The organism is Shewanella sp. 10N.286.51.B8 (assembly GCF_041469325.1).
In the GTDB taxonomy this organism is placed as follows: domain Bacteria; phylum Pseudomonadota; class Gammaproteobacteria; order Enterobacterales; family Shewanellaceae; genus Shewanella.
The window spans coordinates 21,452-66,909 of record NZ_JBFRKG010000025.1; the positions used below are offsets into that span (position 1 = coordinate 21,452).

35 protein-coding genes are annotated in these 45,458 nt (G+C 38.7%); 25 read left to right on the forward strand and 10 right to left on the reverse strand.

Annotation, left to right across the window (positions count from 1 at the left end):
• Positions 1-190: 190 nt before the first annotated feature.
• Entirely contained in the window at positions 191-430 is a 240-nt protein-coding gene (locus AB4160_RS09935; RefSeq protein ID WP_372004441.1) for a hypothetical protein, read from the forward strand.
• Positions 431-502: 72 nt separating this feature from the next.
• On the opposite strand, the gene AB4160_RS09940 is transcribed toward AB4160_RS09935, so the two are convergent.
• From AB4160_RS09940 to AB4160_RS09955, 4 genes are all read right to left on the reverse strand, one after another.
• Positions 503-1,594, reverse strand: a complete 1,092-nt coding sequence (locus tag AB4160_RS09940) for a GGDEF domain-containing protein (protein WP_102531019.1) — start codon at positions 1,592-1,594, stop codon at positions 503-505.
• A 206-nt stretch (positions 1,595-1,800) separates the two neighbouring features.
• Positions 1,801-3,897, reverse strand: a complete 2,097-nt coding sequence (locus tag AB4160_RS09945; protein ID WP_372004444.1) for an HD domain-containing phosphohydrolase — start codon at positions 3,895-3,897, stop codon at positions 1,801-1,803.
• A 2-nt stretch (positions 3,898-3,899) separates the two neighbouring features.
• On the reverse strand, positions 3,900-4,169 hold the full coding sequence (locus tag AB4160_RS09950; protein WP_372004447.1) for a hypothetical protein: 270 nt from the start codon (positions 4,167-4,169) through the stop codon (positions 3,900-3,902).
• 233 nt (positions 4,170-4,402) lie between these two features.
• Positions 4,403-5,953, reverse strand: coding sequence for a helicase HerA-like domain-containing protein (locus tag AB4160_RS09955; protein WP_372004450.1), 1,551 nt, complete (start codon positions 5,951-5,953; stop codon positions 4,403-4,405).
• Positions 5,954-6,323: 370 nt separating this feature from the next.
• On the opposite strand from AB4160_RS09955, the gene gloA reads away from it, so the two are divergent.
• From gloA to AB4160_RS09970, 3 genes are all read left to right on the forward strand, one after another.
• On the forward strand, positions 6,324-6,707 hold the full coding sequence (gene gloA, locus AB4160_RS09960; RefSeq protein ID WP_372004453.1) for a lactoylglutathione lyase: 384 nt from the start codon (positions 6,324-6,326) through the stop codon (positions 6,705-6,707).
• Positions 6,708-6,794: 87 nt separating this feature from the next.
• The gene (locus AB4160_RS09965; protein WP_372004456.1) at positions 6,795-7,895 is read left to right on the forward strand and encodes an alkene reductase; all 1,101 of its coding nucleotides are present in this window, start codon (positions 6,795-6,797) and stop codon (positions 7,893-7,895) included.
• 260 nt (positions 7,896-8,155) lie between these two features.
• Entirely contained in the window at positions 8,156-9,016 is an 861-nt protein-coding gene (locus AB4160_RS09970) for a DMT family transporter (protein ID WP_102477050.1), read from the forward strand.
• 61 nt (positions 9,017-9,077) lie between these two features.
• On the opposite strand, the gene AB4160_RS09975 is transcribed toward AB4160_RS09970, so the two are convergent.
• Together AB4160_RS09975 and AB4160_RS09980 are read right to left on the reverse strand one after the other, a co-directional pair.
• Positions 9,078-11,669: a M1 family metallopeptidase gene (locus AB4160_RS09975; RefSeq protein WP_102439110.1), complete on the reverse strand. Its 2,592-nt coding sequence runs from the start codon at positions 11,667-11,669 to the stop codon at positions 9,078-9,080.
• A gap of 411 nt (positions 11,670-12,080) precedes the next feature.
• Entirely contained in the window at positions 12,081-12,737 is a 657-nt protein-coding gene (locus tag AB4160_RS09980) for a LiaF domain-containing protein (RefSeq protein WP_371999518.1), read from the reverse strand.
• 403 nt (positions 12,738-13,140) lie between these two features.
• Between AB4160_RS09980 and AB4160_RS09985 the strand changes: the two genes are divergently transcribed.
• Positions 13,141-13,800 (forward strand): nitroreductase family protein, encoded by a 660-nt coding sequence (locus tag AB4160_RS09985; RefSeq protein WP_102439106.1) that lies wholly within the window; start codon positions 13,141-13,143, stop codon positions 13,798-13,800.
• Between the two features lie 713 nt (positions 13,801-14,513).
• On the opposite strand, the gene AB4160_RS09990 is transcribed toward AB4160_RS09985, so the two are convergent.
• A complete protein-coding gene (locus tag AB4160_RS09990) occupies positions 14,514-15,692 on the reverse strand; it encodes a patatin-like phospholipase family protein (RefSeq protein WP_102439104.1) in 1,179 nt (392 codons plus the stop codon).
• A 469-nt stretch (positions 15,693-16,161) separates the two neighbouring features.
• Between AB4160_RS09990 and AB4160_RS09995 the strand changes: the two genes are divergently transcribed.
• Both AB4160_RS09995 and AB4160_RS10000 read left to right on the forward strand, forming a co-directional pair.
• Positions 16,162-18,255 carry a carboxylesterase family protein gene (locus tag AB4160_RS09995; RefSeq protein ID WP_372004459.1) on the forward strand — a complete coding sequence of 698 codons (2,094 nt, stop codon included), beginning with the start codon at positions 16,162-16,164 and terminating at the stop codon, positions 18,253-18,255.
• 86 nt (positions 18,256-18,341) lie between these two features.
• Positions 18,342-19,811, forward strand: a complete 1,470-nt coding sequence (locus AB4160_RS10000) for a phospholipase D family protein (protein ID WP_372004462.1) — start codon at positions 18,342-18,344, stop codon at positions 19,809-19,811.
• 389 nt (positions 19,812-20,200) lie between these two features.
• Here AB4160_RS10000 and AB4160_RS10005 read toward each other — a convergent pair whose 3' ends face one another.
• Genes AB4160_RS10005 through AB4160_RS10015 form a run of 3 tightly spaced genes read right to left on the reverse strand, consistent with a single transcriptional unit; the run spans position 20,201 to position 23,451 of the window.
• The gene (locus AB4160_RS10005) at positions 20,201-20,650 is read right to left on the reverse strand and encodes a hypothetical protein (RefSeq protein ID WP_372004464.1); all 450 of its coding nucleotides are present in this window, start codon (positions 20,648-20,650) and stop codon (positions 20,201-20,203) included.
• Positions 20,651-22,738, reverse strand: coding sequence for a LapD/MoxY N-terminal periplasmic domain-containing protein (locus AB4160_RS10010; RefSeq protein ID WP_372004467.1), 2,088 nt, complete (start codon positions 22,736-22,738; stop codon positions 20,651-20,653).
• A 29-nt stretch (positions 22,739-22,767) separates the two neighbouring features.
• Complete coding sequence (locus AB4160_RS10015; protein ID WP_241901123.1) at positions 22,768-23,451, reverse strand: transglutaminase-like cysteine peptidase; 684 nt, start codon at positions 23,449-23,451, stop codon at positions 22,768-22,770.
• A 968-nt stretch (positions 23,452-24,419) separates the two neighbouring features.
• On the opposite strand from AB4160_RS10015, the gene AB4160_RS10020 reads away from it, so the two are divergent.
• The 18 genes from AB4160_RS10020 (at position 24,420) to galU (ending at position 45,178) form a co-directional block, all read left to right on the forward strand.
• Positions 24,420-25,589, forward strand: a complete 1,170-nt coding sequence (locus tag AB4160_RS10020) for a nucleotide sugar dehydrogenase (protein WP_102439094.1) — start codon at positions 24,420-24,422, stop codon at positions 25,587-25,589.
• A 76-nt stretch (positions 25,590-25,665) separates the two neighbouring features.
• Entirely contained in the window at positions 25,666-27,000 is a 1,335-nt protein-coding gene (locus tag AB4160_RS10025; protein WP_372004470.1) for a lipopolysaccharide biosynthesis protein, read from the forward strand.
• Positions 27,001-27,137: 137 nt separating this feature from the next.
• Positions 27,138-28,145: a glycosyltransferase family 2 protein gene (locus AB4160_RS10030; RefSeq protein WP_372004473.1), complete on the forward strand. Its 1,008-nt coding sequence runs from the start codon at positions 27,138-27,140 to the stop codon at positions 28,143-28,145.
• 89 nt (positions 28,146-28,234) lie between these two features.
• The gene (locus tag AB4160_RS10035; RefSeq protein WP_371999506.1) at positions 28,235-29,176 is read left to right on the forward strand and encodes an acyltransferase family protein; all 942 of its coding nucleotides are present in this window, start codon (positions 28,235-28,237) and stop codon (positions 29,174-29,176) included.
• 1 nt (position 29,177) lies between these two features.
• Entirely contained in the window at positions 29,178-30,167 is a 990-nt protein-coding gene (locus tag AB4160_RS10040; protein ID WP_303410619.1) for a glycosyltransferase family 2 protein, read from the forward strand.
• A 12-nt stretch (positions 30,168-30,179) separates the two neighbouring features.
• The gene (locus AB4160_RS10045) at positions 30,180-31,400 is read left to right on the forward strand and encodes an EpsG family protein (RefSeq protein ID WP_102439084.1); all 1,221 of its coding nucleotides are present in this window, start codon (positions 30,180-30,182) and stop codon (positions 31,398-31,400) included.
• Positions 31,397-32,185, forward strand: coding sequence for a glycosyltransferase family A protein (locus tag AB4160_RS10050; RefSeq protein WP_102439082.1), 789 nt, complete (start codon positions 31,397-31,399; stop codon positions 32,183-32,185). The genes AB4160_RS10045 and AB4160_RS10050 overlap by 4 nt, the downstream gene beginning before the upstream one ends.
• Before the next feature lie 5 nt (positions 32,186-32,190).
• Entirely contained in the window at positions 32,191-32,928 is a 738-nt protein-coding gene (locus AB4160_RS10055) for a WecB/TagA/CpsF family glycosyltransferase (RefSeq protein WP_102439080.1), read from the forward strand.
• Between the two features lie 98 nt (positions 32,929-33,026).
• Positions 33,027-34,460 (forward strand): mannose-1-phosphate guanylyltransferase/mannose-6-phosphate isomerase, encoded by a 1,434-nt coding sequence (locus tag AB4160_RS10060; RefSeq protein WP_371999503.1) that lies wholly within the window; start codon positions 33,027-33,029, stop codon positions 34,458-34,460.
• Positions 34,453-35,907, forward strand: coding sequence for a phosphomannomutase (locus AB4160_RS10065; protein WP_303410614.1), 1,455 nt, complete (start codon positions 34,453-34,455; stop codon positions 35,905-35,907). Before AB4160_RS10060 ends, AB4160_RS10065 begins: the two co-directional genes overlap by 8 nt.
• Before the next feature lie 9 nt (positions 35,908-35,916).
• Positions 35,917-37,317 (forward strand): undecaprenyl-phosphate glucose phosphotransferase, encoded by a 1,401-nt coding sequence (locus tag AB4160_RS10070; RefSeq protein ID WP_303410612.1) that lies wholly within the window; start codon positions 35,917-35,919, stop codon positions 37,315-37,317.
• A 30-nt stretch (positions 37,318-37,347) separates the two neighbouring features.
• On the forward strand, positions 37,348-38,544 hold the full coding sequence (locus tag AB4160_RS10075; protein ID WP_102477064.1) for an outer membrane beta-barrel protein: 1,197 nt from the start codon (positions 37,348-37,350) through the stop codon (positions 38,542-38,544).
• Between the two features lie 14 nt (positions 38,545-38,558).
• Positions 38,559-39,095, forward strand: coding sequence for a polysaccharide biosynthesis/export family protein (locus tag AB4160_RS10080; RefSeq protein ID WP_102477065.1), 537 nt, complete (start codon positions 38,559-38,561; stop codon positions 39,093-39,095).
• Positions 39,096-41,411: a GumC family protein gene (locus tag AB4160_RS10085; RefSeq protein WP_372004478.1), complete on the forward strand. Its 2,316-nt coding sequence runs from the start codon at positions 39,096-39,098 to the stop codon at positions 41,409-41,411.
• Positions 41,408-42,133: a tyrosine-protein phosphatase gene (locus AB4160_RS10090; RefSeq protein WP_102439065.1), complete on the forward strand. Its 726-nt coding sequence runs from the start codon at positions 41,408-41,410 to the stop codon at positions 42,131-42,133. The genes AB4160_RS10085 and AB4160_RS10090 overlap by 4 nt, the downstream gene beginning before the upstream one ends.
• Positions 42,134-42,153: 20 nt before the next feature.
• A complete protein-coding gene (locus AB4160_RS10095) occupies positions 42,154-42,873 on the forward strand; it encodes a hypothetical protein (RefSeq protein ID WP_102439063.1) in 720 nt (239 codons plus the stop codon).
• Complete coding sequence (locus tag AB4160_RS10100; RefSeq protein WP_102439061.1) at positions 42,873-44,240, forward strand: O-antigen ligase; 1,368 nt, start codon at positions 42,873-42,875, stop codon at positions 44,238-44,240. The genes AB4160_RS10095 and AB4160_RS10100 overlap by 1 nt, the downstream gene beginning before the upstream one ends.
• Positions 44,241-44,287: 47 nt before the next feature.
• Complete coding sequence (gene galU / locus AB4160_RS10105) at positions 44,288-45,178, forward strand: UTP--glucose-1-phosphate uridylyltransferase GalU (RefSeq protein ID WP_372004481.1); 891 nt, start codon at positions 44,288-44,290, stop codon at positions 45,176-45,178.
• Positions 45,179-45,458 lie beyond the last annotated feature (280 nt).

Below are 45,458 nucleotides of genomic sequence, written 5' to 3' on the forward strand. Positions count from 1 at the left end.
AAAGCTAAAAGCTAAAAGCTTAGCTGGTTAACCCATCTTTTGTCAGAATAAGCTCTTTAACTGCTTGGTAATATTTAACGTAACCTGTGCCGCGACACTCACTGACAATGGTGGCATAATTTAGCTATATATTGACTACAATGTCGGTGTGCTATGCCAAGGTGTGTACCATTAAGCTGAGGAGAATTAAGTGAGCAATAGACAATTAATACTACTGCTTAGAACCTGCATAACCATTGGTATTTGGTTAATTTTACTTGGGGTTTATTTGCACAACTTTAATGATACCGTAGCCGCAATGGGCGTTAAGGGAATTATCATCAGTTCGATGTGTGTCGCTTTTGGTATGGCACTGTCACTGCCAACTAAAATGTATTTAACCTTTATTTTGGTTGCTAGAGAAGCAAATAAAAAAGACTCATCCGAATGATGCTATCTGGCGGTGAGCGCAAGTTCATTCTCAGCCTCAACTGCAACTTTTGCCTCAAGCTTAACTTAAGTCTTATTCTTCACAAGATACCTTTTGGCGACACACTTGGTTTCTACCGGCTTTTTTCGCTTGGTACAAACAGCGATCGGCTAAGGTTAAAAGCTTGGTTTTATTAACGAGGTGACGCTGATTGGCACTAACACTGACCACCCCAGCGGATGCTGACAGAAACCCGGTTGCTGAATCACTATGCTCAATCTCGAGCCGTTTAAGCTGCATGGGGAGATCTTCAAGCCAGTGCTTATTTTGATTTGAACTGACAGAAACCAAAATAAATTCTTCGCCACCAAAGCGCACCACCATATCGGCACCTTGGTTTGAAAGTAACTGGGCAAAGCTGACCAAGGCTTTATCGCCCATTAAATGCCCGTAGCGGTCATTATATTTTTTAAAGTGGTCAATATCGATCATCGCCAATGAAAGGTACTGCCCCTGTTTTAAATTGTGTAACAGAGTCGAGAATTGCTTATCGAAATTATAGCGATTATGAATCCCTGTTAACTTATCAGTTTGCGCTTTTTGTGTTTGAATTAACTCGTATTTATATTGTTTTCTCAGCAGTACATCCGTTTGATATTGCATCGCGGTCATGATAGCAACTGTTATCACATAGAAGTTTATACTCCAAATGATATCCACCTCGGTGTTGAATTGGATTATAAGCAGAGCAACACCCAGTAACAGCCAAATAATGAACTTTTGACCTAAGTGAAGTATGGGAATGGCTGTAATAAAAATGGCTGACAGCATAGGGCCGCCTTCATGGAGCTCTTGATGGTTAATAGCATAGCTATAAAAGAATAAACCATTGATGAGGGTAAACAGCACCGCAAAAAATAACAGTATCGAATCAAGGTAACAGGTGGCTGATTTTTTAATACTGAAAATCATTACCATTGCAATTAGGAGGCTGACAATACGGGTTAAGATGTCGGCGAAAGTATAATTAGTGGCTGCAAATGAAGATAGGGTAAAAAATAGCAACACCGTAATTAAGATGTAACTCATCATTACTGCATTTGTGCGTGAGCGTTGATTTAAAGATTGTTGAAATGATAGTTCTGCCTCTTTATCTAACACCCACTTAGCAGGTAACCATTTCATTATTGACTTCCTTAGATTAATACTACGAGATACGACTCAAACCCTCAGTTAACATTATAGTATTAGTTAATTTTTTAGTTAATTTTTATTTCGCATTTTGGCTACTTGATCGATTATTTTATGATTAATCTCGTGACTATTAGTTAGACAGTATTGCATGAATACCCTCTATTCATGCTGTTGCTTTACAAGCCTGATACTGAACTTTAGGGCATATTGGGGCAAGTCTTCTTATTAACTATCTTGTTAATAATCTCAGTAAATTGAGTTACATTGTGGATTTGCTGCTGGTCAATATTGATATGCTCTAACGCAAGTTCAATATTAAGGTTATCAAGTTCTAGTTGCGCGATTAGCGACTTTGCATCTAGCTCTATATGCTCTAGGGTTAAGATAAGAAAGTCATTGCCAAACACTCTATAAATTAACGACTCTGGCAAAAATGCAGTTAACTTGTTGGCTATAAAGGTAAGTTTTTTATCACCTTCGAGCCAGCCGTGGGTTTTATTGTATTGACCAAAATTGAACAAACTGATGACGTAACAGCAATGATAATGTTTGCTAAATAGCTCTTCGTTTAACGTGATAACGTGCTCTAGATATCGATAGTTATATAAACCGGTAAGCGAATCTTTGTAATAATAGGCAAGCCTTGCTTCTTCAAACTCATCCTTTAAATAATTATGATCAACAGGAATTAGATTAGCACTCTCTAGCACTGGCACAGCTGCTTTTACCGTTTCAGGGCAAAATTGTTTACCTGCCAGCGCCTTTATTTCTGCGATAGCTTCTTGTTTCGATTTACTCATTTTATAGATACGTTTTGAGGTCATAGCATCAAAGGCGTCAACTAAAATGAGAATATGAGAAAGTGGGCAGATCTGTTTGCCTTTAAGTCCCCGAGGGTAACCCGTCCCATCATAGTGTTCATGATGGCACCTGATGATTTCAGCATGTTTTTTAAAGGCTTTAATCGATACCAGTAGCTTGTAGCCGCTGTCTAAATGCTGCTGAATAATTTTGTATTCTTGCGAGGTGAGTTTACCTGGTTTTAGTAGAATACTATCGGGTGTAGATATCTTACCTATGTCATGCATGATTGCTGATTCATAGAGGATTTCCACTTCAGCATTACTAAAGCCCATCTCTTTAGCTATCATCACTGAGTATTGTGCAACCCGCCGCGTATGACCAGCGGTGTAGCTATCGCGCCGCTCCACTAAATCAAGCATAGATGATAGTACTTGACGGTAGTTTTTTACATCTTGTTGCTTGTGTTTTAGTGCCAGCTCTCGCTCTTTACTATTAAGGGCATTTCTTTCTATCACGTATAAACATATAACCAGTAACACGGATAAAAAGATGGCGATAATGGCAACCAGATTATTGTAAAAATTGAGCTCAACCATCAGCTTGTTGATCTCTTGATCTACTGCAAATTCTAAATCATCCACATATACCCCTGTGGCGATAATCCAATCAAAAGGCTTATATAATTTGGCATAGGCCAGTTTTTTAACGATTTCATCATTGGTTTTACGTTTGAAATAATACTCGAAGTAAACTTCACCTTGAGCATTAATGCCATCAAGCTCCATCTGGAAGGGGTAGTTACCTTTGATGTCTTGACTGAGGGTTGATAATAGCAGCCCTTCGGTTTCAGGCTGGCTAGGGTGAACTTTTCTAATGGCAAAGTCATCACCACCGGCGTAATTAATCACTTCATTTACCCAAACGTAGGTTTCTGGGTTCTGCAGTTTAATTAGCCTAATAAAGGCAGCGATCCTTTTTTTCGCTTCATTGATAACTTGAGGTGGTAATAATGACAGTGTCATTTGCATATCATCAGCAATCGCTGTGTTAATACTTATTTCAGCCAAGGTATTGTCTGGCTTAGAGGAGTGTAAACTTGGCTTATGGGATGACTGACAAAGAGCTTGTCCTGATTGTGTTAATTGGTATTGAAACTCATCATCGTCAGCGGCTAAAGTTTGTAGCACTTGGCAGCGTTGATGTTCAGGGGTGTTATTAAGTACTAATTTGAATTGTTGCGAATGCGTTTGTAGATTAGTTTGTTGTTTTTGGTATTCGCGCTTAAGGGTTGCTTCAGCTGCGATATGCACCGATGAAACAAGATCAGTAATATGCTCTTTTTTTAATTTAAATAAGTTTTCGCTGATAAGCTGTTTTTGCTTATCGATGACAAAATCTTCTGAGCGATTATCTAGATACAGAATTGATATACAGAATGAAAATACAATCAGTCCAAATAATAATGACTTTCTTAAATGCAGGTTAATCATATCTATAAGTCGCCCCTTATTAAGTTATTGTGACTAATAAGGGCTGATGGAAGCACAGGGGCGTAATATGCCACTAAGTGCTTGAGGTGTTTGATGCTAGCTGCGCGTATAACGTCAGAAGGTCTTGTAAAATAGCGAAGAATAACAACATAAGTGGTTTCAAAGGCATTGGCCTGAGTAATGCTATCTATTACAGAGGCATCAGCTAACGTGACATATTCTAACGTGACGTCTAGTAAACTAAGATTGAGTAAAGTGAAAAATTGGCTCATCCTTAATCACCTCTAAAAACTCCATTAACTAAACAATAGCGCATTTATTAGTGAAGTTACAACTAAGTTAACCAAAGGGATTGCTGAAATTTTTCAAAGTTAGATATTATTGATTTAATAAAAAATATAGCTTGTCACAAGGTGATCTTTCTAGGCAGTTATGGCTAAAAATTCCTATTTACAGGTCAAGGATGAGTTAAAATGACTGGCTAGAGCAATATAACCGCGAACAATTATTTACCGCTTTTGCCGCTAATGCTGCCCAGTATTCCCCGCAAAATTTGTTTGCCAAACTTACTGCCCACCGCGCGTGCAGCTTGTTTTGAAAAGCTCTGTACTAGACCTTGACGGCGCTTGGTGCCAAATAGCAATTCGCTAAACCAATTGCTTTGTTCATCCTCGCTATCTTTTTGGGGTGTTGAGCTTGTTTTTTTGGGGGTAGACTTTTTACTGTCAGCTTTTTCTATAGGAGGCTTGGCATCAGGGGCTTTTTCAAGTTGCTCGAGTTGATTGAGGCGTTCATAAGCCGACTCGCGATTAATGGCGATATCATAATGATTACCGATAGGGCTTTGGGCGCGACAAGCATTACGCTCAGTCAGTGTTAATGGCCCCATACGACAGCGGGGCGGGGATATCAGCGTTTGCTCAACCATACTGGGCACACCATTATCTTGTAAGGTTGATACTAAGGCCTCACCCACGGCTAAGCTCGAAATCACTGCGGTGATATCCAGTTTAGGATTTACCACAAAGGTTTCAGCGGCGGCGCGAACCGATTTTTGGTCCCTTGGTGTATAAGCCCGCAAAGCATGTTGAATACGATTACCCAATTGTCCCAATATCGCATCGGGTATATCGTCAGGAAATTGTGAGCAAAAATACACCCCAACCCCTTTAGAGCGGATTAGGCGCATAATTTGCTCGATACGCTTAAGTAGATGATCTGGGCTATCCTCAAACAGTAAATGGGCTTCATCGATAAAAAAGGCCAACTTAGGTTTGTCGGCATCGCCGACCTCAGGCAGGTTTTCGTATAGCTCGGATAACAACCATAGTATAAAACTGGCATATAAATTTGGGGTTAATACTAATTTATCTGCCGCCAGAATATTGATTAAGCCATGGTTTTGCTCATCAACGCCCATGATGTCACTTAGCTCAAGGGCGGGCTCGCCAAAGAAAACCTCACCACCGTCACGCTTTAAACTCATCAGCGATCGCTGAATCGCCGCTAATGATTGCGCACTGACTAAACCGTATTCAGCACTGATGGTTTTACGCTCTTTTGAGACCAAGGTCAGAAGCGCTTTAAGGTCGTCTAAATCCAGCAGTAATAAGCCTCGGCTATCGGCTAAGGCAAAAACGATGTCTAAAATGCTGCTTTGGATGTCATTTAGCCCCAGCATTCTGGCTAATAATGTTGGCCCCATTTCACTGACGGTGGTGCGAATAGGGTGACCTTGCTGGCCGAGTAAGTCCCAAAAAACGCATGGATTAGCTTGGGGGCTGAAATTGCTAATACCAATTTTATCAGCGCGGGCTAATAGTTTATCTGACACCTTGCCTGCAGCGGCTAGACCTGAAATATCCCCTTTAATATCAGTAACAAAAACCGGCACACCTTGACGGGAAAAGTTTTCAGCTAACATCATCAGCGAGACCGTTTTACCCGTACCTGTCGCTCCTGCAATTAAGCCATGACGATTACCATAACGCAGTTGTAGCTCAACGGGATTATCGCCTTTACCTATCAATATCGTGTTTGTTGAACTTTGTTTCATTGTCGCTCCTTGCAGATATTGCTTTAGGTAAAAGCACAAAGGGGTGATGGTTAACGCTTATGTAATACGTTTATGGCAATAACAGTGTAGAACAAGAATGTAAAATAAGAATGTCGAATTGATTGGCTGGCGCACAAACGCTGCAACCGGTAAGTAGCATGTCGCTAGCGAGTGATTCATTTTTGTAGCGCTATAAAATCTATAGCTCATACGAATAATAAAAAATTATCGTTTTAAGAATTTTTAATAATTATTTTAATCCTCTCCATTACCGTAAACTAGCCCTATTAAATCAACGCAAGCGTTTTAGATTGTTATTTTGTTATCACTACTAACAGCGCTTTCATCTCTGTGAAGCTAAGGGCAAATTATGAAATTTTTACACACTATGATCAGAGTTGCAGATCTTGAGAAATCGATTGAATTTTATACTGATGTGCTGGGTATGAGTGTGCTCGATAGAGCTGAAAACACTGAATATCGTTATACCTTAGTGTTTGTTGGTTATGCCGATCAGCCAGATGGCACTAGCATTGAGCTGACTTACAACTGGGATACAGACCTGTATGATATGGGTAATGCCTTTGGTCATTTAGCCTTAGGTGTGGATGATATTTACGCTGCTTGCGACAAGATTAAAGATTTAGGCGGAAAAGTCACTCGTGAGCCCGGCCCTGTAAAAGGCGGCGCGACGCACATCGCATTCATCACTGACCCTGATAACTATCAAATTGAGCTGATTCAACTGAGCTAACTGAACCGAGCTAACTGAACTGAGCTCGTTATCTCAAAGCCCTATTACATCGGCTGCTCAATGACCCATTTTTCGAGGAATGACAACATGAAACAAGCATTATTTCAAACGCTGCAACTAGGCCGTCATACACTAACCAACCGCATTGTAATGCCACCAATGACCCGTTCACGTGCTTCACAGCCAGGAAACTTGGCTAATGGCATGATGGCAAAATATTATGCTCAGCGCGCACAAGCGGGTTTAATTGTGGCTGAAGGCACGCAGATTTCTGCAATGGGTCAAGGTTATGCTTGGACACCGGGTATTTACAGCCCTGAACAAATTGCGGGTTGGAAAAAAACCACTGATTTAGTTCATCAACAAGGCGGGGTTATTTTTGCTCAGCTTTGGCACGTTGGCCGCGTTACTCACCCTGATAATATTGGTGGCGAGCAACCTATTTCATCTTCTGCCCTTAAAGCTGAAAATGTAAAAGTCTTTATCGACAACGGCACCCAAGAGCCTGGTTTTGTTGATGTGGTTGAGCCACGGGCAATGACCAAAGCAGATATTAAAGCTGTGATTGAAGAATATCGTCAAGCGGCGCTTAATGCGATTGAAGCGGGTTTTGATGGCATTGAATTACATGCTGCTAACGGTTATTTAATTAACCAGTTTATTGATTCAGAGGCGAATAACCGCACCGATGAATACGGCGGCTCAGTAGAAAACCGTTTACGTTTTTTAAGTGAAGTGGTTGGCGCTATGATTGAGGCGATTGGCGCTGACAGAGTTGGGGTGCGTTTAGCTCCATTTACTTCATTAAATGGCACCGTTGATGCTAACCCTGTTGAAACTTACACTGCTGCAGCAGCGTTATTAAATACCCATAAGATTGTGTATTTACATATTGCAGAAGTGGATTGGGATGATGCTCCTGAAACCCCAGCAGGCTTTAAAAAAGCGGTACGTGAAGCATATCAAGGGGTACTCATTTATGCCGGTAAGTATAACGCCGATACCGCAGAGCAAGCGATACAAGATGGCTTAGTGGATATGGTTGGTTTTGGCCGCCCATTTGTGGCAAACCCAGATTTACCTAACCGTATTAAGCATGGTTACCCATTGGCTGCGCATGATCCAGCCACCTTATTTGGTGGTGATGAGAAAGGCTTAACTGATTATTGTGAGTATGCTAGCAACTAATGCCTATAAAGCGCACGCTTGCTAGTTAAGCAGTCGCTAAACAGGTTAAAATATAATAGCCACTTTACTTCACTGTAAAGTGGCTATTTTACTATATGAGGGGGTGGTTAAGCTAACCGCTAATACCTTTCTTTTTATCAATGCATGACGATCCATGCATATTGATACAGCACTTTAGTTAATCTTATTTTCACTGCGGCCTGCTTGTTTTAGGCGCTGATGAGCTGTGTCTGTTTCAATATTACTCTAGAGAATTATCAATGCGCGGAGCGTTATATTTATTTATTGCCACCTTGTTGGCTGCTGTTGGCTGGATTTCGTCAAAGCTTGTGGTTGATGAAATGCCCGGCGAAGTGTTTATTGCTAGCCGCTTTATGTTAGCTAGTCTGATTTTATTACCTTTTTGCTATAAAAGTATTTGGCGATTAAGAGCCAAGCAGTTGCTATTAGCCTGTGGAGTAGGCATTTTCTTGGGGATGTCGTTACAGATTTGGGTGTTTGCGGTATCGATCAGTAATAGCCTGTCTGAAGGGGCATTTATCATGAGTTTAGCGATGATCATTGCGCCTATGACCGCCTGGGTTTTGTTTAAAGTTAAGCCTCACCGCGCATTTTGGTTAGCTTTACCCATCAGTGTGGTAGGGATGATGTTACTGAGTTTAAGTAATGGCTGGCAAGTGGAGACCAGTCAATGGTATTTCTTACTTGCCTCTTCATTGCTGTCTGTTCATTTTGTGTTGAACAAAAAAATTAGTCTCAGTATTAAGCCACTTGATTCGATATGTTTACAGTTATTTATGGTTGGCTTAGTTGCTGCTGTGTATGTTGCCTTTACCCAGCAATTAAGCTTTGAGGTCAATGATAGTTTGATATTTTGGTTTGTGGTCTCTACTGTTATCGCTACGTCAGTGCGTTATGTATTTCAGACTCTAGGCCAGTATCAAGTTAAGATGGAAACCGCGGCATTGATTATGATTTTAGAGCCTATTTGGACCATGATCTTAAGCTTTAGTCTGTTAGATGAGCAAATTTCGCTGCAAAAAGTTATTGGCGGTGCGCTGATTTTTATATCCCTAAGTGTTTATATTAAGCTGTCTAAGCCACCTAAAAACGCTAACTGATGCACTAACAACAAAAAGCCAGTCGTGAGACTGGCTTTTTAGTTAAGGCTCTACAGACCGATTAGAGCTGGTTTAAGTATTTCTCAACGCTGGCAAGTTCACGCTGCTTTAAGCTGACGCAGTTTTTAACACTTTCATCGAGCTTGGCTAAGGTACGGCCAAACTCAGGTGTTTGCGCGACTTTTGGCTTAAAGAATGTGTTGGTTGTATCCAGTGCCGCTAAATCACAACCGCTACCGGTAAACGATGGGATCATCGCCACCGCAAAGGGAGGTAGTTTCGCTTTTATGGCGCTGAAGTTAGCATAGATCCAATCTCTAAAGCGTTGTTTACGCTCATCGGTATAAGCTTGCCCTGCAAAGATATAGCGTAAATCTGGCGCATTGACTTTATCGGTCAAACTATAAGCTAGCACGCTGTTTTGTAGTTTTTCAGTAGGCGCATAGCCTAAGGCATACATTAAACGAGTGCGTTTTTGCGGGTCTTTCGTTACCTCAAATTCAGCTTTTACTTTCGCTAATACCTTACTGTCACCAAAATACACTGCAATATTGAGGTAAGTGCCGATAAGGTACTGGTCAACATCGTTATTACCATTAAGGTACAAGTCAGCTTGTTTTTTAGCGGTTGCAATTGTGGCTTTATCTTTGGCTTCAAAAGCTAATAAGTTAATCAATGTTGGGCGTAACTTACTAATAGATGACTTTTCATCAACTTTTGCAGTAACACCGTACTTCTCGATTGCGCTTTGTGCTCTTGAGGCAATGAACTTAGCCCATAGCTCTTGGTTGGTGTCATCAATAAAGGTGCGTTTTTGAGATTGTAAGTAACCTAATGCGGCAGAGACGATTTGCGGATGTTGGTCATCAATAAATGCGCCTAAAATATTCAGTAACTCACCACCTGAGATAAAGCCGGCATCTAATAAGGCATCAGCTGCTGAGATCAAGGCTTTACGCTCACGAGCTGTAAGCTGGGTTTTAGCATTGGCTAATAAGTTGCTCATTTGTGTTTCATCTAACAACCAGCGGTAGTAACCCATGGCGTCTGAATCTGGATAAATCCAATCAGGACTGAATGCTAATTTGATGGTTTGCGATTGACTGGTGAGTAAAATGGTTTCGGTTGCAACTTTGTCGCCTTTACCGTATTTAACCGATACTGGCACAGTCCAAGACTGCTTTGCAGCTACAGTGCCAGCATTTACAAAGCGGCTTTGTTTAAGGGTTAGCTTATCACCTGCTAATGACACATCGATTAAAGGGTAAGATGATTGTTCAATAAAGGTGCTTAAGATACTGCCAACATCTTTACCAGAGGCTTTTGATAAGGCATTCCAAAGATCATCAGCTTCAGTATTTTGAAAGGCATGATCTTTAATGTATTGACGAATACCCTTATTAAATTCAGCCTCGCCGATATAGTTTTCTACCATATCTAGCACTGCTTCGCCTTTACTATAGGCAAGGCCTAAACCGTCCATAATGTCGGCTTCGGTTTTAATGGGCTTGCGGATAGGCTTGGTCGATACCCGTGCATCTAATGACATCACGTAGTTTTTGGATAATGCTAAGTTAGATTCAAATTCTGGGTGAATTTGCTCGGTCACTTTCGCAGCCATCCAGCTGGCAAAAGCTTCGTTTAACCATAGGTCATTCCACCATTGCATGGTCACTAGGTTACCGTACCATTGGTGTGCTAGCTCGTGGGCAATAATTGAAACGGCAGTTTTTTTGCTATTTTGGCTGGCGGTTTGCTCATCAACTAACAAAATATCTTCACGATAAGTGACTAAGCCTGCGTTTTCCATCGCCCCAAAAGGAAACTCAGGTACGGCAACGCTATCAAGCTTTTGATAAGGGTAATCGACCCCAAAATAATCTTCTAATGCACTAAGCACTAACGGCATTTGCTCGGCTGCATATTTGGCTAGCTCGATTTTCCCCTTAGTGGTTATTACGCGCCCTGGGACTTTCATGCCTGTGACTTCAATTTCTTCAAATTGACCCACAGCATAAGCAACAAGGTAAGAGGATATTGGCTTGGTTTGAGCAAATACGTGAGTTGTCAGGCCATCTTTGGTTGCAACTGAAAGCTCTGGGGTATTGCTGTAAACCTTTTCAGTACTTGGGGCTGTGATGGTGACTTGAAAAGGGATTTTATATTCTGGTTCATCAAAGCTTGGAAAACTGCGGCGCGCATCACTCATTTCAAACTGGGTAAATAAGTAGGGCAGGCCGCCATCAATGGTTTTATACAGGCCGACAGATTGACGGTTATAAGGAGCTGTGAAATCCATTGAGAAAGAATATGCACCAGGTTCGATAGTATGTGGGCAGTTAAACAAAACCACCCCAGTATCTTGCATGATTACATCTAGTTGGCAGTCTTTGTTGTTAGCTGATTTGGCATCTAACTGGATATTGCTAGCAGTGTATTCTAAGCCGTTAAGTTGTAATTGCTTAGTGGCTTCAAGCACTTCAATTTGAATGGCTGTGCTGCCTGAGAAGTTATCTTTTACTGGATCTAAGTTGAGCTTAATACTTTGTGATAGTGGCTTGGCGACTTTACTTAGCACGTATTCATTGGCTAAGGCGTCGGTACTTCCCACAAATGAGAGCGTAACCAGTCCCGCAGTGACGATTCGATACATGTTATTTCCTGTTGTTTTAATTATCATTCCATGATGTTTAATGGCATTGATTAGGATTGAGTGACTATTAGCGTTTTTATTGATAATGATTGTATTCATAACGCTTGTATTGGAACCATTGCATTGATGATTCTATAGGGTCATTTAAAGCTGATGCTGATTATAACAAGTTAACAGCTAAGCGGTAACTTACGAGCATCATTTAAGTTGGGGTTGTTGTAACAATTGATGACTTGCTTAGAGTATTTAGTGTGATTACTTAGAGTAGCGCTTGATTGAAGCATCATCTAATCCCAGCTTGGCGATTGCTAGGTATTGAGTTACTTATGGCTTAGAGCTGATTTAATGGCCGAAATAAGGCAAATATTATCGTTGAGGTTTGCCTTATATTCGGATCTTGTGTTCTTAGTATCAAAAGTAGTTTTTAGTATCGAATGCCGATTTTAAGTTGTTGGCAAACTCGATAAACTTTTCTTTAATGGTGCGCTTGATAGACACCTCCAGCGAGCCCAAAATAACCTTACCCTCAATGGTGATGACAGGAGCTTGGCGGGTTGCGATAGAAGGCGCTTTGTTTTCAATGCTACTGACGAGCCCGTAAGTTTTACACACCACATTAATGCCTTCAGGAACATAGATACTGCTACTGCCCAAAAAGCAATTAATCTCAATGGTGACATGTTGATGCTGAAAAATGGCATCACTAAAGTCCAGAGTGGTTTCGCCAATAATATTATTAACCTTAATAACCTTTGGCACCACCCATTGGCCGCTACGTTCACTGTTACCTAATATGCTGGTTAAGCGCATATCTTCAGTGGCAGTTTTGCTGCCATAGTTTGGCGCAAACTGGTGGTCTTTTTGCTGACTATAGTCAGTATCAGCGGTTAAGGTTAGGTCTGCGACCAGTGCGATTATCTCTTGATGGTCACTGGAGTTCATTGCCTCATCAAGGCGTCTTTCAAAGGCTTCAGCAGAGATAATGCCGTGGCTATAATTGACAATTAACTGATCGATAACTTGTTCTCTGACTTGCTCAATAGGACGATCTTCTAAAATCACGGCCATAATGTCACTCCTTGGACTTTATAGTACATAGTGACTCAGATTTTAGTCACTATGGTAGATGTTGTATTTAAGTTAAATTAAAGCAATGTGCATGCCAGTTTAAATATAATGTTTTTAAACAGAGTCTTAGGTTTTTTTGGTCATTGGTTACCAATATTAGACTTAATAAATAGCAATAATGTAGTGAAAGTTCCCAGCTTAATTCGTCAAAATAACCTGTAAACAGCCATGGGGTTGTTATTTTTATTTGCAGAACGTGACGCTCTTCAGCCATAAAGAACTGCTTTTAGCTATTACTTTTATGGTTTAAATACACCATAAAGATTGGTGTCTAGCACTCTTTTTTTCTCAATGGAAAAGCCTAAAATGCACCGCATCGGCATCACCTATGAGGAAAATCATTATGTCACACCCAATTATTGCAGATTTGAATAAACGTTATACTGTGAAAAAGTATGATTCAAGTAAGCGTATTTCAGCAGCGGATATGGACGTAGTGAAACAAGCGATTCGTTTAACTGCTTCTTCTATTAACTCACAGCCGTGGAAATTTATCGTATTAGAAACTGATGTGGCAAAACAACGTTTTCATGAAACGTTTGCCAATATGCACCAGTTTAATCAGCCTCATGCTACTGAAGCCTCCCATGTGATTTTATTTGCCCATAACCCTAAGTTCACTAAAGATGACTACAGAAAAGTTGTTGATGTTGAAGTGTCGTCAGGTCATTTACCGGCAGACATGTATGACAACATGCTAAATGGTGCTTTTGGTTTTGCAGAGCAAAATACTGATGACAGTGGTTTTAATGGCCATTGGACTAAAGCGCAAACCTATATTGCTATTGGTAATACCTTGCATACGCTAGCTCGTTTAGGGATTGCTTCTACATCGATGGAAGGCGTTGACCCAAGCTTAATTGGTGAGATTTTTAAAGAAGAGTTAGATGGTTACGTTTGTGAGTTTGCGCTAGCAATGGGTTATCACAAAGAGGGCGAAGATTATAACTTTGGCCTACCTAAATCGCGTTTACCTGAACAAGATGTCATCACTGTTTTATAAACTATATTTGGTCGTTTAAATTATAGCTTGTAACACCTTTCTAATTGATTATTCTGTCCCTGTTATTAAAGCCCATCATGTACTCATGATGGGCTTTTTTGTGTTGAGTATTTTTAAAAGATTAAATCAGCAGCTTAGTCTCCATTTTAAACAGTCACTATTTCACAGGAAGGTGGAAAATTTTAGGTTCGGCTTTAATAAGCCCTAAATGACTGATAATGCTGCAATGTAACCCGTCACATTAACGTTGAGCATGAGTTAAACCTTTATAGGGACTGACTTTAACTGGAATACTGATGAAATTGAGTAGCCTCTGCAAGGTGCTATTCATACGTGTCATGCCATGAACCGCTGGCGCTGAAACGATATTATGAAGAATGGAATGTATTTGATGGGAGGCATGAATATTGATGGATGAATGCAGCTGCTTTGGTTGATAGTAGTATCATTAAGGCATTGCGCAATCGCTAACAACAGACAGTATTAAGAAGAGGAGTTACTTAGCTGCAGCTTATTGATAAAGCCGCCATTATGTTCAGTGTTTCAAGTCGTTCTCAACATGGTAAGTTATTCCAAAAAGTGTAGAGTCATAACTAAAGCGACTAAAAATGCTGATAAAATGGTAAAAAGGTGGGATTAATAATGACGTATTAGCTTGATTTTACTCTCCCAGTAATGACTTGGGAGAGTCGTGAAAGTAAACTATAACTTCTTTAATAAGGAACTTGGTTTTGCCATAAATTGTTGTTTACCGCCTTGTCATAGCCGTTTTGGTATAAGGCTTCCATGTACTGCTGATCAAACATTTTCTTGGTGGCAGGTTCTGCATCAAACTTGTCGTCAATATAAGTGAATGACAAATCGTAGTTATTTACTTCGCTGTAATACAGCATTCGATATAAATCACCTCTAGCTTGTTGAATCGTCATACTTTTCAAACTGCGATTCAGTAGTTCAAGGCCTTTATCATGTAGGGAAATATAAGGTGATTTTAATACCCCGTTACGGATAACGTGAATATTAGTTGGTTGCTGATAACCTAAAGCCTGATTGACTAACCCATAATCGAAATTACCTGGGTCGACAAACATTTGTGAGTTCATGCCGCCATCAACATGTAGTTCTTCTAGAGGCTTTCCATCTATCTCAACATTGATGAATTGTGGTGGAAACACCCCTGGAATTGACGAGCTTGCGGCTAAAATTTGATGAACTAAGTCATATTTATTTGGTAAGTTACTGGCAGCAATTTGGCCAATATTCCAGATCATCAGCTCGCCAGAATCAAACTGCGTAGTGCCAATAAATAGTCGACGCCCTTTTTGGTGTTCAGTCGCTATTTTATCAATCATTGTAGCAGGGTAAAACTGCTCCACTAGCTCATATAGACTACTGCCATCAGTAAAGGCATCTTTAAAAAGAGCATTTAAAAAATTGCGCTTACCTAATATAGCCTTATCGTTAAGGCCTAGCATGACTTGCTTTAATCGATGAATTTCATCACCACCAATAAATGCAAATGGTGCAATCAAAGAGCCTGCACTGATCCCTGTGACAATGGTGTATTGCGGTAGTTGATTACTATCATAAAGGCCGTTTATTACTCCGGTGCCATAAGCACCCTTAGCACCACCACCCGATAACACTAATATATTTAGCTTTTCTGACGCACTTGCTAATGGTGTGGTGTTGGTGGTTGCATCATATAAAAACGCAGGTTGTTCATCAGCCCAAAATCGATAAGGTTCAGCTATTTCGGTTTGATCCGCCGCCACGAGAGCATCTTTGTAATTGTTAGCATCAACCCGTTGTTCAAGTTGATGATTTGAGCTACAGGCCGTTATGAACAAGGCAAAAAATATTAACTTAATAAGGTTCTTCGGGGTGTTCATTAGTGTCTCCATTTAGCCGTTTAGCGGCTAAAAATCTAAAGATATTTTAAATCAAATTAGCAATATTATAGAAGCGAAAGCGGTTTCTATGATCTGCTGATAATTAATATTAGAAGGTTAATGGACATTGTGTAATCTGTTAAATCGCGTTTGAAGGATTTAACCCTCACAAAACGGCTAACGTGAATTGCTATCGTCAATTGGGGGTAGATGGGCGATTTATCGATTTTAAACCGTGTAAATCTCACGCTTTTACTACTCTATAGCGGTTAATTTTATTACTTCAATGTTAATGATGATGGTTCGATCCTTCATAAGCGATTACAAGGTAAGGGTTAAATTAATTACTATAAATTTAATTATTCAGGCTCATACAGCAAAGATGCAAACTTTAACCTAATATTAGGCTTGAGCTACTTTGATGATTCACTAGCCAAACCCTAGCAATCAGAGATACATGGAGTTAATTATGACCGTGTTTTACCGTTCTACCCTTGCAGTGCTTATTTCATTAACATTAGTGGCCTGTGGCAGTGATGACAGCCCTAGTGTTACAGATCCAGAACCTGAAGTACCCGTTGTCGAGCCACTGCCACCACAGCAGATTGATCGGATCATTGGTGATAGCACCGTAATGGGGCTTAGAGAGTCAGTGGTGATTAATGATGTAGAGGGTACGGCAACGCGAGTTGAGTTAGAGGCGTTTAAAGGCATTACTTATGCGACTTCTGCGCGCTTTGAGCACAGTGTGGTCACAGAATTAACAGATGTGGTCGATGCAACGGTTTTTGGTGATGCTTGCCCGCAGCTTGAATTAACGGTTCAAGAGCAATCGGAAGATTGTTTAAACCTTAATATTTGGCGCCCAGAAGATACGGTCGAGTCCGCTGAATTACCGGTTTATGTGTTTATTCATGGTGGTGACTTTGAATTTGGTTCAGGCTCAGACCCGCTAGTACAAGGCGATAATGTTGTCGCTCAGGGGGCATTAGATGATAAACCATTTATTGCGGTCACTCTAAATTATCGTTTAGGTATTTTAGGTAGCTACTGGCTTGATGGTAGTAAGAACGACAAAGGCGGTAATTTTGCTTTAGGTGACCAAAAACGCGCGCTTGAATGGGTGCACAACAATATTAGCGCCTTTGGCGGTGACCCAGAAAAAGTCACCCTTGTTGGTCAAGGTGCGGGTGCGATGTCGGTGGGTATTTTGCAACAAACTGAAACTAAGGAAGTTATCACTGGTACCTACTTCCAACGTGCCATTATGCAATCAAACCCTTATGGATTTGATTACAAATCTTATAACCAAGCAAAAACTTATCAAGGTAAGTTACAAGCTTATGGTGATGAATTATTTGGCACTACCGCAGCGGTTTCGCTTAATGACTTAACCCTTGAACAAATTATGCAAGTGCAAGAAAAAGCACTTAACCCATTAGCGAAAGTTGGCGCTTGGTCAGGGCTTGACTGTATTGACCTTGATAATTTATTTGGCAGTGGCTTGTGTATCGGGTCAAAGTTAGACGCAGAAATTACGCCATTTGCTAATTTGAAACCTTTTGCTCCTTATATGGACTATCGTCCAAAGGGCAGTTTTTTAGAGCCTGAAGTGAAGGGTTATCATTTAGAAGCACAGCCGGCACTCACTGAGCTAAATGTACCGACGGTTTTAGGTTTTAACACCAATGATTCTAGAATTGTGTCATATGTGCCAAGCTTAACTTCACTGATCCCAACTATCATTGAGTTAATCAACGAGCAAAATAATGCGCCAGAAGACCCAGATGCCGCCGCGGCAGATATTGAGGCTTGGTTAGCATCGCAAGATAACTTGGAATTAGTACAGCAACAGTTAATGGGTTTAACGGCTGACGAAATTGAAGCACAACTTGAGTTAGGTGATATTTTACCGAGTACCGCTTATGACGCAATTACCCGCTTTTTCTTTGGTTTAGGTAATGGTGAGTTAATTGATAGCGTGTTTGCATTAACTGACTTTTATCCGAATGAAGAAGATGAATTAACTGGTGCTACGGGTAATATGGCGCAATTTAATTTGTTAACCAATGACATGTTATTTAGTGGGCCTGCACGTGTTAAAGCCAAGCAAACAAGCGACACTGCCGAGCAGGCGGTAACGTTATACAATTTTGATTATCAACCAAGCTTTAATGTGTGGACCACCAGTAATGATGCAACCAGCATTGATCTTGGTGCATTGATTAAATCAATTAGTTGTATAGGTAAAATGTGCGTGGGTGCAGAGTTACCGTTCGTATTTAATAAGCCTTACACTGTAACAGGTAATAAGATTAACCCAAGTGCATCTGATGTTGCGTTAATGGATAAACTATCGCGTTTATGGTTTAGCGATGCCTTGTTTGACAACTATCAGTTCACTACCGCGGATGACACTGTGTTAGTGATTGGTGCTGACACCAGCATTCAAGTTGAAGAGAATTGGGATAAAAGAAAGCAAGCTGGTCTTGACCCAGAGTTACGCGAAGGTCGCTTAACGGGTCTTGAGGATTTAGGCTTAATTTTAGGCTACTTTAATTAATGACTAAATAAGCTTTATCTTTATCGCTTTGATTGGCGGCTAGCATTTGCTAGCCGTAATTTTTTAACCATAATGACGGTATATCAATGAACATGCATTCTATTTCTAAGTGCCTAACTGTACTTAGCTTTATTATTGTTACCATAGTGGTGACTGGCTGCGCAACGTCTTACCCAGAGGTTGAGGACGGTTTTCAAGCGGATTGGGACTCGAAAAAATACCATGCTGATTTGTACTTAATCCCTACTGCACCAGAAGCCTTAGCGAGGCGTATTGAGCTAGTGCGTCAAGCCAAAAGCTTTATTGATATGACTTACTTCTCATGGAATAAAGATACCTCGGGATTAATGCTTTTTGCCGAAATTAAGCAAGCTGCCGATCGCGGTGTAAAAGTCAGAGTAACCCTTGATGACTTGTTGGTGTTTAATGAAAAGTGGCTTGCAGAGCTCGCCCACCATCAAAATATCGATATTCGTATTTTTAACCCTTTCGACTCTCGAAAAATGGGTTGGATTGGCCGTGCGATGGACTTTCAAATTCATCAGCAACAGCTGGATAATCGCCTGCATGAAAAGTACTTTAACGTTGATGGTCACAATATGATTTTAGGTGGCAGAAACATTGGCGATGACTACTTTGGCTATAGCACTGAGGCAAACTTTTTTGATTTAGATGTCATTTTTAAAGGTGACGTCATTAAGGCTTTTGAAGCGAATTTTGATGGGCTGTGGGGCACTGATTATTTGATCCCAATCGAAATGCTTGTAGAAGTGAAGCAGGTGGGAGTATTTACCGAGTTTGAAAAAACTTATCGGCAACAAACTGAAAACCGCCAACAAGTGGTGAATGCGATTAATCAGCAAGTGCAGAGCTTAACAGAAGTGGGTTATACCGCAGCTGTTGTGAAACCTGTCTTTGATTCGCTTGAAAAGATGAAAGACAGTAAGCCATATTTTAGAAGTCGAGTTGAAAATCTAATGACTGATCCGGTGAATGATGCCAAGAAAGCCGTAATTTCAACGCCTTACTTAATTCCAACCGATAATAAATTTACCATTATTGAAAAGCTTAGTGCCAATAATGCACAGATCACTTTAATCACAAATTCATCGGCATCAAATGATTCGGGGTTTGTGCCGGCATACTTTGAAAAGCATCGCCCACTGTTATTAGATATGGGGGCGGATTTATATGAATATAAAGATCATGCTAAAAATAGTGATCATTTTTACCATAGTGATACTTATTACCATAATAAGACCTTTATCTTTGATGACTTATATTCCTACATTGGATCATCGAACTTTGATCCACGTTCAGATTTTTTAAATATTGAGTTTGGGGTGTTAATCAAGAGCCCAGAATTCGCCTTGACGTTAGAGCATTACTTACTGGCCAATAAAGAATTGCTTTATTGGCATGTAACTCAACAAGAAGACGGCAGTATTAACTGGCAATCAGGTGATGAAAACTATGACGCTTCGCCTCATTATGGTGGTTGGCATGCTTTACCGGATTGGCTGATAAGGAAAATGAATGGCGAGTCAGAGCTTTAATTAAAGCCATATTTAGTGGCTAGTACGCTTTCTTTACGTAAGTCATTTAACGCCACAATATAAGAGCATGTTAGCTAAGAGTTTGTTAGGTAATAGATTGCTGACTAAGAGATTATTTGCTAACAGATTATTTGCTAACAGATTATTAGCTGAGAGGATTAGTTGAGAGTTTGTTAGCTGAAAGGATTAGCTAGAAATAAACAATAATCCATTGTTTTTATATACGTCCAACCCCTTGCATGATAATGAGTTTGTAGGGTTTCATTGCAGTTTAAGCAACAAATACTCGTTAATGAGCTAAATTTAATCGCGGTTATTTTTAACTAATAATAGCTATAAAAAAGCACCCAAGTTCTTTATAAAAGGCAAGGGTGCTTGATAAACACTAATTAGTTGCTGGAAGCCGTTACTCCACCACCACCAGAGCCACCACCGAAACCCTGAGCACCAGGCGCTGGAGCTGCTCCAAATGTGCCACCACTGGCAGTGAGTGTCTCCTCAAAGACCTCTGCAACAATTGAAGGGTCTATACCATTTGCAATAGCGATAGCCAATGCATCATCAGCGTTCATTCCTGCAGTTTGTGCAGCACTAAGCACTTCTAATATAGTTGCGGTTTTGCCAAAAGTCGCCTGTAAAGCAAAAGCGAGGATATTGGTTTGTTCTGAAGGTGATGATTTCATTTGAGTGAGCGTGTAATCAGCTAAACTTGTCCCTGAATTCGCAGCTGTCTGAACGCCATTGGTAAAATCTGTTTGAGATACAGCATATGCTCCTGCTGACCACGCCGTTGAAGATATTGCAGCAATCAAAATGAGCGTTAATTTGTTAGGGTACATTTATTCTGCCTCATGGTTTGATGGGGGACAAAAGTCACTGAGTTGTAAAGTACAGCTCCATGAACTATCTAATGTCACTGGTATAAGAGTAGTCAAATTTTGAACAGCATACAAACAGTTGCCTTGAAGACCATCCACATGGATATTGGAAAAAATGCCTATCATGGCTGGTGTTTCCAATTGCGCAGCGATGACTTTTAATCCAATACCATGGCATATTTGGGTAACTGTCTGGACAAAAAAGCGTGTGTCAGCTTGATCTATATCATGTACAAAACAAGGATCAATCTTTGTAAAATCAACATTTAAGTTACGTATATAGTGAAATGAATTTAAATTGGCACCAAAATTCTCTATGGTGATACCAATATTTAATGCTTTAGCTGTGTTAATAAATGCGCTTGTAGAGTCTAACGAAAGAATTACACTCGACTCATTAATTTCATACAAAAGTGGTGGAAGATTTTTTTGTGATTTTTGATATAAATTGAATAGCCAATGGGTAAATATCGGGTTTTGTAATGCACTATTACTAATGTTAATAGCGATTCGCGTTTTTTTTATGTGTCTTAATTTGTAAAAAATGAAGCAAGTTACTGCCTGTTCAAGTTCGAGTAATATGCCTAATTTATCAGCCATTGCGTACACTTCAATTGTGGGAAGAGTTTCATCCTCGAGTTTAAAGCGAACAAAGGACTCCACGTAGATAATTGATTGATTATTACCAATGACAGGTTGAAGCATTAAATCAAAAATTTTATCTAAAGGGATGCACTTAAGCGCTAAATCCTCCGTTTTGCAGTGGTTAAGTTCGTTGATAAAATATTCGGTAAATTGCGTTAAAATGTGAGTCCATTCTTCACGAGAGTGATTGTTTTTAGGCTGAAGAGTGCTTAATTTTGTGGTTTTATCTAAATATGAATTTGCAATTAATTGCGTGTCTAACCGTTTGAGAGTATCGACAATCATTTCATGGGGCTCAATGCATGTAACTGCATACTTGGCAAAACCATACTCAAACTCTTCATTATCTTCAGTCGCTAAAATATCAGTTAAGTTCTTATCGACCAATTTTATAGCATCTTCTGTCATTGGTGATATCAAAGCAAATTCAGAACCTGAAATTCTATAAAGTTGTGCATCATGCATTGATTTAAGGTGTTTGCATATGACATCAGCTCCCAATTGAATATAGGCATCACCATGAGCATAGCCTTGCTTATCATTAACACTTTTTAGTGATGACATTGATATTAAAGCTAAGTAAGACCGATTACCATGCTGTTCAAATTGAGACTGAATAGATTCGAATTTTTTTAATAATGAACGTCTATTGGGTAGTTCGGTTAGGGGGTCAATATAGGCTTGCTTAGCTAAGCTTTCGGCAAGAGTAGTCTGTTCATTAAAAGCCCGTTGAATATTTTCAACCATCCGGTTAACAACATTTACGACAACTTTAAGCTCTGTAGTGAAAGGGGTAATTGAGTTAGTTGTGAAGTGTTTTTTTGCCGCAAAATTGGCTTGTTGCTCTATGGCTTTTAGTGGTGTTAAAACTGCTTTTAAAATGAAATACGCAATTAGTAGGGCAATTAACAGTTGGACTAGTGTCGTGCTAAGTGAAGTTAATGCGTATTGCCATAAACTATTATAGGAAGTACCGACGTGTGATTGTACCTCTAAGGTTCCAGCTACACGCCAACCATCGTTAACTTCGCTGCTCATTGTCGGTGGATTTAACGGAAAAAGTGCAATAAACCAAGATGGAACTGATAAGGATACTGAAGGGTTCGTGCGCTGAAATTGTACTGCGTGGTCATTATCTGAAAATTGTATTACTTGGTAATAGCCCGAGTCAAAAATAGCATTAGTCATTGTTTCAGCAACAACAAGCCCTTTTTCATGCATGTAAGGTGAAATTGAAAGCCCTAAACTATGCGCAGCTCCCTGAGCATGAGAAGCAAGTTGATTGTTTAGGTAACCTTTCATACTGGAGATATTGTTATACAAACCAAAACCAAAATTGAGAATAGACAAGCAACTGATAAGTAGAAATAACTGTAATTTTAACGACATTCCATTCTTAACCATTTATTCGCTCCAAAACCATATGACCATAATTACTCACCATTTTCTATTCTAGTTATTAAATCGGTCCAATTTGCTGTACGGCTACTAGTTGGCCTGGTAGAACCTAACCCTTGGGCTTTTGTTAACCATAAACCTTGACTGTTAAATGAGTAAATTGGTTTTAAATCAGTCCGTTGATTTGATTTTTTAATGCTTGTTGTCAAATTATCTAATACTAAGGGCATGGCCTTAGGGTTATCAAAATAAATAAGTACCATGTGTGGTTGGTCAATTAATAACGCTCTAACATACATTAAGCGCATTTTTTCTTCGCTGACTCCCATTGCTTTTAAAGTAAAGTACTTAAAAATTGCAAAGTCTTCGCAATCGCCACCTTTAGTGCCCAATGACTCTATCGGTGTCCCCCAGTAATCATTTTTATTCCAATGTTCGATATCGCTGACAAAATTAATATGTCGATTGGCAAATTGATTAACCAAGTGCAAGCGTTCACTGTCAGAAAACTCAGCTCCCTTTTCAATAATTGATTGCCACTTATGAAAGTCATCGATTCTGTTAAGTCCATATTTTAGTTCAATTTGAGTAAAAAACGCGCCAGAAAAAATATTGTGGTTCATTGTTGAAAAGCAAACAGCAGAAAACACTATTGGTATTAACAGCCAATAGCGTTGCCAATTCAAATCAACACGCAATGAATTAATTTTCTCACCCAACCTATCCATAGAGATGCTAAAACTGTAGCAAAAATGTGCAATAAGGGATCTGTAAATTTCATCATAGCGAAGTTGGCCTTAATGATCGTCAATATAATGACGTATTTAATTAGGTGCCTCATGCAGTGTGCTAAGTTTAAGCTCCGAGATTTCTAGGGACTAAACTATTGCAAAATTGTTACATTGTTTGTTGGTACTTACTAACTTGCTTTGTTTTTGGCACGGATCTTGATTGAATTATGTACAGCTATTTAGGGCGATTTAATGGCCTTATTTTATAATTATTACTTAACACGCTTAATTTTGATTTTTAGTTATTGTATTTAATCGTTTTTTGTTGTTGCTAGCTTTAGTTCCCCTAAGTGGTTGGTGTTTATTAAAGTTAACATTGCACCAAAATACAGCAGCCTCAGGCATAGATGGATGCGTTCTAAGCTCTGAGGATCCACCAAGTGCAAGGGTGACCTATACTAAAGTACTATTCTTGGTTCGCAGTAATAGTACTTAGTTTGATACCGAGGTGAGTAATTAGGCTACTTTAGGTTGATTTTTGAATTGAGGTTATAGGGTTTCAAAAAACTGACAGGGGTTTCATGTATGCTTCAATGTAACATCATTGTTAAGTGGGCTTGATGAAGCCGATTAACTTAGATGGCGTAGACTTTAATGAAGATCAATTTTGATTTTCATACTTTGTACCGAGATTCATGTGAGTGTCTATACTTTCATTTGTTGCTAAGTTTTCTGGTTGGATTTGAAAGTTGAAGCGGCCTAACAACCAATCAAATTTGTAAATTATTAGCTAAATTATTCATAACTTTTATAGCAATCTGGAAGCTAAAATTCAGTGCGGTAGCGTGGCTAAAGCCATCTAGAGATATGTGGAATTATAATTTTTTGCTCTTGAATTTACCGATAAAATTTACCACAAAACATTAACTTATATGTTAAAAGGGGTGTTGTTTTAAATGAAAATAGCAATTGCTGGTACAGGTTATGTTGGCTTATCGAACGCTATGTTACTTGCTCAACACAATGAGGTTGTTGCTGTAGATATTATTGAGTCCAAAATTAACCTCCTCAATGACAAGGTGTCGCCAATTACCGATACTGAAATTGAAGATTTTCTTGCAAATAAATCGTTAAACTTTACAGCGACCTTAGATAAAGTCAGCGCCTACCAAGGTGCTGATTTTGTGATTATAGCCACTCCTACGGATTATGATCCTCAAACAAATTATTTTAATACTTCTTCTGTAGAAATGGTTATTGAACAAGTGACTTCGATTAACCCTAGCGCTGTGATGATCTTAAAATCTACTGTGCCAGTTGGATATACCGAACGGATAAAGGCAAAGTTAAATTGCGATAACATTATTTTCTCACCGGAATTTTTACGTGAGGGAAAAGCACTGTACGACAATCTATATCCTTCAAGAATAATTGTGGGAGAGAAGAGTAAACGCGCTGAAATATTTGCTGAGTTAATGGTTCAAGGGGCATTAAAGCAAGATATCAAAGTCTTGTTTACCGAGTCGACAGAGGCTGAGGCGGTCAAACTATTCTCAAATACGTATTTAGCCTTAAGAGTGGCTTATTTTAATGAGTTAGACACCTATGCAGAATCCCTTGACCTAGATACCAAGCAGATAATCGATGGAGTAGGTTTAGACCCTCGTATTGGCAATCATTATAATAACCCCTCTTTTGGTTATGGCGGCTACTGTTTACCAAAAGATACTAAACAACTGCGAGCTAACTATGCTGATGTGCCAAATAATCTGATAACAGCAATTGTTGACTCTAATACCACTCGAAAAGACTTTATTGCTAATTCTATTCTAAAGCGAAACCCTAACACTGTAGGTATTTATCGATTAATCATGAAGTCAGGATCAGATAACTTCAGGGCCTCAAGTATTCAAGGCGTGATGAAGCGCCTTAAAAGTAAAGGCATAGAAGTGATTATTTATGAACCTGTTATGGAGCAAGATACGTTTTTTAACTCACCAGTGTACCGAGATTTAGCAGCATTTAAAGCTAGTGCGGATGTGATTGTATCTAATCGAATTACAGCCGATTTAAATGATGTATTAGAAAAAGTCTATACCCGAGATTTGTTTGGCAATGACTATTAGTCGCTTTGGAACTTTGTGAATATTTGAAACGAAAGAGCAACTAACCTCGGTACTGTTAAAGGACTAAAAGTGATTCATGCCTGAAATTTCAAATGGGAAAAAATTAGCTAGTTCAATGCTCTATAGCGTAACAGGTCGATACTTAGTGTATTTAGTGCAGTTACTATCAATGATGATACTAGCGCGAATATTTACACCTGAAACTTTTGGTATATTTGCTGTTATTCAAGTATTTGCTGTTTTTTTTGCCCTATTAAGCGAGATGGGTTTTGGGCCTGCTTTAATTAATGAATCCAAAATATCAACGCAGATGCGCGATGGTATTTACAGTTTTACTTGGGTTTTGGGTGCTGTGGTTTCTGTAATTTTCTTTATCATATCTCCACTTATTGCTTGGTTTTATGGTGATGACATATATCAATATTTAGTTATTCCGGTTGGCATTAGTATTGTGTTTAACACCTCGGTTATAGTGCCGATGTCTGCACTAAACCGAGAGAAAAAATTTATTACCATAGCGCGATGTGAAGCAATAGCAGAGATCATTTCCGTTGTGTTTTTACTGCTCACTTTAGACTATTTTGAACCTATATGGGCGCTAGCGATAAAGCCTTTGGTCGTCTCAATTTTTCGATATATTTTGATACTGTTTGCCGCTAAGAATACAGAAGAAGGTATTCCGCACTTTGGCCGAGAATTAGGCCATGTTAAAAAAATATTGGCTTTTTCAAAGGATCAAGCCGGCTTTAATTTTTTAAACTACTTTTCAAAAAATTTAGATAATATCTTAGTGGGTAAGTACTTAGGTGCAACAAGCCTAGGGATATACGATAAAGCCTATCGATTGATGAGATACCCACTGTTAATATTAACATTTGCAATGGCGCCGGCAATACAACCTGTTATGAAGGAGCTTAGAGAAAACCCTCCTGAATTTGAACGGTTACATATAAAGTTTACTAAATATATGTCATTGCTTGGTGCTTTAGTCGGAATATTAATATGTATCTTTGCCGATGAAATCGTGTTCATTTTACTTGGTGATAAATGGGGGGATGTATCTATATTGCTTAGAATTCTTTCTATTTCAATTCCAACTCAAGTGGTGATTAGTTCAAGTGGTGGTTTTTACCAAGCTGCGGGTAGAGCAGATTTATTATTGAAATGCGGCTTTTACCATGCCATCACCAGCGTAAGTGCCATTGTTATCGGGGTATATTTAGGTGGTTTAGAAACGCTTTGTTGGTTAATAGTTATCAGTTTTACAATTAATTTTATTCAATGCTACCTGCTAATGAGTAAACATATTTTTCCTTCAGGCCTGTCAAGTGTATTTGGTACGATATCCTACGGGGTTATCAGCAGTGTAATTATTTTAGCTGCAAATTTTGTATTAGCGACTAATTTTTGATTATTAATATTTGGTGTCAGTCAGTGATTTATTTTAATTTTTCTCCGTTTTACTTTACATGTTCAATATGCATTTTATTTGAATGGGTTCTTAATGGTTTATTTAGCACTATTAAAGATAGGTAAAGGGCTTAGCAAATGAGTTATAAATATACAGTCATTATCCCTCACTATAACAATATCAATGGTTTGAATAAATTGTTATCAACAATACCTTCCAAAAACTATGTGGAAGTTATAATTGTAGATGATAATAGTCATTCGAAAGTGACTGACTATATAGATGAGTTTATGGTTAAGCATTATGAAAACTTGACTGTGCTGACTAATGAATCAGGTTATAAAGGTGCTGGCGCGGCAAGAAATATTGGGATAAAGCATGCTAAAGGAGAATTTATCATATTTGCTGATTCCGATGATTATTTTGTAGATAATGCTTTTGATACTATCTGTTCTGGTCTTAAAAAAGATTGTGACATTTGCTACTTTAAACCAACCAGTTTTTGTTTGGTTGAAAAAGAAAAGTCAGACAGGCATGTTCGATATGCTAAATTGATTGATAACTATTTACAGTCTGAATGTGAAGATATCCGCTATAAATTTTATGTCCCCTGGAGCAAGGTGTTTAGACGTAAATTCTTAGTTGAGAAAAATGTTCGCTTTGATGAGGTTTTAGCATCTAATGATGTGATGTTCTCTTTAGTGTCAGGGAGTAAAGCGAATAAAATTAGTGTGTTGGATGAAGTTTTTTATTGTGTGACCAGAGGTGTTGGTACCTTAACTGTTAACCGTTCAAAAGAGGTTGTTTCTTCTAGAGTTGAGGTGGCTTTGAGAGAGTCATCCTACATAATAAATGAAAAAATAAATACCGTAAATCATTCAGTTATCTCAGTATTTAAATTGGCAGGAGATAAAATAGATCCCCCTTTGGCTTTGTCGACCTTGTTTGCGTTTTCGAAAGGTCATTTACCTTTTTTTCCCCAGTCATATAAGAATTATATTAAGAATCCAAGATTGATTTTAAACAGGATTTTATCTAAACCCGTTGTAGATTCTTCAAAGAGTAGCAAGTATAAAAAATATTCATTTTATTGCTCATTGTCTATTTTGTTTTTATATGAATGTGAAATGATAATTTTTAGTTGATAGCATTATTTTAATGAACAATATTTATCTTTTAAATGGATTTATAGGAAATTTGTTTTCGTAAGATGCTTTAACATAAGGATTTAATTATGCTGGCTAGTCGAAAGCTTGAAATTGACACGTTACGGGGGTTGGCATGTATATTGTTAGTTAGTTATCACGTAATTGGATCTTCATCTACGCAAGGAATGAGAATAGACTCAGGCGTATTACGTGATATTAATGATGTGTTTATTTATATTCGTATGCCGCTTTTCTCATTTTTATCAGGACTCATATATGGTATGAGACCCTTAAAAAGCAATTTTATTCCTTTTTTAAAAAAGAAAACGGCAAGATTGCTATACCCTATGCTAACGGTTGGAACTTTGTTTGCTTTGTTACAGTTTTATGTGCCAGGGACTAATCGAGAAACGATAAACTTTTGGCTTATGCATATTATTCCTGTCGGCCATTATTGGTTTTTAGAGGCGATTTTTTTAGTTTTTTGTTTAGTTACTTTGTTTGAGTTTTTTAATCTGCTCAATAGTTATCTAACGTCTGTTTTTATTTTGGTTCTTTCTATCGTTATTTACCTTTTAGGCGTTGATGTTAACTATTTATCTTTAGATGGTTTTTTTTACTTATTACCATTCTTTTTATTTGGCATGATGAACTCAAGGTTCCCCTCTGCTGTGCAAAAAATGTTAACTGTTAGTTTAGCGATACTGGTGTCTTACGGGTTATCGTTATACTTTGACTTCGATGACAGAGCATTAAGAATTGGCATTGGATTTAGCTTTTGTTTTACTCTGTTTTTATTGAAAATAAAGATGAAATGGCTTTCGTACATTGGAGTTTATTCTTTTTCTATTTATTTGTTCCATGTGTTCTTTACGGCATCAAGCCGGATTTTTTTAAATTATTTTGATGTATTAAATACGAGTTTAGTTTTTATGGTTGGGCTTACAGCAGGCATCGCAGGCTCTATTGTTATTGATAAACTATTAAGTAGTAATAGTTGGATGACTCATTACGTGTTAGGTAGGTAGTATGTTGGATAAAGACAATGATGTTAACAAGTTGACCGTGGTGATCCCTACTTATGGCAGAGCTGAAAAGATTTTAAAATCAATACATTCTTGTCAGCATCCAGATATATCAATTGTGGTGATAGATGATAATGGACTAGATACACCTAACCAGGTTTCAACTAAAGCACTAATAGATAACGTAGCCCCTGAGTTTAATGGCCGCTTATTATATTATGCTTTAAATGATAATTCAGGCGCTTGTATAGCACGTAATAAAGGGGTTGAATTAACCAAAACCTCAATCGTCACTTTTTTAGATGATGACGATATGCTGCTTGTTGAAGCAACCTTAGCTAAACTTCAATTTTTTAATGAGCACAGCGAGTACGATATTTGTTGCAGTGATATGTACTCTAAGTTTAATGGGAAAAAATATCAGTTAGATTTCTGCCACTTCAAGGGAACCACTCCGATTGAATTACTCGAAGATGGTAACTGTTATACTCCTATGGTTATGGGCAGAAAAAAAGCATTGATGCAAATTGGTGGCTTTGATAATTGTAAAAAATACCAAGACCATGTGCTAATCCTTAAAATACATTTAAGCAAGCTAAGTGTGCTGTTTTTTAAGCAGCCAACATTTATCCATGTGGATCATGATGAGTATCGAATTTCAAATACACCGTGTTCTTATCAGACGGTTAAGCTTAGATTTGAATATGAAGAAAAGTTACTCAACAGTCTTAATTTAGACGATGCTGAGTATCAGAGATTGAAAGCGATTATATTATATAGGAAAAAATATCTTTGTTTTTATTATATAGTGATGCCAAGACTCAACTCCTTTAAAAAAAGGTTTATTGGTACCAAAAGATTTTTGTATTCGATAGAGCAAGATGGTAATGCTATTTTTATTAATGGTAAATCATTTTTTTATGCACTGAAAACCGTAACAGGCTTACCTTTCTTGATAAAAAGAATGGCTTATAAAATAAAACATAGTAATTAACAAGGAGTACTTGTGGATAGTCACTTATCATATAGCGATGATGATAGTATTCTAAATGTTAAGTTTTCATTTGTTTTTGCTGTTTTAATATTGTTTTCTATATTTACTCCTTTTTTATCATTTCTTTGTTGTGCTTTTTTGATTGTTTATACTCACAACTATAAATTGGTAAAGCTACTACCTATATCGCTTGTGTTTTTCTTTATTTTAATCAATTTTAATCGGGAGTTTTTCGTAAAGGGTAACGACCTAGAATGGTATTATACTTACTTTACTAATTTTTCAGATTATGAATTAGGTTTTTTTAATGCTTTTGAAGATGATCTGGCTAGCGTGTCATTGAAAGCAAGTGAGCCCCTGTATCATTTCTTTGTTTATATCTCGAGTAAAGCGACCAATGGATATTATCCAGCTTATATTCTCTGGGTACACTGTGTGATTTATCTGATTCCAACCTTTGTGATTATCGAGATCTGTAAGCGCGAAAAAGTAAATGTCTTGATATGTTGCTCTTTGGTTTTGTTTCAAATGTTGGTGTTTTATGATTTTGGTAATGCATATAATTTAATCAGACAACAGGTGGCCAGTTCGTTTCTGGTGCTGACTTTTTATTTTATGTATATAAAAAAGCCATGGTTTTGTTTGTTTTTCTCTATTGTTTCAGTGTTTACTCATAATTCAACGGTTTTGATGGCCGCACTAATATTATTGTTTTGTTTGTACAATATTAACTACATATCATACAAGCTATTACTAACGGCAACGGTGTTGTTATCTATTTTTTATGTTGCTGTATACTTTAACCTTAGTGGTCACTATGAAGATCTCGAAGATAAATCAAGAGGTCTAGTTGTTAAACTGATTGATTTTAGTATTTTTATTTTTAGTGGGATAATTGTATTTTTTTATGACTCAAAATATAGGAATGTTTACCGTTTTTTAGTGGTGTTATTCATTGCTCTGATGTTTTGTCATATTAGTTCTTTTTTACCTCTAAGATTTTTAACCTTTTATGATTCTTTTAAGTGGCTTAACTATTTTATCATCTTTAATTATTTCAGCACTAAGCTCTCATATTACAAAAATGCTAATTTAAGTATTTTTACTTCTTGTTTGATCTTAGGCTTTACCTATTTCAACCTGAAGCTTACTTATACAGCATATATATATAATGGTAGTTTTCTAGATTTTGTTATTGATTCACCCATTTATTATTTAGGTATTGATTTATGAAAGTGTTACTTATAACTACTTGCGTTTATAATGAAACTAACTACTCAGACTTTAAACGCCTAGTTAATAGCTTGCACTCGCAAAGTAGTGAGGCCGTCTTCTTTCATGCTGTTTTATTTCAAAACTACACTCAGACTGAAATGATTCAACCCGCTAATAATGATAATTATTGTGCCGAACACTTTTACATTAAAGATATCATTTCACTATCTAAAGCAAGAAATTTTATTATCGAGAGAGTTTTCGATCTTCTTAGTGATTATGATTACATTTCCTTTCCCGATGATGATTGCTGGTATCCTACGAGTTTTTGGCTCAATTTTGAAGGGTTAGTAAGTACCAATGATTGCGACCTTTTTTATACCAAGTTTTGTTCCAGCCCGATAGATGCTGTTGGTGGTATTGAAAAGCATTCTGCTTATAAATTGGTTCAAAACGCGTCTTCAAACACCACTATTTATAAAAGTCAGATTGTCGCTGAATTGAGATGTTTTAATGAGAGTTTCGGTGTTGGCAGTGAAAATAATGGTGGTGAAGATACTGATTTTGCCATTAGAGCAATGTTGTTATCTAAATATATATGGTTTAGCAACTCAAACCTAATTGGCCATCGCGATCCCATTGCTGAGTTCAGATATCGATACTTCAAAGGCTCTTTCGGCGTGTTAAAGAATCATTGCTTTAGCTCACTTGCATTGATGCTGATTACAGCAAGAAAAACCTGTGTAGGGTTAGTCTTTCTTTTTTCTAACAAAATTAAAGTTACTGACTTTTTCATAAGGTGAATAAAATGGATTTTACAAAAAAGAATAATTTTTTGGGTGTGAATTTTAATGACTTTACAGCCGATAATCTGGTTCATCATATTGTTAATTATAATGGTGAATATTCAATGCTAGTTACGCCTAATGTAGACCATGTCATCAGGTACAACTCTGATTCAAGCTTTAAAACTATATATGATAAAGCTGATATTACTGTCAATGATAGCCGAATTTTAAATCTCTTATCTAAGCTGGCTAGGGTTGATATCGGAGATGTTATTCCAGGTAGTGATTTAACCAAACGAATCATAGAGACTTTGCCAGAAAAAGATTTTGATATAACAGTTATTGGTTGCTCAGATGAAACTATATCCTTTGTAAAAGCTAAATATAAGTTACGCTCAGTTAATCATTATAATCCTCCGATGGGGTTTATTGATGATGATATTGAAGTAGGTAAGTGTGTTGATTTTGTATTAGCCAATCCTGCTAAATTAATATTTCTTTGCGTGGGCTCACCAAGACAGGAAATTCTATGCCAAAAACTTAAACAGGCAGGTGCTTCAGGTCTGGCTTTGTGTGTTGGTGCTTCCTTTTTATTTTTAAGTGGTGAGGAAAAAAGAGCGCCTGTGATATTTCAAAAACTATCACTAGAATGGTTTTTTAGATTAATGCAATCACCAAGAAGGTTATTTGGTCGGTATGTTATTAATGGCGTTAAAATTTTTCCGATATTCATAAAGTACATTCATCAAAAGCATTAATTAATCCTTATTAAAGTGATTGGTAACGCTCATCGCTCCTTTTTTAACGTTAAATTCCCTATTGGTCACTGTAAAAATAATTTTTATCGAGGTTGAATATGATTTTACCCGTAATTATGGCAGGTGGTTCAGGCTCTCGTTTGTGGCCATTGTCTCGCCAGCAATTTCCTAAGCAGTTTCTTACTTTGTTAGATAATCATTCAATGTTGCAAACAACAGCGAACCGACTAGATGGAATTATTCATTCAGCGCCCTTAGTTATTTGTAATGAAGAACATCGTTTTTCTGTTGCTGAGCAGTTTCGTTTAGGCAATATAGATAACAGCGGAATTATATTAGAACCCGAAGGGCGAAATACCGCCCCCGCAATTGCACTTGCTGCTATGTATGCGGTTCGCAATGGGCAAGACCCTTTATTATTAGTGCTAGCCGCAGATCATGTCATTAAGAATGAGACCGCATTTTGTGAGGCTGTCACCAAAGCGGTAACCCTAGCAGAACATAACCAATTAGTGACGTTTGGCATTGTGCCGACAGCGCCAGAAACAGGTTACGGCTATATTCAACGGGGTGAGTTACTCGCTGAAGAGCTTGGGTTTGAGGTTTCTCAGTTTGTTGAGAAGCCGAATTTAGCAACTGCGAAAGATTATATTGCCACTGGGCATTATTATTGGAATAGCGGCATGTTTTTGTTTAAAGCCAGTGTTTATTTACAAGAACTTAAATTATATAGCCCTGATATTTTTGCCGCTTGTGAAGCCGCAATGGTCAACACTACTCATGATGTAGACTTTATTCGTGTCGATGAAGCGGCTTTTATTACAAGTCCCGAAGACTCAATTGATTATGCTGTTATGGAAAAGACCAAGCATGCAGTGGTTGTGCCTATGGATTGCGGTTGGAGCGATGTCGGCAGCTGGTCTGCATTATGGGAGATTGAAGATAAAGATCCCCATGGAAACGTCTTTAAAGGCGATGTTATTGGTATAGATACCAACAATAGTTATGTTAATGCCACTGAAAAACTGGTGGCAACTATCGGCTTAGATGATGTGGTTATTGTTGAAACTAAGGATGCGATTTTAGTTTCAAAACAAGCTGATGTTCAACAAGTTAAACATATTGTAGAACAACTGAAAACTCATGAACGCAGCGAGTGGCAACACCACCGCGAAGTTTATCGCCCTTGGGGGAAATATGACTCCATCGATCATGGCGGACGTTTTCAAGTCAAGCGAATTACTGTCAAGCCTGGGGCAAAGTTATCAGTGCAAATGCACTATCACCGAGCAGAGCATTGGATTGTGGTATCGGGAACTGCGAAAGTAACCAATGGCGATCAAGACATTTTATTAACTGAGAATCAATCTACTTATATCCCTGTTGGTGTTATCCATGCCTTAGAAAACCCAGGTAAAGTGCCTCTAGAATTAATTGAAGTGCAATCGGGATCCTATCTCAGCGAGGACGATATTGTACGCTTTGAAGACAGATATGGCCGTGTAGCAACAAAAGGCGTATCAAATGCTTAATTCAAAACAAGTGATAGCTTCAAGTCATATCGGTTTTGGAACCAGCGGTGCCAGAGGTTTGGTATGTGATTTCACTGTTGATGTCTGCGCAGCTTTCACAGTGTCTTTTTTAAACACCATGCAAGACTCTTTTAATGTTCACACAATCGCAATAGCGATAGATAATCGTCCAAGCAGTTTTACGATGGCACAAGCCTGTGCTGCAGCTCTAGAGCTGTGTGATGTAAAGGTTGTTTATTATGGTGTTATCCCAACGCCAGCATTAGCCTGTATTTCGATGAGCCAAGAGGTTCCTTGTATCATGGTGACAGGAAGCCACATTCCCTTTGACCGAAATGGATTAAAGTTTTATCGGCCTGATGGTGAGATTACTAAAGCCGATGAAATAGCGATTTTAAATAGTGAATATTATTATCCTTGCGTAGAGCAACTACCCTTGCTTACCGTGGATAATGCTGCTGAAAATCATTACATAGATCGTTATGTGAGTTTATTTGATTCGCCATGGTTAACTGGTAAGCGCATTGGCATTTATCAACATTCAAGTGCTGGGCGCGATTTATATCCACTCATTTTTGAAAAGCTGGGTGCCGAGGTTATATCCATTGGTCGCAGTGATACCTTTGTGCCTATTGATACTGAAGCAGTTAGTGAAGCAGATTGTCAAAAAGCGATCGAGTGGACGCACGAGTATCAGCTTGATGCGTTATTTTCCACTGATGGTGATGGTGACAGACCATTGCTCGCTGATGAGCAAGGTAACTGGCTGCGTGGTGACATTCTGGGGTTACTTTCCGCCAAGGCGTTAGATATCGATGGATTAGTTGTACCCGTTAGCTGTAATACCGCCATAGAACTAAGCCACTATTTTGATCTAGTCGTAAGAACTAAAATTGGCTCCCCCCATGTGATAGCCGCGTTTTCTGAGGTAGAAAGGCAAAGTAGTCGTATTGCTGGATTTGAAGCTAATGGGGGCTTCTTGCTGGAGTCTACTATCGAGGTTAATGGACATAGTTTGACTGCACTACCTACTCGCGATGCTGTATTGCCTGTTTTGATGGTACTTCATAGTGCTTTGAGTAAGACTGATTCTAACTCTATTGCAGGATTAGTAGCACAATTACCCCAACGCTTTACCCATAGCGACCGTTTGACAGATTTTAATACTGAACGCAGTAAACAAATTATTAAATTAGGTTTACAGCAGCCAGAGTATTTACTTGAGCAATTAAACCTATCTAAAAATAAATTATTAGAAGTTAATTCTACAGATGGACTACGCTTAAGTTTTACTAATGGCAATATTGTTCATTTACGACCATCGGGTAATGCTCCGGAATTTAGATGTTACGCCGAAAGTGATTCTATATCCAAAGCTAAACAATTAGTTGAACATACTTTGTATCAGTTATTGAACATCAATTTAAATGCATCGTTAGTTAATTAGGTGAGCTAAATGGAAAGTCCATCAACACTTCAATTTGTCGGTACCCGTTCTAGTTTCTTATTGCGTATCTTTGATATTGCCATTATTGCCGCCGCATTAATGATCATGATGCATAGCTATAATATTACTTTCAATAAGGACTACTTATTAGTGCTGATTGGGGTGCTGTTTTTTTATAGCTATATTGGTGAGTCTTTAGGGCTTTATCGCTCATGGCGTTCAGGGCGGTTTTCTACCATGTGTAGGATCGTCTCTTTGGATGTAACACTTGCCTTTGTGCTTATGACCCTATTGTTGTTTGTATTTAAATATAGTGAAGTTTACTCACGAGTAACGGTGGGAGGCTGGTATGTATTAAGTCTTTTATCGTTAGTGACTTGGCGATTGTGTGTTCGTGAGATTAAACGTTTTCGCCGTAAAAAGGGCTATAGCGTCCAAAAAATTGCAATTGTTGGCTTAACGGAGGCTGGGCAGCGTTTATATGAACAAATACAGAAACATGATGAGTTAGGTTTTGAGTGTGTTGGTTTTTACGATGATCGAGACCCTGAACGTATTGAAAACTTAGACTTATCTTGCCTAAAAGGCACTATTAACGATGCTGTCGATGTTGCACGTAAAGGTGAAATTCAGAAATTATATGTTTGCTTACCTATGATTGCGGAGCAGCGAACTGCCGATATTATTTTAGCGCTAGGCGACAGCACAGTTGATGTGCTCATTACCCCTGATTTTTTATTGAAAAACTTAATGCATGCACGCATAGGCAGTGTTGGCGAGGTTGATACCTTAAGTGTGTTTGAGTCACCCGTTAACGGGATGATGCGCTTTTATAAACGTAGTTTTGACCTTGCTTTTAGCGTTATGGCATTAATTGTTTTAAGTCCTGTCTTATTGGTTATTGCTTTCGCGGTTAAATTAAACTCCCAAGGTCCTATTATTTTTAAGCAAGATAGATATGGACTTGATGGGCGAAAAATTAAAGTGTGGAAATTTCGCTCAATGACAGTGACTGAAAACAGTAATGTGGTTATTCAAGCGAAGAAAGGAGATGCACGAATAACCAATGTTGGCGCATTTTTACGTAAAACCTCGCTAGATGAATTACCACAATTTTTTAATGTACTCATGGGGGATATGTCGGTGGTTGGCCCAAGACCACATGCGATTGCCCATAATGAAGAATATAGACATTTAGTTTCCTATTACATGCTTCGTCATAAAGTATTACCTGGTATTACGGGCTGGGCACAGATAAATGGCTGGCGTGGTGAAACCGATACCCTTGATAAAATGGAAAAAAGAATCGAATTCGACTTGGCTTATATAAGAAATTGGTCTATTTGGTTAGATGTGAAAATTGTCTTTATGACATGCTTTAAAGGTTTTGTCGGTAAACATGTTTACTAAAAATCACAATCAAAGGAATAGGTGATAACAATGAGAACAAAGCTAAATATATTTACACTATTAGTCATCTCAGCTGGGATAGCAAATGTGAGTGCTGAAGAAAAAGCTGGGGTAATTACCACTGAGTCCGGTGTTGATTTTATTCCAGCATTAAATGCAGGCTTAAAATATGACGATAATATTGCCAGTAGAAGTACAAATGAAGAAGAAAGTTGGATATTAACCGTAGCCCCTGCGGTGCAGGCAAAGATGCTCGATGGGAATAACATTTATACTATTGATGCCGGTATTGAGTACGGTGATTATTTCGATAGTAGCGACGATAACTACCTTGATGCACTATTAAAAGCTCGCGCTCAGGTAGAGTTAAATCAAAGCAATCGTTTCAATCTTGAAGCTAAGTATTTTTACGGTCACGAAGATCGTGGTACTGGTGTGTTCGATTTTGGCTTTGATGATGGACTGCCAACAGAACCTGCTACCTATGATATTTTTCAGGGTGGTGGTTATTATGAGTATGGCGCTAAATCAACGCCGGCAAGAGTTAGGATTAATGGTTTATATGATTCTAAGGAATATACAAACTTTAAAGAATTAACCCAGTTCCGTAATAAAGATAACGTTAAATTAGGGGCTACCGTTTTTTATGATACTCGAGCAGCCACTAGTATTTTTCTTGATTACCAATATATTCAAACCGCTTATGACGTCATGGATCCTGGCGGAGATAGAGACAGTGATACCCAAAATTTACAGTTAGGTGTTGAGTGGGAAGCAACCAGTACCACTGAGGGTTCTATTAGGATCGGCTATCAGAAAAAAGCATTTGATAATCAAGAGCGGGAAGATTTTAGCGGTGTAGCTTGGGATGCCAAGTTAACTTGGAAACCATTGACCTATAGTCAGTTTGACTTCTATACCGGTCGCAGTAGTGAGGACCCTGATACATTTGGTGATTATGTTCGTGAGACCACTTACGGGGTTAAATGGAACCATGATTGGAGCGACTTGTTTGGTACCACTCTCGGGTACGATCGAATACAAGACGATTACACAGGCTTTGAGCGTGAAGATACCACCAATGTTTATCGCGTTTCGTTCAATTTTGAAGTGTTGCGCTGGATGACGCTAAGAGCAGGTGCAGATATTGCTGACAATACATCAATACAAGAACGCTTTGATTACGATCGTAATATCTATTTTATCACTGCCGAAATGACCTTGTAATTATTGGTGCAATCATGAGATTTCTATTTTTAAGTCTAGTTTTAGCTCTTGTATCCATGATGCTGACATCGACTGCAGAGGCGGTCGAGTCTGATGATAGTTACCTATTAGGGGCTGGTGATACCATTATTATTCAAGTGTATGGTGAGGACGCCTTAACCTTGGAAACTCAACTCACCAATAGTGGCACCATTAATTTTCCTTTTTTAGGCCCAATTAAACTTAACGGTTTGACCATAAAACAAGTGGAGCAAATTGTTTATAAGGGTCTTAAAGGGGATTATTTTGTTGAGCCTAGTGTCTATGTCGGAATGGTGGAATATCGACCTTTTTATATTCACGGCGAGGTTAAAAAACCGGGTGGCTATCCATATCAGCCAGGAATGACAGTTAACCAAGCCATCGCACTAGCCGGTGGGCTGACTGAGCGGGCTTCAGAAGACAAAATCAATATTTCCCGAGAAGGCGCAAAGGTAAACTCCAAGCGTGGCAACATTAACAGTAAGATTTTTGCTGGTGATACTATTACCATTGAACAGAGGTTCTTTTAAATGACTCAGCAGGAAAGGCGAGCCAACCCATTGCCTCAAATTCAAATGGATCAGCTAATTGATTTCAAAAAGCTAATAAAACCTGTTATGCGTTTTAAATGGCGCATATTAACCTTTGCGATGTTGATTACTGCTTTGGTTATTTTTGTCGTATTGAAAATGACGCCAATATACAGTGCAAAGTCTACCTTATTGATCGAATCAGAACAGGCTAATGCTATTAAAATAGATGAAGTTTATGGTATTAATTCAGGGCAGCAAGAATATTATTTAACTCAATTTGAAATTATAAAATCACGCTCAATTGCAGAGCGAGTATTTAACGAATTAGATTTAATAAATCACCCTGCATTTGTCTCAGAACCAAGTTTGCTTAGTCAACTAGCCTATTTACTCGATTTTATTCCAAAAGAATATATTCCCGAAGAGTACCTACCTGATGACTTATTGCCTGAAGGGAGTGCTACAGAAAATGTTGACCAAGAAATTGTTAAGCAACAATTAATCGATACCTTTGCCGAAGATATCAGTATTTCACCGGTTAGAAAAACGCAATTGGTCCATATTCGTTATGAAAGCTCAGATCCCGCCTTGGCCGCATTAGTGGCTAATGTGGTGGGAGATACCTATATTTTAAGTCAATTGGAAGCAAAGGTTGGCATGACACAAAAGGCCAATACTTGGTTAGGTGGAAGGCTAGAAGAGCTAAGATTAAAGCTAGATGAATCTGAAACACGCTTAGAATCTTTTAAGCGGGCGAATGGTCTGGTTGATGTTGAAGGGGTCACAGCGTTAGATGCTAAAGAGCTCGAACGATTAAGTGATGAAATTGCCATGGCACGCTCACGCAAAGCGCAGGCAGAGAGTTTTATTACCGTGGTCAGGCGCTACGGTGCTACTGATATCAGCCGTTTAGAAAGCTTACCTGAAGTAACCTCCCATCCCTCGATTCAAAATGTTAAGCGTGAAGTGGTGATTGTTGAAAGAAAAGTTTCTGAGCTTGAGCAAATTTATGGGCCAAAGCATCCAAAAATGATCGCGGCAAAAGCTGAGCTTAAATCAGTACAGAGTAATTTACATAGCCAAATAGCAAGATTAGTGAGAGGTATTGAAGAAGAAGCGCAAACAGCAGGACGTAAGCTGAAGGGGTTAGAAGCGCAGTTTAATAAATCAAAAGGCTCTTTTCAAAACCTGAGCACTATAGATACTGATTTCCGTCGCATGCTGCGTGAAGTTGATACTAATCAACAATTGTTTGATAGCTTTCTTGCTCGTCAAAAAGAAACCGAAGTGACCGGCAGTTTTGACTCGCCTATCGCCCGCTTTACTGACAGAGCGATTGTGCCAATCTATCCTACTAAACCCAATAAAAAGCTGATTGTAATATTGACCTTTTTTGCCAGCTTAGGCTTTGGGGTGGTGATGGTATTAATACTGGATGGGTTAAATGACACAGTTAAAAATAGCGATGACGTAGAGAAAATATTATCGCAGCGGGCATTAGGTTATATTCCAAAAGCCAAGAAAAGAGCTACTTATAAAGAGATTAACTTCGCCTTTTATGACAGTAACCAGCCTTTACATGCAGAAGCGGTTCGCACCATAAGAACATCGATGTCATTAATGGCCATGGGCAGTGACTTCTCTACCATTGAAGTGACATCATCGACGCCTAACGAAGGGAAAACCAGCACTTCAATGAACTTAGGCTTTGCTTTTTCTACGATGGAAAAAGTATTGATAATCGATGCGGACTTACGTAAATCCAGTATGGGCGAGCGTTTTGGTTTACCCTCTTATCAGCCAGGGCTTGCTAATATATTATCAGGTACAGAAAGCTTGCCTCATTGTATCGTTGCCGATGTTAAACCGAACGTTGACTTTATGCCCGCAGGAGCCGTGCCACTTAACCCGCAGGAGCTTCTGTCTTCTAGCCAGTTTCCTAAATTGTTAACCTTACTTAAAACCCAATACACTAAAATCATTATTGATACACCTCCAATACATGCCGTCAGTGACGCATTGATTATTACTTCGTTATGTGATGCAACGGTATTAGTGGTAAAAGCCGATCATACTCGAAATGAAGTGATTAAATTAAGCTTAGCAAAATTAAATCAAGCGAGAAGTAAAGTATTTGGTGTCGTTCTAAACCAATTCAATACTAAAGATGCACAGCATTATCAAGGTGATTATGGCTACTATAAAGCCTATGGCGCTGAGCAGGCTCCAAAAGGTAAACCTGTACAGTTTGCAGATTATGCCGCCAAAGATAAGCCTAAGCCGTTTTCTGACTTGGACAATATAAAAGTATGATTGATTTACATTGCCATGTATTAGCCAATATCGACGATGGAGCTAAATCCGTTGATGAAGCACTGAGTTTAATGGCTTTGGCACAGGAGCAAGGGGTAACCCGCATGGTGGCAACCCCGCATATCCATCTAGGCATATATGACAATGATATCAACTCAATATCTGCAGCTTATAAGGCGCTTTCACAAGCCCTAGTTAGCTCTAACATTGCTATTGAATTGCGCGCGGCAGCGGAAGTGCGGATTTCACCAGAAATCGTCTTGTTTGTTGAGCAACATAAATTGCCTTTTATTGGTCATTATCAGCAAAAAGATGTCCTACTATTAGAGTTACCCAGTAGCCATATCCCAGCGGGAACAGATAGGTTAATTAGCTGGTTATTGAGTAAAAATGTATTACCGATGATTGCTCACCCTGAACGTAATAGAGAGCTGCAAAACCACCCCCATAGAATTAAGCCCTTTGTCCAAGCTGGCTGTTTATTTCAGTTAACAGCAGCGTCGCTAATTGGCGATTTTGGCTCGGCGCCGCAGCAATTGAGTGAGCAATTTTTAAAAGAGCGTTTTTATTCCATCATCGCTTCAGATTGCCATTCCTTAAAACGTCGCCCACCTAAAATTGCCCAAGCAAAGCAATTGGTTAGTAGCTTAGTTGATGAAGAGTACGCTTTTGCATTAACGACAGAGATGCCCAGAACTATTTCTAATTCGCTATTTCAATAATCATAAGGTGATGACATAAAATGTTGAAGTTTAAAATGATAAAAAACTTCACTTGGTCAAGGCAAAGGCTGATATATGTATTTTTACTCCTTTTGCTAGCGGCGATATTGCCGGTTATTGTGCAAAAAGGCATGGCCAGTGCGTATCATTTTAAATCCCGATTCTATATTGATCATTGGCAGAAAAATAACCCTCCTACCCAGCTTCAATACTCAGCGGCATTATTGGCCGCTGATAATGCTTATAACCTTGATAGTAAAAACCCTCACTATTTATTGACCTTGGCAAAAGTCATGGAGTGGGGCGTATATGCAAATTTTGCCGCTGCCAATAACGCACTATTTAACCAGTTATATACCAATGCCATTTCCCAAAGGCCGACATGGCCTAATGCTTATAGTGATTACGCATATAATTTAGCCTTCATTCAGCATGATGTGTCACAAGTATGGCCTTTATTAGATAAGGCTGTACTGTACGGTCCTTATACCCCTGAAGTATTGCACCAAATTCTAGCCATCGGTTTTGCATATTGGCCTCAGTTAACCCTAGTACAAAAGAAAAACGTTTTTGAAACGGCGCGGATTTCAGCTATGGCTAGCTGGGACGTGCGCACTGATTTGAAGCGCTTAGCCACGCAATATGACATGACGCCAATAGTATGTACCTACTTTAAATTTATCACCCCAGAGTTTACTCCCAAAGATAAAAACTGGGTTGAAAAGGAACTGTGTCGTTAATGGATACTCTTGCCAAACCAACGAAGGTTTTCAGCGGACGCTTTGATCATTTTATGATATTGGCTCTGTGTGTGGTGATTATTTGGATGCCAATCCCTTTAGGCAGTAATCGTATTTGGGCGTTGGCGATCCTTGAATTTACAACAATATCACTGGGGATAGTACATCTTGGCTATTGCCTGAAGCATGATAGTGCATTTTTTCGCTACCAGTGGCAAAAGCAATTATTGCTCCCCCCAGGGCTGTTATTGATATATTTATTTTTACAGTATCTTAATTGGCTTCCAGGTATTGATAGTGTCGACCCTTACCAGACTCAACAACAACTCCTTAAGACTCTGTGTTATTCAATTTTTATTTTCTTATTAAGCCAATATTGTCAGCATTCTAAAACTTTAAGGTGGCTGTTTATAGCAATTATCTTATCAGGGTGTTTGCAGGCTTTTTATGGGGTGATTCTGAATCTACTGCAGTTAGATGCCTCGCCCATTTTAGGTTTTAGTGATGGCGAAAAGGCCCGTGGATCCTTTGTGTATCAAAATCATTTTGCTAATTATTTAGCCTTATGTTTAAGCATTGCGTTTGGTTGGCTGTTATCAGAGCTTAAAACCACTAAGCACGATCAAGATAAGCGCGCCATGCTTATCGGGATGATATCAACACTATTAAGTCGAAAATTAATTTTACGTTTAGCAATCGTGTTGATGGTTATAGGACTAATAATGAGCCGTTCGCGGATGGGCAATGCGGGCTTTTTTGCTGCTTTAGGCCTGATGTCGGTTATTGCATTATTTATTTACCGCCGCCCGCCGACATTGTTTAAACCCTTAGTTATCAGTATTTTTATTTTAGATTTGATTATTGTTGGTTCGATTTTTGGGATTGAAAAAGTTAAGCAGCGCTTAGCTGAGACCAGCTTTGCTTCAGAAACCCGCGATAATGTGGTTATTGATAGCTTACCTATCATTCAAGATAATCTTTTTACAGGTACAGGAGGAGGCAGCTTTTATACGGTTTTTCCGCAATACCAACCCCAGTTTTACTCTGGTTTTTATGATCATGCCCATAATGAATATGTGCAATTTGTAATTGAGTATGGTGTTGTTATGACGGTGATATTAGGCGCTTGGGTGTTGTATTCGTTTTGGCTTGCTTGTCGAACAATGTATCTACGCAATAACAAGCTTTATAAGGGTATCGCATTTGGTTGTGCTATGGCTATCGTATATATGCTCTTGCATATCTCGGTTGATTTCCATCTACAAGCACCAGCCAATACGTTACTGTTTTTAACCATAATAACCCTGTGTTGGTCGGTTCGTTATTTACCTTCTGAGCCTCAGCGAAAGGCTCGAAAATCATTTTAGTTTTACTTTTACTATACAATTTAGCGCTAGTTAAATAAGGATATTTTATGAAAGTTGTCATTCCCGTTGCAGGTTTAGGCACGCGTATGTTGCCAGCTACCAAAGCCATACCTAAAGAAATGTTACCCATTGTTGATAAACCCTTAATTCAATATATTGTTGATGAATGTGTCAGTGCGGGAATTAAAGAAATTGTATTGGTGACTCATGCCAGTAAAAATGCAATTGAAAACCACTTTGATAAATCTTACGAGTTAGAGTCAACCTTAGAAAAACGGGTTAAACGTCAGTTATTACATGAAGTGCAGTCTATTTGCCCTAAAAATGTCACCATTATGCATGTGCGTCAGGGTGAGGCTAAGGGCTTAGGCCATGCGATATTATGTGCAAAACCCTGTATTGGAAATAATCCATTTGCAGTGGTGTTGCCCGATGTCATTTTAGATGCCTACTCAGCGGATCAGCGAACTGAAAACTTAGCTTCTATGCTGGTGCGTTATCAGGAGTCCCAAGGCAGTCAAATTATGGTGGCCCCTGTACCTGATGAGCAAGTGAATAAGTACGGCATTGCAGATTGCGCTGGTGAAACCGTGATGGCTGGAGAGTCAGTCAAAGTGTATAAAATGGTTGAAAAGCCTGCAGTGGGTCAAGCGCCGTCAAATTTAGCCGTGGTTGGTCGTTACGTGTTGTCCGAAAAAATTTGGGATTTACTAGCCCAAACGCCGCCGGGCGCAGGGGATGAAATTCAATTAACTGATGCTATTGATATGCTGATTAAATCTGATGCGGTGGAAGCTTTTAATATGACGGGTAAATCCCATGACTGTGGCGATAAGCTTGGTTATATGAAAGCGTTTGTTGAATACGGTTTGCGAGATGCTAAATATGGCGGCGATTTTAGTCGTGAAATTAAACTGTTATTAACCGAATACGACTAATGTAAGTTAATGAAATTGTGATTTATATACTGTTATATGCGGTGCTACCGAGCCAGCCCTAGCGTCTTTGCTTGAAAAGGCTGACAAACTAAAACCTAATCTTCGATACTGTTGCGGCAATAACGCTAAAATGGTGTTTGAGGTTAGGTTTTTTTGTACCTAAAATTTATGTTAATAATATATAAAACAGAGTTTTATGTTGTGTGGTCGAGGTATGGGTAAATAGCCTAATCAAAGCCATTATATTGTTGGATAGTCCTCCGCTAAACCGCTAAACCGC

What these genes read in the sequence shown, in the direction of transcription:
- AB4160_RS09985 (WP_102439106.1), top strand. Translation starts at nt 13,141, where the DNA reads ATGTCACACCCAATTATTGCAGATTTGAATAAACGTTATACTGTGAAA.
- AB4160_RS09955 (WP_372004450.1), bottom strand. Translation starts at nt 5,953, where the DNA reads ATGAAACAAAGTTCAACAAACACGATATTGATAGGTAAAGGCGATAAT.
- AB4160_RS10060 (WP_371999503.1), top strand. Translation starts at nt 33,027, where the DNA reads ATGATTTTACCCGTAATTATGGCAGGTGGTTCAGGCTCTCGTTTGTGG.
- galU (WP_372004481.1), top strand. Translation starts at nt 44,288, where the DNA reads ATGAAAGTTGTCATTCCCGTTGCAGGTTTAGGCACGCGTATGTTGCCA.
- AB4160_RS10065 (WP_303410614.1), top strand. Translation starts at nt 34,453, where the DNA reads ATGCTTAATTCAAAACAAGTGATAGCTTCAAGTCATATCGGTTTTGGA.
- AB4160_RS10030 (WP_372004473.1), top strand. Translation starts at nt 27,138, where the DNA reads ATGAGTTATAAATATACAGTCATTATCCCTCACTATAACAATATCAAT.
- AB4160_RS10070 (WP_303410612.1), top strand. Translation starts at nt 35,917, where the DNA reads ATGGAAAGTCCATCAACACTTCAATTTGTCGGTACCCGTTCTAGTTTC.
- AB4160_RS09940 (WP_102531019.1), bottom strand. Translation starts at nt 1,594, where the DNA reads ATGAAATGGTTACCTGCTAAGTGGGTGTTAGATAAAGAGGCAGAACTA.
- AB4160_RS10090 (WP_102439065.1), top strand. Translation starts at nt 41,408, where the DNA reads ATGATTGATTTACATTGCCATGTATTAGCCAATATCGACGATGGAGCT.
- AB4160_RS10100 (WP_102439061.1), top strand. Translation starts at nt 42,873, where the DNA reads ATGGATACTCTTGCCAAACCAACGAAGGTTTTCAGCGGACGCTTTGAT.
- AB4160_RS10035 (WP_371999506.1), top strand. Translation starts at nt 28,235, where the DNA reads ATGCTGGCTAGTCGAAAGCTTGAAATTGACACGTTACGGGGGTTGGCA.
- AB4160_RS09945 (WP_372004444.1), bottom strand. Translation starts at nt 3,897, where the DNA reads ATGATTAACCTGCATTTAAGAAAGTCATTATTATTTGGACTGATTGTA.
- AB4160_RS10055 (WP_102439080.1), top strand. Translation starts at nt 32,191, where the DNA reads ATGGATTTTACAAAAAAGAATAATTTTTTGGGTGTGAATTTTAATGAC.
- AB4160_RS10005 (WP_372004464.1), bottom strand. Translation starts at nt 20,650, where the DNA reads ATGTACCCTAACAAATTAACGCTCATTTTGATTGCTGCAATATCTTCA.
- AB4160_RS09950 (WP_372004447.1), bottom strand. Translation starts at nt 4,169, where the DNA reads ATGAGCCAATTTTTCACTTTACTCAATCTTAGTTTACTAGACGTCACG.
- AB4160_RS10040 (WP_303410619.1), top strand. Translation starts at nt 29,178, where the DNA reads ATGTTGGATAAAGACAATGATGTTAACAAGTTGACCGTGGTGATCCCT.
- AB4160_RS10050 (WP_102439082.1), top strand. Translation starts at nt 31,397, where the DNA reads ATGAAAGTGTTACTTATAACTACTTGCGTTTATAATGAAACTAACTAC.
- AB4160_RS10080 (WP_102477065.1), top strand. Translation starts at nt 38,559, where the DNA reads ATGAGATTTCTATTTTTAAGTCTAGTTTTAGCTCTTGTATCCATGATG.
- AB4160_RS10010 (WP_372004467.1), bottom strand. Translation starts at nt 22,738, where the DNA reads ATGGTTAAGAATGGAATGTCGTTAAAATTACAGTTATTTCTACTTATC.
- AB4160_RS10000 (WP_372004462.1), top strand. Translation starts at nt 18,342, where the DNA reads ATGAACATGCATTCTATTTCTAAGTGCCTAACTGTACTTAGCTTTATT.
- AB4160_RS10085 (WP_372004478.1), top strand. Translation starts at nt 39,096, where the DNA reads ATGACTCAGCAGGAAAGGCGAGCCAACCCATTGCCTCAAATTCAAATG.
- AB4160_RS10095 (WP_102439063.1), top strand. Translation starts at nt 42,154, where the DNA reads ATGTTGAAGTTTAAAATGATAAAAAACTTCACTTGGTCAAGGCAAAGG.
- AB4160_RS10025 (WP_372004470.1), top strand. Translation starts at nt 25,666, where the DNA reads ATGCCTGAAATTTCAAATGGGAAAAAATTAGCTAGTTCAATGCTCTAT.
- AB4160_RS09995 (WP_372004459.1), top strand. Translation starts at nt 16,162, where the DNA reads ATGACCGTGTTTTACCGTTCTACCCTTGCAGTGCTTATTTCATTAACA.
- AB4160_RS10075 (WP_102477064.1), top strand. Translation starts at nt 37,348, where the DNA reads ATGAGAACAAAGCTAAATATATTTACACTATTAGTCATCTCAGCTGGG.
- AB4160_RS09990 (WP_102439104.1), bottom strand. Translation starts at nt 15,692, where the DNA reads ATGAACACCCCGAAGAACCTTATTAAGTTAATATTTTTTGCCTTGTTC.
- AB4160_RS09970 (WP_102477050.1), top strand. Translation starts at nt 8,156, where the DNA reads ATGCGCGGAGCGTTATATTTATTTATTGCCACCTTGTTGGCTGCTGTT.
- AB4160_RS09980 (WP_371999518.1), bottom strand. Translation starts at nt 12,737, where the DNA reads ATGGCCGTGATTTTAGAAGATCGTCCTATTGAGCAAGTCAGAGAACAA.
- gloA (WP_372004453.1), top strand. Translation starts at nt 6,324, where the DNA reads ATGAAATTTTTACACACTATGATCAGAGTTGCAGATCTTGAGAAATCG.
- AB4160_RS09975 (WP_102439110.1), bottom strand. Translation starts at nt 11,669, where the DNA reads ATGTATCGAATCGTCACTGCGGGACTGGTTACGCTCTCATTTGTGGGA.
- AB4160_RS09965 (WP_372004456.1), top strand. Translation starts at nt 6,795, where the DNA reads ATGAAACAAGCATTATTTCAAACGCTGCAACTAGGCCGTCATACACTA.
- AB4160_RS10020 (WP_102439094.1), top strand. Translation starts at nt 24,420, where the DNA reads ATGAAAATAGCAATTGCTGGTACAGGTTATGTTGGCTTATCGAACGCT.